This is a genomic window from uncultured Desulfovibrio sp. (genome assembly GCF_944324525.1).
In the GTDB taxonomy this organism is placed as follows: domain Bacteria; phylum Desulfobacterota; class Desulfovibrionia; order Desulfovibrionales; family Desulfovibrionaceae; genus Desulfovibrio.
In genome coordinates, this window is the sequence record NZ_CALUWS010000016.1 from 1 (window position 1) to 53,453 (window position 53,453).

Annotated in this window: 42 protein-coding genes and 1 tRNA gene; 24 read left to right on the plus strand and 19 right to left on the minus strand. The window is 63.7% G+C overall.

Annotated features, from left to right (window positions below; translation table 11 throughout):
• Positions 1-93: 93 nt before the first annotated feature.
• The 3 genes from Q0K12_RS05780 to Q0K12_RS05790 all read left to right on the plus strand — a co-directional run bounded on the left by Q0K12_RS05780 (position 94) and on the right by Q0K12_RS05790 (position 2,600).
• On the plus strand, positions 94-825 hold the full coding sequence (locus tag Q0K12_RS05780) for a methyltransferase domain-containing protein (RefSeq protein ID WP_297260921.1): 732 nt from the start codon (positions 94-96) through the stop codon (positions 823-825).
• Positions 826-840: 15 nt separating this feature from the next.
• Positions 841-1,890, plus strand: coding sequence for a hypothetical protein (locus Q0K12_RS05785; RefSeq protein ID WP_297260923.1), 1,050 nt, complete (start codon positions 841-843; stop codon positions 1,888-1,890).
• A 320-nt stretch (positions 1,891-2,210) separates the two neighbouring features.
• Entirely contained in the window at positions 2,211-2,600 is a 390-nt protein-coding gene (locus Q0K12_RS05790) for a hypothetical protein (RefSeq protein ID WP_297260925.1), read from the plus strand.
• A 135-nt stretch (positions 2,601-2,735) separates the two neighbouring features.
• Here the strand turns inward: Q0K12_RS05790 and hmcF are convergent, their stop codons facing one another.
• The 10 genes from hmcF to Q0K12_RS05840 form a co-directional block, all read right to left on the minus strand.
• Positions 2,736-4,127, minus strand: coding sequence for a sulfate respiration complex iron-sulfur protein HmcF (hmcF, locus tag Q0K12_RS05795; RefSeq protein ID WP_297260927.1), 1,392 nt, complete (start codon positions 4,125-4,127; stop codon positions 2,736-2,738).
• A gap of 42 nt (positions 4,128-4,169) precedes the next feature.
• Positions 4,170-4,856: a sulfate respiration complex protein HmcE gene (hmcE, locus tag Q0K12_RS05800; protein ID WP_297260930.1), complete on the minus strand. Its 687-nt coding sequence runs from the start codon at positions 4,854-4,856 to the stop codon at positions 4,170-4,172.
• Positions 4,857-4,910: 54 nt separating this feature from the next.
• Positions 4,911-5,270: a cytochrome c3 family protein gene (locus Q0K12_RS05805; protein WP_297260931.1), complete on the minus strand. Its 360-nt coding sequence runs from the start codon at positions 5,268-5,270 to the stop codon at positions 4,911-4,913.
• A 443-nt stretch (positions 5,271-5,713) separates the two neighbouring features.
• Positions 5,714-9,883 (minus strand): DNA-directed RNA polymerase subunit beta', encoded by a 4,170-nt coding sequence (gene rpoC / locus Q0K12_RS05810; RefSeq protein ID WP_297260933.1) that lies wholly within the window; start codon positions 9,881-9,883, stop codon positions 5,714-5,716.
• A 63-nt stretch (positions 9,884-9,946) separates the two neighbouring features.
• Positions 9,947-14,170, minus strand: a complete 4,224-nt coding sequence (rpoB, locus tag Q0K12_RS05815) for a DNA-directed RNA polymerase subunit beta (protein ID WP_297260934.1) — start codon at positions 14,168-14,170, stop codon at positions 9,947-9,949.
• Positions 14,171-14,456: 286 nt separating this feature from the next.
• On the minus strand, positions 14,457-15,506 hold the full coding sequence (locus Q0K12_RS05820) for an amino acid racemase (protein ID WP_297260936.1): 1,050 nt from the start codon (positions 15,504-15,506) through the stop codon (positions 14,457-14,459).
• A gap of 57 nt (positions 15,507-15,563) precedes the next feature.
• A complete protein-coding gene (locus Q0K12_RS05825) occupies positions 15,564-16,565 on the minus strand; it encodes a D-cysteine desulfhydrase (protein ID WP_297260938.1) in 1,002 nt (333 codons plus the stop codon).
• 66 nt (positions 16,566-16,631) lie between these two features.
• A complete protein-coding gene (locus Q0K12_RS05830; RefSeq protein WP_297260940.1) occupies positions 16,632-17,834 on the minus strand; it encodes an aminotransferase class I/II-fold pyridoxal phosphate-dependent enzyme in 1,203 nt (400 codons plus the stop codon).
• A 210-nt stretch (positions 17,835-18,044) separates the two neighbouring features.
• Positions 18,045-19,355 carry a histidinol dehydrogenase gene (gene hisD, locus Q0K12_RS05835; RefSeq protein ID WP_297260942.1) on the minus strand — a complete coding sequence of 437 codons (1,311 nt, stop codon included), beginning with the start codon at positions 19,353-19,355 and terminating at the stop codon, positions 18,045-18,047.
• A gap of 44 nt (positions 19,356-19,399) precedes the next feature.
• Positions 19,400-20,878 carry an APC family permease gene (locus Q0K12_RS05840; RefSeq protein WP_297260944.1) on the minus strand — a complete coding sequence of 493 codons (1,479 nt, stop codon included), beginning with the start codon at positions 20,876-20,878 and terminating at the stop codon, positions 19,400-19,402.
• Positions 20,879-21,179: 301 nt separating this feature from the next.
• Between Q0K12_RS05840 and Q0K12_RS05845 the strand changes: the two genes are divergently transcribed.
• Positions 21,180-21,788, plus strand: coding sequence for a GntR family transcriptional regulator (locus Q0K12_RS05845; RefSeq protein WP_297260995.1), 609 nt, complete (start codon positions 21,180-21,182; stop codon positions 21,786-21,788).
• A 555-nt stretch (positions 21,789-22,343) separates the two neighbouring features.
• Here the strand turns inward: Q0K12_RS05845 and Q0K12_RS05850 are convergent.
• The 6 genes from Q0K12_RS05850 to Q0K12_RS05875 all read right to left on the minus strand — a co-directional run bounded on the left by Q0K12_RS05850 (position 22,344) and on the right by Q0K12_RS05875 (position 30,389).
• Positions 22,344-22,820, minus strand: a complete 477-nt coding sequence (locus Q0K12_RS05850) for a chemotaxis protein CheW (protein ID WP_297229607.1) — start codon at positions 22,818-22,820, stop codon at positions 22,344-22,346.
• Between the two features lie 532 nt (positions 22,821-23,352).
• Positions 23,353-24,276 (minus strand): diaminopimelate dehydrogenase, encoded by a 924-nt coding sequence (locus Q0K12_RS05855; protein WP_297260946.1) that lies wholly within the window; start codon positions 24,274-24,276, stop codon positions 23,353-23,355.
• A 152-nt stretch (positions 24,277-24,428) separates the two neighbouring features.
• Positions 24,429-26,879 (minus strand): hypothetical protein, encoded by a 2,451-nt coding sequence (locus tag Q0K12_RS05860; protein ID WP_297260948.1) that lies wholly within the window; start codon positions 26,877-26,879, stop codon positions 24,429-24,431.
• A 9-nt stretch (positions 26,880-26,888) separates the two neighbouring features.
• A complete protein-coding gene (locus tag Q0K12_RS05865) occupies positions 26,889-28,970 on the minus strand; it encodes a hypothetical protein (protein WP_297260951.1) in 2,082 nt (693 codons plus the stop codon).
• Positions 28,971-28,972: 2 nt separating this feature from the next.
• Positions 28,973-29,776, minus strand: a complete 804-nt coding sequence (gene mazG, locus Q0K12_RS05870; RefSeq protein ID WP_297260953.1) for a nucleoside triphosphate pyrophosphohydrolase — start codon at positions 29,774-29,776, stop codon at positions 28,973-28,975.
• Positions 29,777-29,900: 124 nt separating this feature from the next.
• The gene (locus tag Q0K12_RS05875; protein ID WP_297260955.1) at positions 29,901-30,389 is read right to left on the minus strand and encodes a CvpA family protein; all 489 of its coding nucleotides are present in this window, start codon (positions 30,387-30,389) and stop codon (positions 29,901-29,903) included.
• 151 nt (positions 30,390-30,540) lie between these two features.
• Here Q0K12_RS05875 and Q0K12_RS05880 point away from each other — a divergent pair, with 151 nt between their 5' ends.
• The 11 genes from Q0K12_RS05880 to Q0K12_RS05930 all read left to right on the plus strand — a co-directional run bounded on the left by Q0K12_RS05880 (position 30,541) and on the right by Q0K12_RS05930 (position 39,233).
• Entirely contained in the window at positions 30,541-31,275 is a 735-nt protein-coding gene (locus Q0K12_RS05880) for a 50S ribosomal protein L11 methyltransferase (RefSeq protein ID WP_297260957.1), read from the plus strand.
• A gap of 28 nt (positions 31,276-31,303) precedes the next feature.
• On the plus strand, positions 31,304-31,723 hold the full coding sequence (nikR, locus tag Q0K12_RS05885) for a nickel-responsive transcriptional regulator NikR (RefSeq protein WP_297260959.1): 420 nt from the start codon (positions 31,304-31,306) through the stop codon (positions 31,721-31,723).
• Position 31,724: 1 nt separating this feature from the next.
• Entirely contained in the window at positions 31,725-32,501 is a 777-nt protein-coding gene (gene folE2, locus Q0K12_RS05890) for a GTP cyclohydrolase FolE2 (protein WP_297260961.1), read from the plus strand.
• A 100-nt stretch (positions 32,502-32,601) separates the two neighbouring features.
• Positions 32,602-33,015 (plus strand): flagellar basal body rod C-terminal domain-containing protein, encoded by a 414-nt coding sequence (locus tag Q0K12_RS05895; RefSeq protein WP_297260963.1) that lies wholly within the window; start codon positions 32,602-32,604, stop codon positions 33,013-33,015.
• A gap of 75 nt (positions 33,016-33,090) precedes the next feature.
• A complete protein-coding gene (locus Q0K12_RS05900; RefSeq protein WP_297260965.1) occupies positions 33,091-34,002 on the plus strand; it encodes an NlpC/P60 family protein in 912 nt (303 codons plus the stop codon).
• Positions 34,003-34,053: 51 nt separating this feature from the next.
• Positions 34,054-34,569, plus strand: a complete 516-nt coding sequence (locus tag Q0K12_RS05905) for a rhodanese family protein (protein WP_297260966.1) — start codon at positions 34,054-34,056, stop codon at positions 34,567-34,569.
• A gap of 171 nt (positions 34,570-34,740) precedes the next feature.
• Positions 34,741-35,793 carry a tRNA glutamyl-Q(34) synthetase GluQRS gene (gene gluQRS, locus Q0K12_RS05910; RefSeq protein ID WP_297260968.1) on the plus strand — a complete coding sequence of 351 codons (1,053 nt, stop codon included), beginning with the start codon at positions 34,741-34,743 and terminating at the stop codon, positions 35,791-35,793.
• A 124-nt stretch (positions 35,794-35,917) separates the two neighbouring features.
• Positions 35,918-36,286, plus strand: coding sequence for a hypothetical protein (locus Q0K12_RS05915; protein ID WP_297260970.1), 369 nt, complete (start codon positions 35,918-35,920; stop codon positions 36,284-36,286).
• A gap of 278 nt (positions 36,287-36,564) precedes the next feature.
• Positions 36,565-37,680 carry an AI-2E family transporter gene (locus tag Q0K12_RS05920; protein WP_297260972.1) on the plus strand — a complete coding sequence of 372 codons (1,116 nt, stop codon included), beginning with the start codon at positions 36,565-36,567 and terminating at the stop codon, positions 37,678-37,680.
• 47 nt (positions 37,681-37,727) lie between these two features.
• Positions 37,728-39,059: a sodium-dependent transporter gene (locus Q0K12_RS05925; RefSeq protein WP_297260975.1), complete on the plus strand. Its 1,332-nt coding sequence runs from the start codon at positions 37,728-37,730 to the stop codon at positions 39,057-39,059.
• A 98-nt stretch (positions 39,060-39,157) separates the two neighbouring features.
• Positions 39,158-39,233 (plus strand) — tRNA-Thr (locus Q0K12_RS05930).
• A gap of 109 nt (positions 39,234-39,342) precedes the next feature.
• On the opposite strand, the gene Q0K12_RS05935 is transcribed toward Q0K12_RS05930, so the two are convergent.
• The 3 genes from Q0K12_RS05935 to Q0K12_RS05945 all read right to left on the minus strand — a co-directional run bounded on the left by Q0K12_RS05935 (position 39,343) and on the right by Q0K12_RS05945 (position 41,591).
• Positions 39,343-39,561 carry an Ada metal-binding domain-containing protein gene (locus tag Q0K12_RS05935; RefSeq protein ID WP_297260977.1) on the minus strand — a complete coding sequence of 73 codons (219 nt, stop codon included), beginning with the start codon at positions 39,559-39,561 and terminating at the stop codon, positions 39,343-39,345.
• 259 nt (positions 39,562-39,820) lie between these two features.
• The gene (locus Q0K12_RS05940) at positions 39,821-40,423 is read right to left on the minus strand and encodes a sugar O-acetyltransferase (RefSeq protein WP_297260979.1); all 603 of its coding nucleotides are present in this window, start codon (positions 40,421-40,423) and stop codon (positions 39,821-39,823) included.
• 79 nt (positions 40,424-40,502) lie between these two features.
• Positions 40,503-41,591: an alpha/beta hydrolase gene (locus Q0K12_RS05945; protein WP_297260981.1), complete on the minus strand. Its 1,089-nt coding sequence runs from the start codon at positions 41,589-41,591 to the stop codon at positions 40,503-40,505.
• 425 nt (positions 41,592-42,016) lie between these two features.
• Here Q0K12_RS05945 and Q0K12_RS05950 point away from each other — a divergent pair, with 425 nt between their 5' ends.
• The 9 genes from Q0K12_RS05950 to Q0K12_RS05990 all read left to right on the plus strand — a co-directional run.
• A complete protein-coding gene (locus tag Q0K12_RS05950) occupies positions 42,017-43,492 on the plus strand; it encodes a sigma 54-interacting transcriptional regulator (protein ID WP_297260983.1) in 1,476 nt (491 codons plus the stop codon).
• A 168-nt stretch (positions 43,493-43,660) separates the two neighbouring features.
• A complete protein-coding gene (locus Q0K12_RS05955) occupies positions 43,661-44,698 on the plus strand; it encodes an ABC transporter substrate-binding protein (RefSeq protein ID WP_296303531.1) in 1,038 nt (345 codons plus the stop codon).
• Positions 44,699-45,164: 466 nt separating this feature from the next.
• Positions 45,165-46,673, plus strand: a complete 1,509-nt coding sequence (locus Q0K12_RS05960) for a DASS family sodium-coupled anion symporter (RefSeq protein ID WP_296303530.1) — start codon at positions 45,165-45,167, stop codon at positions 46,671-46,673.
• A gap of 57 nt (positions 46,674-46,730) precedes the next feature.
• Positions 46,731-48,125: an aldehyde dehydrogenase family protein gene (locus Q0K12_RS05965; RefSeq protein WP_297260986.1), complete on the plus strand. Its 1,395-nt coding sequence runs from the start codon at positions 46,731-46,733 to the stop codon at positions 48,123-48,125.
• Positions 48,126-48,197: 72 nt separating this feature from the next.
• Complete coding sequence (locus Q0K12_RS05970; protein WP_297260988.1) at positions 48,198-49,319, plus strand: succinate--CoA ligase subunit beta; 1,122 nt, start codon at positions 48,198-48,200, stop codon at positions 49,317-49,319.
• Positions 49,319-50,200, plus strand: a complete 882-nt coding sequence (locus tag Q0K12_RS05975) for a CoA-binding protein (protein ID WP_297260990.1) — start codon at positions 49,319-49,321, stop codon at positions 50,198-50,200. The genes Q0K12_RS05970 and Q0K12_RS05975 overlap by 1 nt, the downstream gene beginning before the upstream one ends.
• Before the next feature lie 84 nt (positions 50,201-50,284).
• A complete protein-coding gene (locus tag Q0K12_RS05980) occupies positions 50,285-50,425 on the plus strand; it encodes a hypothetical protein (protein ID WP_297260991.1) in 141 nt (46 codons plus the stop codon).
• Positions 50,426-50,440: 15 nt separating this feature from the next.
• A complete protein-coding gene (locus Q0K12_RS05985) occupies positions 50,441-51,331 on the plus strand; it encodes an ABC transporter substrate-binding protein (protein WP_297260997.1) in 891 nt (296 codons plus the stop codon).
• Between the two features lie 824 nt (positions 51,332-52,155).
• Positions 52,156-53,453: DUF697 domain-containing protein (locus Q0K12_RS05990; protein WP_297260993.1), on the plus strand; the 1,298-nt coding region annotated here is incomplete at its 3' end.

Sequence of the window (53,453 nt, forward strand, 5' to 3'; positions counted from 1 at the left end):
AACCCGCCTATGGCGCGGCTCGTTAGAGCCGCTACCGATAGGAATCCCCCGACTTTAGGCGGGGGAGGATGTCAACGTCTTCCGAGGAGATGCATGCACGAGCTGCCGCAGAATAATGCACAGGATCGCTGGATGTGGACCTGCTGTACGGCTGCTCTTCAGGCCAATATCGCCTCATGGCGGAGACGCAACACTCGCCTGTTGGAAATAAACTGCGGCAGGGGGCTTTGCCTGCAAATGCTTTGGGAATGCGGCTTTGATGTGACAGGTTCCTCCGCTTTGCCAGAGGAACGAAGCGCTGCCTTCGTCAACGCGCCGCACGGTACCGAGATTCTCGCGGCTTCCGACGATGACATTCCTGTGGAGACGGATGCATTTGACTGGGTCATTCTGCATCTTGGCCAGCATGATGTTCGGCGGATGCGCCTTGCCGTGCAGGAAGCCATGCGCATAGCGTCTCGCGGCCTCGTTATAAGCTTCTGGAACAGGAGCTCGCTGCTTCGGCCTCTGCATGCATTTGGTTGTACGCGGTTTACGTTGCCATGCAGGGGGCTTTTTGTCTGGCAGGTGCTGGGAGCCGTTCGCGATTTTCCAGGGAAGAAGCGGCTGAGCGGCTGTTTGCCACTGCCGTTTGTTTCCGGCTTGTTCAGCCTATTGGGCGGAGCAGGACGCATTTGCACGGCTCTGATGGGGGCATGGACAATGCTCCGTATCAATCTGGATCCTGCGGCCAGCGGTACGCCCCTTGGCGTGCGCTCCGGACACGCTGCGGCGCTGGCGCAAGGGGCTGCAGTAATGGAATGTCGCGCCGGCGGCAAGAACTGAAAAAGGATGAACGCTATGTCCCTGATGGAAAACCTGCAGAAAGCCAAGCTGAAGATCGCGCTTGTGGTGCTGGTCATTGCTCTGGCTTACGGCGGCTGGGAAGGCTGGAAGCACTACCAGTATCTCCAGAGCAGTCAATATGCCTTTGACATGCTGAAAGAAAACCTCAAAAGTATCGATGAGGAGCAGCTTTCGGTCCAGGTGAACTTTCCTGCCATGAGCCAGCGCATAGCGCAAAGCGTAGCGCAATATTATCCTTTCATCGAGCAGGGGGCCAACCAGCAGCAAGCCATTATGCAACGTCTGCAAGCCTATCTGCAAGAGCGTCTCCTTGCCAAGGAAAAGGGCAAGCAGCGAGAGCTGACGCCTGAGGAAGCTCTTGAGCAGCCACTTGAGATTTTGCCGCCGGATTTTGTGAAGCAGCTGCAGCACAGCCTAGCCCTCAATACCACTGGGACGGGCAATCCCGATTTGGCCTTCGTTTCGGCGACGCTTCATCATCCCCAGTTCGGCAAGGACTTCAATTTGATTTTTCTTTTGCAACGTACGCCGTCCGGCTGGGTCATAACAGATCTTGCCAATGCACAAGAGCTTGTCGCCCAGTTCCGGGACGCACAGCTTAAGCGCAATGAGGCCAAGCGCCTGCAACTTATCAAGAAAAATGAAGTCACGCAGCAGCGCATGAATGCCACACTGCCCATCCAGTCATGTGAAGCTGCTGCCGGCGTGATCTCCGACAATAAGACGCTGCTGGTTCGCGTCATAGTGGTTGGCCGCAACGCTACTGCTGAGCGTGTCAACGGCTACAGTCTGCATGTGACGATTCTTAATGAGGCGGGTAAACCAATCCTTGACCGTTATCTTGACAAGGCGGCCCCTCTCCAGCCGGGTGAGCCATTCAAGCAGGGATGGACCATTGAGATGGCTGCTGATTCCGAGACCGGTAAGGCTCTGCTGGCCGGCGGCAAGCTGAAGTGTCTGACGCGCTGGCAGACGCAAGCGTTGAACAGCGGTGACGTACTGTACATCCGCGAAGTCAAGCAGATCCCGGAAGATTTCAAATAAGCTGCTGACACGCCATATCGCTGCTTGTCGTTTGAAATGCCTCCATTGCCATTCTGGTGATGGGGGCTTTTGCTTTGGAGCCAAGGTTGCTTAGAATGCCATGTGCGCGAACAGAGCGGTATGCTCCCAACGGTAGCGCGTGCCTGTCCTGGCGACCTATGCGTATTTAAGAAATTCTCGTGGAGGAGGCAGCTATGACACATAGAGCGCATTGGGTGCCGTGTTCAGCTAATGAGGCATGGCAGGAGCTCAAGCGATTTCTTGCAACGCATCCAGCTACCTACCGGACCCGTCTTAGAGGATTTCCAGTTTGAAACGCTTTGCGTTTCAAACCATACGGCCTGGCGTTTCGCGGAAAAAAACGCGGTTTTTCCGCTCACTTTCGGCCGGGCGGCGCTGTATCGCCGCCTCGCGTTTCACCTTTATCAAAGGTGAAACGCTCTAAAAACGGTGGCAGTGGAGCGCGCTTCAGGGCTGAGATCACAAAGGAAGGACACGTTCGTGTGACTTTGCAAAAAGGGCAACAGCATGTCCTGCCGGAGCGTGACTTTGCCGATTTGTATGCCTTGTACTTTCGGCGTGAGAAGGGAGAGGCTGTCTCTGGACGAGCTCAGGCGGTCAGCCATTACAGCAGTTATTTCTGGGGACTCATCTACTGGTGTCAGGTGCGGAAGGAAGTGCCCGACTCGGAAGCGGAGCTGCAGCTATAGCGCGCTTGAGCAAGGTTTTGGGTGACGCACAGCAATAGCCGAGAGCTTCAGAGATGAGATGCAGAAAGGCGGCCGGAATGATCCGACCGCCTTTTTTCCAGTAATGCCCTAAGCAGCTTGGACTGCTACACAGCATTATTCCTGAGGATTATGTTCGATATTGTCGGGGATCTGGATCATGTCCACGAGCAGAGGCTTGAGGAAGGACCACTTGATGTTGTGGACTTCATACTCTTCCATCATGTCGCGGATGGCGTCCCAGCAGTTGTGGCAGGGGGCGATGACCAGTTCAGCGCCCGTATCCTGGATCTGCTTGAGCTTCATCTTCAGACCCACGTTACGCTGCTTGCGGTACAGGCCCACGCCGTTGAAGCCGCCGCCACCGCCGCAGCAGTAGTTGTGGTCGCCGCAGGAGGACATTTCCACAAAGTCATCGGCAATGTAGCTCATGATTTCGCGGGTGTACTTGCCCAGACCGTTGTTGCGCACATAGTTGCAGGAGTCCTGCAGGGTGCAGCGCACCTTGATCTTCTTGGCAGGGTCGATCTTGAGCTTGCCGGTGCGCAGCGCCATGGCCACCCATTCCACGTAGTGCATGAACTTGACCGGCGGGTCGCCATCAGGCTGGCCGGCCCAGTAGGGGCCTTCCACCACGGTGGCGCGGTGGGCATGGCCGCACTCGGTGCCGACCACGGTCTTGGGACGCAGCTTCTCCACGGATTTGTAGATGCGCTTGACGTTGTTGGCCGCGCCTTCCCAGTCGCCGGCGAACATGGTGAGGGAGGTATTCTCCCAGCCTTCGCTCGGCACGGTCCAGTTTTCGCCGGCCACATGGAAGAGGATGGCGGCCTTGGCGATGTCGTCGGGATAGTGCTTCACTTCGCGGGCATTGAGGATATACATGATATCCGCATCTTCCTTGTCCACAGGGATTTCCAGCCCGGGCCATTCGTCGGAGTTTTCGTCCACCATCCACTCGCAGGTGTCGAGCCAGTCTTCCTGGCTGACGTCCATCTGCGCGCCGTAGACGCGGTGCATGCCGGAACCGATCTTCAGTTCCCACGGCACGAAGCCATGCTTGAAGAGCAGGCCGCGCAGGATGCTGATGAGCACGCCGGTGTCGATGCCGTGCGGGCAATAGAGCGAGCAGCGGTTACAGCAGGTGCACTGGGACCAGGCGACTTCCATGCAATGCAGCATGAACTCGGTATCCACCTGCCCCTTGCGGCGCACCAGTTCGCCGAGCGTGCTCTGGAACTTGTAGGAGGGCACCTGCTTGGGATCCTGTTCGTTGGCCTGATAGAGGAAACAGCTTTCGGCGCACATGCCGCAGCGGGCGCAGAGGCTCAGCCACGTGCGGGTACGGGAAGACTTGCAAGCCGCTTCCACATCGCGGGCAAGGGCTTCCGTGTCCACCTTCATCTGTTTCATCTGGGCATAATATTTGGCGCCGCCCTTGTCCTGCAGAAGCGTATGGATTTCTTCCTTGGTGGTCAGCGGCTTTGGGGTGCAAAGCATTTCAGACATTAGAGGCTCCTTTCAAAGGAAAAGAATGCTGGGTTGGCCCTACTACCAGGGGAAAGCGCCGCCACGGGCAGCGCCGCCGCGCTTGATGGCATAGTCCATGCCGATCTGGGCACGGGACATGAAGAACAGCGCGATGTGCGAAAGCTTGGTGAAGGGCGCGAGGATGAGGAAAAGTTCGCCAAAGAGCACATGGGCCAGCATCCAGCCTTCATAGTTGCCGCACAGCTCGAAACGGGCGACGATGCCGGTAAGGAAGGGCATGATGGTCAGGAAGAGGATGAACCAGTCGCCGGCGGTGGTCAGGATGCGCAGCTTGGCCAGACGGATGCGGCGCACGACCAGCAGCACCAGAGCCACCAGGCTCAGGATGCTCAAAAGGTCGGCCAGACCGGCGGGCAGAGCGGGCAGGGAGATGCCGAACCAGGAATTTTCGAGGACGACGGTATGCCCGAGCAGGAAAAGGGGCACGAGCACAGCGCCGAAGTGCAGCAGGAAGAAGAGGACGGCCGCTACCGGCTGGGCACGCCAGCCGCGGCTGCCGCCGGGGATGAGCCATTTGATGATGGACGCGAAGATGCCGGGGATGGAGCGATCCGTGTGCGCGCGGTAGGCGATGCGGTCGGCCTTGCCGTCAAGACCGACGACATACGCGACCATACGGAAAATGAGACCCAGCACGAAAACCGCAAGCGACAGGGTGAACAGCGGGCCAGTCACGAAATTGATCATGTGGAGATGCCTCCTGAAGGACGAAAGTTGACTGTGCGTGAACGGATGCGGCTGCTACTTCGCTGCAGCGGCGCCCTGCTGCGCGGCGATGGAGGCGCTGTGGCAGGAACGGCATTCGGTAAGACGCGGGCCCTTGTTGTACTTGATGTGGCAGGCCGTACAGGTCTCGTGCATGTACTTGACACGCTTGCCTTCGGGCTGGGCCGCCACGTCAAGGAACTGTTCAGGGGTCTCGTCGCGGTGACAGGCGGCGCAGTCTTCCTTGGCGTATTCCACATGCTTGTCATGGGTAAAGAAGACCTTGGGCATCTTTTCGCCGCTGATGCCGGTGCTCTTGAAGGGGATGAACTCCTCGGCCGTGGCGCCGGAAGGCAGGGCAAGGCCCAGCGTCAGCAGGCACGCGGCACACGCCATAACCATCTGTTTCGTGTTTGGGGCTTTCATACAAGTCCTTGTCAAAGGGGCTGAAAATTGTAGCCGGACGGCCCATGCCGCCGCTGGAAGCACGCTGCATCACCGACGTGCGCCCAGTACCCGCCTGGATCCACTGCATCCTGCGAAACTCCCCTTGTACAACAGCAAACAGGCAAGGCCGGAGCCATTGCCGGAAACCGTGCGCGAGCATGCTGCGGGAAGGCCGATAGGCGCCCGCAGAAACAGAGCTCCTGCGGGGAGTTGCAAAGACATGATGCGTCTTGCCTATAGCACAGGGATGGCGGCTAGGCAAGCATCTTTTGCGCGGCAAGGGGATGTTGCCGCCAGACTCGCCGGACTTGGCCCGGCAGCGGTCGCCCGCAGCGCAAGCGACGTAAAAAAGCCCCCGGCAGAGCCGGGGGCTTGGTCTTTTCAGGAAAGGGCTAGGAACCGAGATCCACGAGCACGGGATTCTCTTCCAGGTCTTCCAGGAACTTGTCGGGCCGTTCCCGCTGATCGGGCACGACGATGTCGCCGTGCACATACTCGCGGTAACCGGTACCGGCAGGGATGAGGCGGCCGACGATGACGTTTTCCTTGAGGCCGCGCAGGTAGTCCATCTTGCCCTTGAGCGAGGCTTCGGTCAGCACCTTGGTGGTCTCCTGGAAGGAGGCCGCCGAGATGAAGGACGAGGTGGTCAGCGAGGCCTGCGTGATGCCCAGCACCAGCGGTTCCGCCGTGGCGGGCTGACGCCCTTCGGCCATGACCTTGGCGTTTTCGGCCTTGAATTCGGCCTTGTCCACCTGCTCGCCCACAAGGAAGCTCGTGCCGCCGGAATCCAGGATGGTCACCTTCTTGAGCATCTGGCGCACGATGACTTCGATGTGCTTGTCGTCGATGCCCACGCCCTGGAAGCGGTAGACTTCCTGGATCTCGTCCACCAGATAGCGGGCAAGATACTTTTCGCCGCGGGTGCGCAGGATGTCGTGCAGTTCGGGATAGCCTTCGGTGAGCGGATCGCCCGCCTCCACGAAGTCGCCGTCCGTGGCGGTGATGTGCTTGCCCTTGGGCACGAGGTATTCCTTGGCCTCGCCGATCTCGGGCGTCACCACGAGCTTGCGCTTGCCCTTGGATTCGCCGGCATAGGTGACCGTGCCGGAGATCTCCGACACCACGGCCATGTCCTTGGGCTTGCGCACTTCAAAGAGTTCGGCCACGCGGGGAAGACCACCCACGATGTCCTTGGTCTTGGAGGTCTCACGCGGCTTGCGGGCGATGATGTCGCCGGCCTGGATGGCCTCGCCGTCCTTGACCATGATGATGGAGCCCACGGGCAGGCTGTACACGGCCGCCGTGTTGCTGGACGTACGCATCTTGACGTTGCCTTCGTCGTCGCAGACGGACACGGAGGGACGGAAGTTGGTGGTGCGGTATTCCATGATGGTCAGGGAGGCCTGACGGGTCACGTCGTCCACCTTTTCCTGCACGGTCTTGCCGTCCACGATGTCGGTGAAGCGGATGGTACCGTCCACTTCGCTGACGAAGGGTTCGTTGAAGGGGTCCCATTCGGCCAGCACGATGCCCTTGGTCACTTCCTGACCGTCCTGCACGTTGAGGCGCGCGCCGTTGGGCAGGATGTACTTCTCACGCTCGCGGCCCTGCGGGTCCACGATGGAGAGCTGGCCGCTCTTGCCGATGACGAGCTGGACGCCGTCGCGGTTGGTGACGGCCTTCACCCGGTTGAAGATGACCCGGCCGGCGTTGAGCGCCTCGAACTTGTTCTTTTCGATGGTGCTGGAGGCCGTACCGCCGATGTGGAAGGTACGCATGGTGAGCTGGGTGCCCGGCTCGCCGATGGACTGGGCCGCGATGATGCCCACGGTCTCCCCGATGTTGACCAGATGGCCGCGGGCCAGGTCGCGCCCGTAGCAGAGCGCGCAGATGCCGCGTTCGGACTGGCAGGTCAGCGGCGAGCGCACCATGATGGAGGACACGCCGTGCTGTTCGAGGATCTGGGCCTCATTCTCATTGATGAGGGTGTTTTCCGGCAGCAGGACCACGTCGGGATTTTCGGGATCGTAAACAGGGTAGAGCAGTACGCGCCCGATGGCCCGCTCGGACAGGGGCGTCTTGATGTCGCCGCCGTCCTTGAGGTGGGTGAGCTCCACGCCGTCCACCGTGCCGCAGTCGTGTTCGGAGACGATGACGTCCTGCACCACGTCCACGAGACGGCGGGTCAGATAACCGGAGTTGGCCGTCTTGAGGGCGGTGTCGGCCAGACCCTTGCGCGCGCCGTGGGTGGAGGTGAAGTACTGCAGCACCGACAGGCCCTCACGGAAGGAAGAGGTGATGGGCGTCTCGATGATTTCCCCGGAAGGCTTGGCCATAAGGCCGCGCATGCCGGCGAGCTGGCGCATCTGGTCCTGGTTGCCTCGAGCGCCGGAGTTGGACATCATGAAGATGGGGTTGAAGCTCTGGTTCTTTTCCTGACGCCCGGTCTTGGGATCGGTCAGGATGTCGTAGGAGATCTCCTTGGTCATTTCCGCGGAAACGTCCTGCGTGGCCTTGGTCCAGACGTCGACGACCTTGTTGTACTTTTCGGTACGGGTGATGATACCGTCGCGGTACTGGCGTTCGATGTCGTCCACCTCGGCCTGGGAGGCCGCCAGGATCTCCTTCTTGCGCGCCGGGATGGTGAGGTCCTTCACGCCGATGGTCACGCCGGCGCGGGTGGCGAACTCATATCCCATGTCCTTGAGGCGGTCGCAGAGGATGACCGTGGCCTTGATGCCGCACTGGCGGTAGGCCGCGCCCACGAGACGGGCGATGTTCTTCTTGGTGAGGATGAGATTCACATGCTCGAAGCCCAGTTCGGGCGGCAGGATGTTGCTCACCAGCACGCGGCCGGGCGTGGTGTCGTAGATCTTGCCGTCGGGCATGCGCACCCGGATGCGGGCGTGCAGGGAGACGGAGCCGGCATCATAGGCGGCTTCCACTTCCCACGGGCCGCAGAAGGTCATGCCTTCGCCTTCCTCGAAGCTGCGTTCGGCGGTCATGTAGTAGAGGCCGAGCACGATGTCCTGCGAAGGCACGATGACCGGGCCGCCGTTGGCCGGAGAAAGGATGTTGTTGGTGCTCATCATGAGCACGCGGCATTCGATCTGCGCCTCCACGGACAGCGGGATGTGCACGGCCATCTGGTCGCCGTCGAAGTCCGCGTTGTAGGCGGAGCAGACGAGCGGATGCAGACGGATGGCCTTGCCTTCCACCAGCAGGGGTTCAAAGGCCTGGATGCCCAGGCGGTGCAGGGTGGGGGCGCGGTTGAGCAGGATGGGATACTCCCGCACCACTTCGGAGAGGATGTCCCAGACCACCAGCTCCTCGCGTTCCACCATCTTCTTGGCGCTCTTGATGGTGGTGGCGTGGCCGCGCTTCTCCAGTTCCGAATAGATGAAGGGCTTGAAGAGCTCCAGCGCCATCTTCTTGGGCAGGCCGCACTGATGCAGCTTGAGGTAGGGGCCCACGGTGATGACCGAACGGCCGGAGTAGTCCACGCGCTTGCCCAGCAGGTTCTGGCGGAAGCGGCCCTGCTTGCCCTTGATCATGTCGGACAGGGACTTGAGGGAACGGCCGTTGGTGCCCGCGATGGCGCGGCCGCGGCGGCCGTTGTCGAACAGGGCGTCCACGGCTTCCTGCAGCATGCGCTTTTCGTTGCGGATGATGATCTCCGGCGCGCCCAGCTCCATGAGCCGCTTGAGGCGGTTGTTGCGGTTGATGACGCGACGGTAGAGGTCGTTCAGGTCGGAGGTGGCGAAGCGGCCGCCGTCCAGCGGAACCAGAGGACGCAGCTCCGGCGGGATGACCGGGATGACTTCCATGATCATCCATTCGGGCTTGTTGTTGGACTCGAGGAAGGCCTCGACGATCTTCAGCCGCTTGGTGATCTTCTTTTTCTTGGTCTGGCTCTTGGTGGTCTCGCCTTCCTCACGCAGCTCGATGCGCAGCTTCTCGAGGTCCAGCTCTTCCAGCAAGGAGCGCACGGCCTCGGCGCCCATGCCCACGGTGAGCACGTCGTCGGTGCCGTAGTGATCCAGGATCTGGAGGTACTGGTCCTCGGAGATGACCTGCTGCTTCTGCAGATTGGTCTGGCCGGGATCGAGCACGATGTAGGAGTCGAAGTAGAGCACCTTTTCCAGATCGGCCATGGTCATGTCCAGCAGGGTGCCGATCTTGGAGGGCAGGGTCTTCAGGAACCAGATGTGGGCCACGGGCGCGGCAAGCTCGATGTGGCCCATGCGCTCGCGGCGCACCTTGGAAGCGATGACTTCCACGCCGCACTTTTCGCAGACGATGCCGCGATGCTTCATGCGCTTGTACTTGCCGCAGTTGCACTCGTAGTCCTTCACGGGGCCGAAGATCTTGGCGCAGAACAGGCCGTCCCGCTCCGGCTTGAAGGTGCGGTAATTGATGGTTTCCGGTTTCTTCACCTCGCCGTAGGACCATGCGCGGATGGATTCGGGCGAAGCGATGGAAATCTGGATGGCTTTCAGGTTGCGGATGTTGGTCACATTGGCCGACGTGCCGCGTACGGTGAAGAGATCGTCCAGGCTCATATAGCTACCTTGCTTGTCAAAAGCTCGTTACAGTCCTTGCCTCTGCCGACGGATGAGCGGCGGCTACTCGTCCACTTCCTGCTCGCGCATGAAGCCGACGCGCTTGGGCTTTTTCTTGCCTTCTTCCTCGTGCAGGGTCACGTCGAGGCCCAGGCTCATGAGTTCCTTCACCAGCACGTTGAAGGACTCGGGCAGGCCGGCTTCGAGGAAGTTGTCGCCCTTGACGATTTTTTCGTACATCTTCACACGGCCCGTCACGTCGTCGGACTTGACCGTGAGGAATTCCTGCAGCAGATAGGCCGCGCCGTAAGCTTCCAGGGCCCAGACTTCCATTTCCCCGAGACGCTGGCCGCCGAACTGGGCCTTACCGCCCAGAGGCTGCTGGGTGACGAGGCTGTAGGGGCCGGTGGAACGGGCGTGGATCTTATCGTCGACCAGGTGGTGCAGCTTCAGGATATACATGACGCCGGTGGTCACGCGGTTCTTGAAGGGCACGCCCGTACGGCCGTCATAGAGCACGGTCTTGCCGTCATGCGGCATGCCGGACTTGACCATCCAGCCCCAGATCTCGTCTTCCGTGGCGCCGTCGAAGACCGGCGTGCGGGTCACGATGCCGTTGCGCAGCTTCTTCACCGAGGCGATGAACTCCTCGTCGTCCATGCCGTCCACGAGCTCGTTGATGGCCTCGGAGTTGAAGACGTCCTTCACGTCGGCGCGCACCGTGGCCACGGCCGCGCCGGAGTCCACCAGTTCGGCGAGCTGGCGGCCGAGCTCCTTGGCGCCCCAGCCGAGGTGGGTCTCCATGATCTGACCGATGTTCATACGCGAGGGCACGCCCAGCGGGTTGAGCACGATGTCCACGGGACGCCCGTCGGCAAAGAAGGGCATGTCCTCTTCCGGCAGGATGCAGGAGACGACACCCTTGTTCCCGTGACGGCCGGCCATCTTGTCGCCCACCGAGAGCTTACGCTTGATGGCGATGTAGACCTTGACCATCTTGATGACGCCGGGGGGCAGGTCGTCGCCTTCGGTGACCTTTTCGCGCTTGGAGTCGTAGATGCCCTTGAGGTACTCCACCTCCAGGTCATAGGCGCGCAGCAGTTCGGCCACGTTGTCGTTGACTTCCTTGCTCTTGAAGAGGCCGGCCAGCTTCCTGACCGGGATCTGCTCGAGCTGTTCCTCGCTCAGGGCCGCGCCGGCTTCCACCAGCACCTCGCCCTTCTTCTTGCCGGGCACGGTGGTGGCCACCTGCTTGCCCACGACATGGGGCGCGATGAGCGTGCGCGTCCGGTCGGAGAGGGCGCGCAGGTGATCGGCTTCCTTCTGGTCGAGCACGGCGGTCTCGTGAGCCTCGATGGCCAGGGTGCGTTCATCCTTCTCGCCGGAGCGGCGGTTGAAGACCTTGACGTCGATGACCGTACCTTCCACTCCCGGGGGCACCTTGAGGGAGGTATTCTTCACGTCGCGGGCCTTTTCGCCGAAGATGGCCCGCAAGAGCTTTTCTTCAGGGGTGAGCTGGGTCTCGCCCTTGGGGGTGATCTTGCCCACAAGGATGTCGTCAGGCTTCACGGCCGCGCCGATGCGGATGATGCCGCTCTCGTCGAGGTTGCGGAGCATGTCCTCGCTGACGTTGGGGATGTCGCGGGTGATCTCTTCCGGTCCCAGCTTGGTGTCGCGGGCCACCACTTCAAAGTCTTCGATGTGGACGGAGGTGAAGATGTCCTCCTTGACCACACGCTCGGAAATGAGGATGGAGTCTTCGTAGTTGTAGCCGCACCAGGGCATGAAGGCGACCACGAGGTTCTTGCCCAGGGCCAGCGTGCCTTCGTCGATGCCCGGACCGTCGGCCAGGATCTGGCCCTTCTTCACGATCTGACCGGGATAGCAGGTCGGCTTCTGGCCGAAGCAGGAGTTCTGGTTGGACTTGTGGTACTTGAGCAGATCGTAGGCCTTGACGCCGCCGGACTGCTTGAACAGCCCGCCCTCGTAGGCCACCACGATGCGGTCGGCGTCGGCGTATTTGACCACGCCGTCGGCCGGAGCCACGATGCAGGCGCCGGAGTCGCGCGCCACGTCCACTTCCATGCCGGTGCCCACCAGCGGCTTTTCGCTGCGCAGCAGCGGCACGGCCTGACGCTGCATGTTGGAGCCCATGAGCGCGCGGTTGGCGTCGTCATGCTCCAGGAAGGGGATGAGCGCGGCGGAGATGGACACCATCTGGCTGGGCGAGATGTCCATGAGGGTCACTTCCTCGCGGGAGCGCATTTCCACTTCGCCCTTGACGCGCACGGTGACGAATTCGTCGGCCAGACGGCCGTCGGCGTCGATGCGCACATTGGCCTGCGCCACCACGGCGTCGGATTCGCGCGAGGCGTCGAGATGCACGATCTCGTCGGTGACGTAGCCGTCGCGGATGACGCGGTAAGGCGTTTCGATGAAGCCGAAGTCGTTGACCTGCGCGAAGGTGGTCAGCGAGACGATGAGGCCGATGTTCGGGCCTTCGGGCGTCTCGATGGGACAGATGCGGCCGTAGTGGGAAGTGTGTACGTCGCGCACTTCAAAGCCCGCGCGCTCGCGGGTCAGACCGCCGGGACCCAGGGCGGAGAGACGCCGCTTGTGCGTCACTTCGGACAGGGAGTTGGTCTGGTCCATGAACTGCGAGAGCTGGGACGTGCCGAAGAATTCCTTGAGCACGGCCGCGACCGGCTTGGGATTGATGAGGTCGTGCGGCATGAGCGTGGAGATCTCCTGCAGGCTCATGCGCTCCTTGATGGCGCGTTCCATGCGCACAAGGCCGATGCGGTACTGGTTCTCCACCAGTTCGCCCACCAGGCGCACGCGGCGGTTGCCCAGATGGTCGATGTCGTCGGCGGGGCCGTGGCTGTCCTTCAACTGCACGAGCACCTTGATGGCGGTCAGGATGTCGTGGTCGTTAAGCGTGCGGTTCTCCAGCAGGCCGTGGAATTTTTCCTCAAGGGTCTTGCCGTCCTCATTGACGAACTTCTTGTCGTAGGCGGACAGCTCGGCCCCGGCCACCGCCTGCGCGGTGAGGGCAAGGCGCTGGTTGAGCTTGTAGCGGCCCACCGGCGACAGGTCGTAGTAGTCGGGATTGCGGAAAAGATTGTCGAAGAAGCTGGCCGCGATCTCCGCGGTGGGCGGGGAAGAGGGACGCAGACGGCGGTAGATCTCCTCCTGGGCCTTTTCCTGATCCGCGATGCGGTCCTGCATGAGGGTGTCGCGGATGGAGGAGGAGGTGTCCGTGCCCTTGGTGTGCAGCACGGCGATGCGCCGGATGCCCGCATCCCGCATACGCTCCAGCAGGCCGGGGGTGATCTCGTCCGCGGCTTCGGCCAGCACTTCGCCGCTGCCGTCGGCCACCACGTCCTCGGCAAGGAACATGCCGTCCAGGGTGTCCGGGCGCACTTCGATGGTGGGGATGCCCGCCTCGCAGATCTGCCGCCAGCCGCGCTTGGTGATGAGCTTGCCCGCCTTGACGAGGACCGTGCCGTCCGGGGCGGCGATGTCGGCGTAGGCATTGTCCTTGCGGTAGAGGTCCTTCTCCACTTCCCAGAACAGGCGGTCGGGGTCGGCGAGCTGGTAGTGCTCGCGGGTGTAGAAGTAGTCGAGGATGTCCGTCTTGCTCATGCCCATGGCCTTGAAAAGGATGGTGGCGGGCATCTTGCGGCGGCGGTCGATACGGACGTAGAGGATGTCCTTGTGGTCGAAGTCGAAGTCGAGCCAGGACCCGCGCATGGGGATGACGCGGCAGGAGTAGAGCACCTTGCGGCTGGTATGCGTCTTGCCGCCGTCGTGCTCGAAGATGATGCCGGGCGAGCGCTGGAGCTGATTGACGATGACGCGCTCGGTGCCGTTGATGATGAAGGTGCCCTTTTCGGTCATCAGGGGCAGGGTGCCGAAATAGATGTCCTGCTCCTTGATGTCCCGGATGGTCCGGTTGCCGGAGGCTTCATCCATGTCATAGACCACAAGGCGGACCTTGATGCGCACGGGCGCTTCGTAGGTCAGCCCCTTGGAGATGCATTCGGCCTGATCGTACTTGGGCTCCTGAACTTCGTAGCTCACGAACTCCAGACTGGCGGTCTTGTTGAAATCTTCGATGGGAAAGACGGTGTGGAAAACGCCTTCCAGCCCTTCGTCGGGCTTGCGGTCGGCCTCGGCCACGCCTTCCTGCAGAAACTTCTCGTACGAGTCTATCTGAAGATTGAGCAGGTGCGGGATGGGGAGCGAAACTTTGATCTTGCCGAACTGTTTGATAAGCTGGCCCATGCTGTACCTCAAGTGGGTAGCGGTTGCGCTTCGGTTCCTGACGCCGGGTGGGGTGGCCCCGTGCCGCCGGGCGGACGCACGCTCTGCGGGCGACGCCAGTCTGCCGCTGTCCGAAGCGTAGTTCCCTTGGGTTTCTGGTCAAAGACGCAACAAAGGACAAACGGGCGCACCCCTCTTTGCGGGGCGTTCCGTTTGCCTGCCTGAAAAAATCTATGCCGTGCGTGTGCGTTTTGCCGTAATGACCAGAGTATCCCCCAATGCATTATAGGAATCAATGCTCATATCCCTACTTTTGCTTTTTGGCAAGTCTTTTTTCCGGCAGCGTGAGGGGGACGGGCGGCGGGCGAAAGGCAAGCCCCTCCTTTCCGGTGTGCGGCGGAAAGAAGGGGCCGGGGGGCGCTGTCGACTGGAGGCTGCCATGACCGGCAGGATGCCTTTCAGGAGTTTGGGTATGCCTGGAAAATGGGTTGTTGCCTGAGAGCGTGCCCCGTCCGGGCCGTTCTCGTTTTGGCCGCCGCCGGGGGTGAGGAGGCTCCCGGCGGCGGCGTGCGGGGATGTCCTCTCGTATGTCGGGGCATGCGACATGGGGAGCGAACGCCTCGACGAGACAGCGCGCCAGAACGCGCGTGGGATCCACGAGAGGAGTCCCCTGAAAATCCTTGCCTTCCAGCGCCAGCGGCAACTCGGTGCAGCCGAGCAGGATGACGTCCGCCTGCCGGGAACGCAGGCTTTCGGCCTGGGCCTCGATGGCCCCGCGCGCCTGTGCGGTGACGGGCTGGGAAAAGGCCTTGATGCCGAAATCCGGGTCGCTGATGGCATGCTGCAGGGCGTCGCGTCCGGCGTCATCGGGATAGATGACCTCCAGCCCCGCCGGCTGGAAATGCTGGGTGAACACCTGCGAGGCGTAGGCTCCCTGCGTGCAGAGGACGCCGATCCGGCGGGCCTCGGGGAAGGTCTTGCGCAGGTAGTCCGCGGTGGCCGTGATCATATGGATGAAGCGCCCCGTGAAGCCGGACTTTTTCAGGCGTTCAAGGGCCACGTCCAGCATGGGCGCGCTGTGCGCCGTATTGCAGGGCATGCCGATGACGGTGGCCCCGGCCTGCGCCAGCCGTACCATGATGTCCCCCATGGCGTGGCCGGGATTGTCCGGGCTGCTGCCCAGCAGGAATTCCACCCGGGGCGGGATCTCGTTGGGGAAGGAGTAGAGCATGACGGGCAGGTGATCCTGATCCCGGTGGGCGGGGCAGCAGTCGAAGATCTTGTGCACCAGATCGAGCCCGGCATAGGGGCCGAGACCGCCGAGGACGCCGATGGAGGGAGGCAGCTGGGTAGACATGCGGTTCATTCCTGAGGCTGCCGGGACGGCGGCCGCCGTCCCGGCAGGTTGTGGGGCTTACTTGCGGAAGGTGTCAAGGTAGGCGTACAGGGCCGGGGAGCCGCCGGTGTGCAGGAAGAGCACATTGCTGCCGTCGGCGAAATGGCCCTTGCGCACCAGGTCGATGAGGCCGGCCATGGCCTTGCCGGAGTACACCGGGTCGAGCAGGATGCCTTCGGTCTGGGCCAGCAGCTTCACGGCTTCCACCATGCTGTCGGTGGGCAGGGAGTAGCCGGGGCCCACGTAATCGTCGAAGGCCACCACCTTTTCGGCGGGCAGGGTCACGCCGGCGCCGATGTAGTCCAGCGTTTCCTGCGCCAGCTTGTGCACGGCCGCTTCCTGCACGGGCTTGGGACGGTTGACGCCGATGCCGGTCACCGGGATGCCAGCATTATTGCCGTACATGCCCGCGATGATGCCGGCGTGGGTCCCGGCGCTGCCGCTGGGCACCACCATGTGGTCGATGCGGATGCCCTTGTCGAAGAGCTGGCGCAGGGTCTCCTCGGCGCAGTTCACATAGCCGAGCGCGCCGATCTTGTTGGACGCGCCGCCGGGCACGATGTAGGGCTTTTTGCCCTGCGCCTTGAGGCTTTCGGCCACCTTGCCCATCTCTTCCAGCATGTTGCTGCCGCCGGGGACGACGGTGATGCTCTTCACGCCCAGCAGCTGGAAGAGGAAGTTGTTGCCGGAGGCTTCGGGCTTGTAGCTGTTCTTCACGCGCTCTTCCAGCACCAGGTGGCAGTCCAGCCCTTCCTTGACGGCCCAGGAAAGGGTCAGGCGGCAGTGGTTGGACTGGACGGCGCCGCAGGTGATGATGGTGTCGGCGCCCTGCGCCAGAGCGTCGGCCATGACGAAGTCCAGCTTGCGGGTCTTGTTGCCGCCGGCGGTGCCGGGCAGGAGGTCGTCACGCTTGATGTAGATGTTGACCTTGCCGCCCAGCGCCTTGGTGAAGTTGGGCAGGAATTCGAGGGGGGTGGGTTCGGTGACGTAGCCGCGACGGGGGAACTTGGCGAGATTCATGCTGAAAACCTCAATGAGTGGGTTAGAGGATGAAAGACAGGGAGCGAAAACGGACTTTACGGCGCGCTAGCGCAGGCCCATTTCCGTAACGACCTCGGCAATGATGTCGGCGATGACGTCGCAGTCCTCGACGGAGAAGGTGAGGGGCAGGCGCATGTCGCACATGGTGGCCAGCACGCGCCGCGTGGTGGGCAGGTCGAGCGTGGCCAGGTAGGGGAAATACTGCCAACTGTCGTAGGCGCTGGTGAAGCCGTTGGGTTCCTTGTTGCCGAACCACTTGACGGAGACGCCGCGCTCGGCGCACTTGGCGATGAAGGTCTCGATGTCGGCATAACCGGCCTTGGGCAGGTTCCACTGGATGGAGCTGCCCACATAGCCTTCGCGGGGGTCGCGCTGCGGGCAGACCACGCCGGGGATGGCCTTGAGCCGGGCGGCCATGTGGTCATGCAGCACGTTCCAGCGGCGGCACTGCTCGTCGAGGATCTTCAGCTGCGGCAGCAGGAGCGCGGCGCGCAGATTGTCCATGCGCGAACTGAAGTTCGGCGTGACCTTCTTGACCTTCTCGAAGACCGAGGCGTCCGGGCGGGCCGTATGCGCCGTGTAGAGCATGTAGGAGCCGGAGTACATGATGGCGCGGGCCATGACCAGATCGTCATTGGTGATGAGCAGGCCGCCCTCGCCGGAATTCATGTGCTTGTAGGTCTGGGTGCTGTAGCAGGCCGCATGGCCGAAGGTGCCGCTCTTTTTGCCGTCCCAGCTGCCGCCCATGGTGTGGGCGCAGTCTTCCAGCAGAATGAGGTTATGCTTGCGCACCACCTCCATGACCTTGTCCATGTTGGCCATATGGCCGCGCATGTGCGAGAGCAGGAAGAAGCGCGCGCCGGTCCTGGCGGCCTTGGCGTCCAGGTCGTCGATGTCGATGGTGTAGTCATCGGTGATCTCGACGAGCTCGATCTTGCCGCCCGCATTCTCGATGGCCCCGGGCACGGGGGCCAGGGTGTAGGCGTTGCAGAGGACGGTATCTCCGGCCTGCACGCCCAGGCTCTTGAGGGCGATATAGAGCGCGCTGCCGCAGGAAGCGCAGGCCAGGCAGTAACGGGAGCCCATGTAGGCGGCGAAGGCCTCTTCCAGCTCCGCGGCATAGCCCTTCTCGCCGGGCATGGTGTTGTAGCGGTGCAGGCGGCCGGTCTGCATGACGCCGAGCGCCAGCTCGATGCCTTCCTGAGGAATGGGTTCCTGCAGGGTGAAATCCTTGGTGAAAGTCTTCATGTCGGACTCCTTGCCGGGTTGTGGCGGCAGGCGGGACGTCCTGCCTGCCGCCGTCGTTCGCATATGAGAGCGTTTTCCGTTTGAAACGCTTGGCGTTTCAAACCATACGGCCTGGCGTTTCGCGGAAAAAACGCGGTTTTTCCGCTCACTTTCGGCCGGGCGGCGCTGTGCCGCCGCCTCGCGTTTTGCCTTTTTCAGCGGCAAAACGCTCTAGTACTTGGGATGCTCGTACACGGGGAAGTCCCATTCGCGGCCGGGATAGAACTTCCGCAGACGCCAGTCGCAGGCGCGTGCGTGGCCTTCCATGCCCTCCACGCGGGACAGGCGGGAAGCGGCGCCGCCGATGACGTCGTTCTTGTCGGGGTCGATGTGCTGATACGTGCAGATCTTGAGGAACTTGTGCACATTGAGGCCGCCGCTGTAGTAACCGGCCTTCTTGGTGGGCAGGATGTGGTTGGTGCCGGAACACTTGTCGCCGTGCGGCACGGTGCTGCCCTCACCCAGGAAGAGCGAACCGAAACAGCGCAGGCGGGTACGCCACCAGTCAAGGTCCTTGGCGATCACCTGGATGTGTTCGGGAGCGTACTGGTCGCTGACGGCGGCCATCTCTTCGCGGTCGTCGCACAGGACGATCTCGCCGTAGTCGCGCCAGGCGCTCAGCGGCACATCGGGATTGGGCATGTCGGCGCAGAGCTTGGGCATGAGCTCAAGCACCTTTTGGGCCAGCGCCTCGCTGGTGGTGAAGAGCCAGACCGGCGAGTTGTAGCCGTGCTCCGCCTGAGACACGAGGTCGATGGCCACCGTCATGGGATCGGCCGTTTCGTCGGCGATGATGCCGGATTCCGTGGGGCCGGCGAACACGTCGATGCCGCAGAGGCCGGAACCGCTCAACAGGGCCTTGGCTTCGGCCACATAGGCGTTGCCGGGGCCGACCAGGATGTTGGCCGGCTTGCCGGTGAACAGACCGTAAGCCATGGTGGCGATGGCCTGCACGCCGCCCATCTCAAGGATGATGTCCGCGCCGGCGATGTGCATGGCGTAGCAGGTGGCGGGGTCGATGTGGGTGCCGCGCGGCGGGGTGGCGGCCACGATGAAGGGCACGCCCGCCGCCTTGGCCGTGGCCACGCTCATCAGGGCCGAGCAGGCATGGGCAAAGCGGCCGCCGGGCACATAGCATCCGGCCACATCCATGGGGATGATGCGCTGCCCCAGCACCACGCCGGGCGTCACTTCGGTTTCAAATTCCTGGATGCTCTCGCGCTGGGCCTTCGCGAAACCGGCAACCTGCTTGTGGGCGAATTCCAGGTCGCGCTTGACGCTTTCGGGCACCATGGCGATGAGTTCCTGCCGCTTGGCATCGCTCAGGATGAAGTCCTGATCCCAGTTGTCGAACTTCTTGGCCAGCTGGCGGACGGCATCCTCGCGGCCGGCACGGATCTCTTCCAGCATCTGTTCGACGGCGACACGGGCCTGCTTGCTGTTGTCTTCAGCGGACTTGGTGGCTTGCTTGAGGTAACGCATGATCCTGCTCCTTGATGATTTATGAATTATTTCATGAAATTTTTCTAGCGAAAAATTTTCCCTTCGGTGAACAGCAGCGGGCGGGCCGTATCGCCCAGCAGCATGAACTGGAGACGCTCCGTGGAGATGGCGCTGAGCTCAGGGGCGCGGCGGCGGTAGAGCAGCGTGCCCAGCACGCACCAGACCAGCAGCAGGCCCCAGGATTCCGCGCTGATGGCGGCGGGGGAGCCGGGCACGGCCAGGAGGAAGAAGCTCGCGACGGATATGACGCAGCCGAGGAAGGCGATCTGCCGGGCAAAGGGCAGGGTGACCCGATCCGCATGCCGCAGGCTGTAGCGGTAGGCGCTGTAGCAGGTGAAGAAGTAGCTCAGGGCGGCGCTCAGGGCACAGGTATCCGTCAGCCAGACCAGCACGGGACGGCCGAACCAGGGCGCCAGCAGGGAGAAGAGCAGCACGAAGAGAATGGCGTTGACCGGGGTCTTGTGTTCAGGATGGATGCGCTCGAACCAGGCCGGGATGAACTTGCTGCGGCCCATGCTGAAGAGGATGCGGGTCGAGGCGATGAAATAGCCGTTCATGCCGCTGAAGATGCCCGCCAGCACCGGCACCGCCAGGATGACGCCGCCCCACTTGCCGAAGGCCATGCCGGCCACCGCGCCCGTCAGCCAGGGATGATCGGCGGCAAGCAGTTCAGGATACGGGCGGATGACCGCCACGGCGACCAGCACGAGCGAGTAGAGCACGCAGCCGCAGACGATGGAGACGACCATGAGCATGGTGGACTTGTCATGGCTGAAATTGAACTCTTCAGCCGTTTGCGGGATGGTGTCGAAGCCCTGATAGAGGAAGGGGGCCAGGGCCACAACGGAGATGATGCTGACAAGCAGGCCGGTCTGTTCGTTATACAAGGGCTCGAGGTTGGCGATCCCCGCGCCATCGTCGATACCGGAACCGACGGCCAGAGCCACCACGCCGGCGGCCAGGGAGAGCGAAAGCCACAACTGCACGGTATTGGCGCAGTTGCTGCCCCGGTAATTCATGAAGGCAAAGAAGAGGATTATCAAGGAGATGAGGATGATCTCCCCGGCATAGACGTTCCAGCCCGCCAATGTATAGAGGTGTCCCGTCTCGAAGGCCCCGGGCAGGAGGAAGCGCGTCAGCAGGAGGATGGCCGTGGCGTTGAGCGAGATGACGCAGCTGTAGCTCAGCGCGAGCCCCCAGCCGCACACCACGGCCGCCAGCCGTCCCAAGCCGACGAAGGCGTAGGCAAAAGCGCCGCCGGCCACGGGATAGCCCTTGATCATGATGCCGTAGCACAGAGCGACGATACAGAGTGCTGCCGCTCCTGCGGCTAGGCCGATGAGGCTTGCCAGCGGCCCCGAGACGGGGAGGAAGCGGGTTCCGGGCAAAATGAAGCATCCCCAGCCGATGATGGCGCCCACCGCCAGCGCCCAGGCCTGGATAGGCAGGACGGTCTTCCCGAGCTCATGCCGGTGGTGTGTCTGCTGATGTTCATGGTGCATGGTCTTCTCCTTGTGGAAAAAGGTTGAGCTGCCATGTGCCTGCGGCCCGTGGAGGTTTTCCTGTGCCGTTGGATCCACTCTAGGGGTTCCGTTCGAGGAAGTCAATATTTTATGAAATATTTTATGAAAAATTGTCTGTCATCAAAAAAGGTCTGTCAGCCGCCGTCCGCGGCTCTTGCGAGGCAGCCGCCGGAGCCTGCATGCCCGTATTGACCCCTGTGATATGTCAGGGTATAATTTTCGCATGAACGCCACAGAAAAACAGCGGAATAGCGCGACAAAATCACATGTCGCCTATGAGATGATTCGTGACATGATCATGCGGGGGGATGCCCTGCCGGGCACGCGCCTTATCCTCACGGAGCTTGAGCAGCGGCTCGGCGTCGGCCGCGGGCCCATTCGCGACGCCCTCCTGCTGCTGGACAAGTCGGGACTGGTGCAGAATATCCCGCACAAGGGCGCCATCGTCATGCTCCCTCCGGGGTTCCGTGAGATGAAGCTCATTTACGAGCAGCGCTGCAGCCTGGAGCTGGCGTTGGCCGAGGAGGCCATGCTGCAGGCCACGCCCGCCGAGCTGGATGCCCTGGAAAAGACGGCGCAGGAGATGGAGTCCGCCGGAGAGGAGACCTACTTCTTCCATATGGACAGGGAATTCCACCGCAAGCTCTATGAGCTCTCACGCATGCCGCATCTGGTCGCCGTGGTGGAGCATCTCATGGACTTCGTCCAGGCCTTCCTGACCTTGCGGGCCTATTCCGTGGAGCATAAGGAACTCTTCAACCAGCAGCACGCCACCATCATTGCCGCCCTGCGCAACAAGGATGCCGTACAGCTGCGCGCCACGCTGGAAAAGAACATCATGATCGGCCTTGAGCTCGTGCATGAGGAGATGCAGCGCTTCCGGCGTTAGGGTCTGTCAATACTATTCGCTGCCTTTTGGGGGGAAGGGAAACCCCTCCGCCTGCGCTGGAGGTGTTCCCCTTCCCCCCAAGCCCCCCATCCCTTCCCCAGCGCGCTTTTACCGGGGAAGAGTCGGGGACACGTGGTAGCCCCGTCCCCAAAAGCAAGCGGAGCCTGTATCGCTTTTTCGTCTTAGTTTTTGAAGTTTTGTGACATTTGAGTTGATGTGCCCTGTCCGTTTTGCCATTGAAAAAGGCAAGACGTGAGGCGGCAGCGCCTGCCGTCCGGCCGGGATCTAGCGGAAAAAACACGCTTTTTCCGCGAAACGACAAGGCAGTATGGGGTGGGGCGCAAAACGCTTCAAACGGAAAATGCTTTTGGAACAGCCATCTTCCTGGGCAAGGCGGCCGTTTCTCACAGGAAGCATTGTGTCGCTTGTCTGATCGTTTTGCCGTGCGCAGCAAGAAAAATGGATTTGCCTGGATGGCGCTATGCTGCCTGATGTAAGAAAAAAGCCCTTCCGCGTATGCGGAAGGGCTTTTTTTCCATTGTGTGGAGGTTGCGACTACAGGCAGCTCAGGGCTTCCATGTCTTCGCTGGAAAGCAGGCGGTCCAGATCCAGCATGATGAGCAGACGGTCCTGCAGTTTGCCGACGCCGCTCACATAGTCGGATTCCACACCGGCGACCACCGGCGGCGGCGGTTCCACCGTGCTGGCCGGTATGCGGAGCACCTCCGAAACGGCATCCACCACAAAACCCACAATGATGTTATTGATTTCGATGACGATGATGCGCGTATTCTTGTCATGCCCACGAGGCGCGAGCCCAAACCGGCGACGCAGGTCGATGATGGGGATCACCTTGCCGCGCAAATTGATGACGCCTTCCACAAAGTCGGGCGCACGCGGCACCTTGGTGATTTCCATGGTGCGGATGATCTCCTGCACCTTCAGGATGTTAACGCCGAACTCTTCCTCGCCTATGCTGAACGTCACGAGCTGGAGGAGCTGGTCATCCTGCTTTTTCTGATTCAAATCCATAGCTGCTCCTTGTGGGAAAAGCGTACCTTACCTTTGCTTTTTCTTATCGTCAGCTGTGGGCAAAGGCATAGGGCTCTTGCAAAAAATAATCCTTTCCCGGGCAGGGGCCTCCCGCAGGAGGCAAAAAGCGGCGGCACGCCAGGGCATGCCGGCATGGAGACAGACGACATCCCCAGTGGTGCATGAGCCTTTGTTTTTTATGGAATGCTTGTCAGCTCCTTCACCCCGCATGGAAAAAGCGCGCGCTGGGTAAGGGGGAGAACCCCGCTCCCGCGCCGGCAGCGACCCGACGGGCGGCCTTTAGGCAGTGTCTGTCAGTCTTTCAACAAAAATTATGAATAATCTCAGTGAAGAGGATTCAGGCCGTATGCATTTCGCTTGCTTTGAGGAAGTGGTCGTCTCCCGTCCCTGGTTCTTTCCCCGGTAAAAGCGCGCTGGGGGAAGGGTGGGGGGCTTGGGGGGAGGGGAACCCCGCTCCCGCGCCGGCGGAGGGGGTTCCCCTCCCCCCAACAAAGCGAATAGTGCCGTCAGCCTACACCATGCGCGTGATGATATCCATGCGCTCGCCGGGCAGCAGCTTGATGGGCGGCACGTCGATAAGCGTGTGGCAGCCGACTTCCATGCGCGTGGCGGCACGCGCGCAGGAAACGAGGACCTGCGCCGTGAGGGCGGGGTTGTTGATGCGCATGTCGAACTTGAGGATCTGGTTGTCCGTCATGCCGGATGCGCCGGTGCGCTCCATGAGGACGCCGTGGGACTGGTCGGCCACAAAGGAGAGTTCCTGCCGGTCGCGGCACTGCCGCACATCCAGCGGGTCATGGGCGAAATAGTCGTCGGCCTTGATGCGGGCCGTGACGTCGGCCAGGTTCTGCCCTTCTTCCAGCACCACATAGACGAGGCGCGAATGCCGGCCGCCGCCCACGGGGATGGTGATGGACACGGCATCGGCCACGCCCTCGATGGCGCGGGCGGCCACGGAGTGACCCATGCTGCGGCCACGGCCGAAATTGGTGAACGTCACGCCCGTGGGGGCCATCGCTTCAAAAAGGGCCCGCATGACCGAGTCCGTCCCGGGGTCCCAGCCCGCGGCGGTGATGCTTACGGCCTTGCCGCTGTGGGCCGCCTTGTCCAGACGGGCCACGCTCTGCGGGATGTCGGTGTGGACGTCGAAGCTGTCCACACAGTTGTACCCCTTGAGGAGAAAGGCTTCGGCCGTGTCGGGGATGCTGCGGGAGGGACCGCAGAGGGCGATGACGTCCGGGCGGCCCTGGGCCGCTTCCAGATCGGCAAGGCTGGCGTATTCCGGCAGTCCGCGCAGGTCCTGCGCGCGGGTTCCCAGCGAGTCGGCACGGCGGATGACGCCGAGGCAGCGGCAGTCAGGAGCCGCAAGGGCGGCCTCCACCACCTTGCAGCCGATGTTGCCCAGACTGTGCACGGCAAGCGTAAATTCTTTCATGGTCGTTCCTTTGGAAAAAAGTCGAAAAATCCCGCCGGGCGGCGGAAAGTTTTTTGTAGGGGCAAGAGCCGTACCGCGTCAAGAGCCGGAAAGGGCCGGCCCCTTGAAAGAGGAAGCGGGGAGCCGTCCGTCGGACGGGCTCCCCGCAGGGATCACAATGTCGTGGCTTCGGGCTCCCCGGCCGCAGGCGCGGGGGCGTTTGGCTCCGGAGCCGCCGGAGCCGTCTGTTCTTCCGTTGCCGGCCTGTCGGGAGCAGGGGCCGCTTCCTGTCGCGGCGGTACGGGCGCGGCCTCGACCGGAGGCGTCACGGAGGTTGCCGGCGTCCGCGTCTCAGGCGCGGCGAAGGCCGCCCCCGCTGTGCCGTCTCCCCTGAGGGCTGAAGCGGGCTGTCCGGCGTTCCTGCCGTCCGGCGTCGGGACGGGCGCGACAGCGGGCCGCTCCGGCGCGGCGGGGGCTTCGGCAGCCGGTTCTACCGTCGGTTCATCCGTCGACTCGTCCGTCGGTTCGTCCGTCGGCTCGGTGGTCGCTCCCGTTGCCGGTTCGGCAGCCGGGGCAGCTTCGGCGGGCTTGTCCGCATTGTCCGCGCCGTCGGACGCGGCCGGCGTATCGGTGACCGGTCCCGTTTCCTGTCCAGCGGCCGGGGCCGGTTCATCCGCGCTGCCGGTTGCGGCAGGGGCATCCTCGTTCAGGGACTTGAGGTCGATGGGCGCGGGATACCACGGCGGCAGCGGCTTTTCGTTCCGCTGGGTCAGGAAGGCCTGCAGTTCCGCCGCGCCGGGCAGGGGGACGGAGGGCTGTTCGCCAAGCTGCGGCGAGAGCAGGAGATGCACGGGCTGGGCAAGGAGACAGGCCAGCAGGCTGCAGACCAGCAGCGCGCCGCCGGGCCAGGCCCGGCGCACCAGCCGGGTGACGGTGACGGCGCAGAGGATGCCGAGGATGCCCAGCACGGGCAGGCCGTTCAGCTGCAGCACCATCCGCTGCTGCTCCGGCGTCAGCTTCAGCGAAGTGAAGTTGACGAGCCAGTCCAGCGTCACGTTGAAGCCGCAGGCCGTGAGCGCCATGCCCGCGTGCAGGAAGAGCAGCGCGACCACGAGATAGAACACCCGGCTCCCCAGATCCGAAAGACGCAGCAGTGCGCGGCCCAGCAGGATGGCCAGCAGACAGAGCAACGGCCCGGCCCCGCTGACGCCGGGAGCCAGCAGGCTCAGCACGGCCGCGAGCACGAGCGCGATCCAGAGGAAGGACGCGCCGCAGGTCTCATGCCGGCTCGCGGCCAGGGCATGCGGCGCCTGACGCAGCACGCGCGTCCAGGAGACGAAGGGGATAAGGGCAAGCCAGGGGGCCATGCCCAGCACGCCCGCCGCCAGAGGCAGCCACCACTTGCCCGTCAGGGGCAGGGGCCAGTGCCAGAACTGCCTGACCACGGACTGCAGATAGGTGTCGGCCCCGACGAGGATGATGAGCGCCAGCAGCCAGACGGCAATGACCAGCAGCATGAAGAGGAAGCCGAGCACGGCATCCAGCCGCTGGGCCCGGCCAAGGCGCAGCCGCCAGAACAGCCAGACGAGACTGGTGAGGGGCGGCAGGGCCACGTAGGCCAGTCCTCCCGTCAGGCCGGCCAGCCCCGCCAGCACGAAACCGAGCGGCAGGAGCAGGGAAGTGGAAGTGCTCTGCCAGCCGCGGCAGAGACAGGCCAGAGAGAGCAGCGTCAGGGCCGTGGCCAGCGGCGGCGGCCCCATGAAATGGGCGAAGAAGGGGAAGAGCAGGCTGCTCAGCAGCATGAGCCCGGCGGCAAGGGCGGATTCCCGGTCATTGCCCGTGGCCCGGCTCAGCGTCCAGGTGGCCAGCAGAGCCAGCGCGCCGCAGATGGCCGAAGTGACGGGGAACAGCGTCAGGTCGGGCAGCCCGGCCAGGAGCAGCAGCTGATGCAGACCGCCCATGAGCCAGAAAAGCAGGGGCAGCTGGGCCCCCTGCGGCCCGCTGGGGCAGAGCCATTGCCCGTCCTGCAGACTGGTGAGCGCGGCCAGCACGCTGGGCCATTCCGCCGGACAGAAACGCCCGCCGGTCAGGAAGATGGGCCAGATTTGGACGGCCAGCAGCACAAGAAGCGCAAGGGGGCCTGCCACGGCCAGACGCTGGAAGAGCTGCTGCGCCCGTCCTGCCGGGCGGCTGCGCCCTGTGGCCGGAGCCACTTCCAGAACGGGGATGTCTTCGTCATCGGGGACCGGATCGATGTGGGCCGTGGTGCCCCGCACGGCGGTTGCGCCTGCGGCGGACGTCCCGGACCCCGCGGCCTGTCCGGCATCGTCCGCGCCGTTCTCCCGGGCGGGAGCGGCGACGTCGGGATCGCCGGGAGCATCGGGGGCGGCAGCGCCGCCGTCGACAGAGAAGGGCGTCAGCATGTCCGCCGAGGACATGGCGCCGTCAGGGGACGCGGCATGGGGTGCGGGCTCCGGGGAAGATGGGGCGGCCGTGGCGCCGTCCGCGGGCGACGCAGCGGACGTATCGGCGGCAAGGGGCTTCTCGGGGGTGGGCCGGGTCGGGACGCCCGTATCGCAACGGATGTCGTTGTCCGACTGCTGGCCGGGGTAATATTGACTCATGGGCAACTCCTATGGGGCAGAAGGGGCGGCGTGGGTATCCATTACCAGATGACGCGACTGATGCGCCGCAAGGTCCAGAGAAAGACGACGGCCGGCGCTGAAGCTCTGGCCGCTGAAGATGTCGAGCAGGTCGCCGCCGGCGGGGAGCTGGACGGAGAATTCGCGTTCCCGGCCGGAAAGGTTGATGACGGTCAGCCAGTAGCCGCCCTCCGGCAGGGAGGAACAGAGCGCGAGACAGCCGCCCGACTGCTGGACGGAAACGAGCTTCCCCTGCGCCAGACCGGCCGCCTGACGGGCCAGCAGCAGCCGGGCCGTCAGCATGAGGAAGCTGTCCTGCGCGGCCATCTGTTCCCGCAGGGGGCCGAAGGCCAGCGGCGCGGGCGGCACGGCGCCGCCGTGGACGGAACTGTCGGGCAGGGGGACCATCCCCCGGCTGGGCAGGATGTCCCGCGAGACGCTGCGCGGCACGTCGAGCGCGCCGGTCAGCTCTTGCAGGCTGATGAAGAGCGGGCCGGGCAGCCCGGCCCGGCAGGCCAGCAGAGCCAGAGCGGCGCGGCGCAGCCCTTCGGCATGCTCCGGACGCAGGGCCGCCTCGGCGTCCAGACCGAGCGCGCGGGCCGCCAGCGAGGCAGGCGTCGTCCAGAGGCGGAAATCCTCGCCATCCAGCCCGCTCAGGCGCTGCGCTTCGCGGGCGAGGCGCTCCCCGTCGGGCAGATCGCGCAGCAGCCGCCAGTCCACGCCCTGCCAGCCGTGCAGGCCCCGGGCAAGGCGGGTCTGATCCAGTCCGCTTTCCTGCGCCTGACGCAACAGGCGGGCCAGCGGCGCGGCATCGCCGCTGAGCAGGGCATACTCCGCGGCGGGCGCGGTGAGGCCGTCCCGCGAGAAATCCACGCCCATGCGCAGTACCGGAGCCAGCAGGGAGGGGGGCAGGGCATCGGCCTGCACGGCCCAGCCGCCATAGCGGTGCACTTCACGCGCGGCGGCGGCCAGCGCGCCGTAGCCCGGCGTCAGCCGGTCCGACAGGGAGGCGGCCCCGCCTTCGCTGGCCGGAGGCGGCACATCAAGGCCGAACAGGGCTTCCAGCCGCAGCCCGGCCAGCGCCTGCCCCTGCAGGCCCGTATGACGGATGATGGCGGCGGAAAAAATGCGCCGGGCCTGGCCTGACGGGTCCTGCCAGAGCAGGACGGGCCGCTGGGGATCGTCCGCAAAGCGGTAGACCCAGCGCCGGATCTGGCCGTCCGTGCCGCGCACCTCGCCCGTGGCGGCCCAGCCGCCGGGCTGCGCCCAGTCCAGTTTTTGCCGCAGGAGCGTAGGCGGCAGCAGGCCCCTGGCCTGCAGGGCGTTCACCGCTTCCGGCCGCAGGGCCAGACAGTCCCACTCGCCGGGAACGGAGGGCAGACTGCTCCAGAGATCGCGCGGGACGCTGATCATGGCGTACAGGCCGTCAAAGCGGGGCGCATGGCGGGCCTGCAGGATGAAATCCGGGCCGAGGCCCGTGGCCGCGGGCGGCAGGTCGCCGCCGAGCTGGATGTGCGCGGCCTCAAGACGCTCCTGGAGACGGGCGAAGTCCTCGTCCGTGCCGGCGGCCTTGTCGAAATGCAGGGCGGTCACGTTGTCGGGCGTGCCGACGCGCGGGGCCTCCTGCCAGATGTCGCCCTTTTCGCCCGTGGGGGCGACATACAGCCCGCCGATCCCCAGCTGCGGCAGCAGGGCGGACAGCCCGCCGCCCAGAGCGGCCAGGACGCTGCCGGAAGCGCCGGCGGTATGCGGGTCGATCTCCAGCCAGTTGGGCGCGGCGGTCAGCAGCAGGGAGCGGTTCTTGCTCTGGGCGCTGTTGCTCCAGATGCGTTCCGTCCCCGATACCTGGCCCGCCAGCAGCGGCGCGGCCCCCAGCATGGACTGGCGCTCCAGCCACTGCACATAGCCCGGATCGGCGCGCGGCAGGCGGGCCTCCGGGCGTACGGCGGCCCCTGCGCCCCTGCCCGGCGTTCGGCCAGCCGTGCAGGCCGTCAGCAGCAGGGCCGCCATGAGCAGGGGGAGCAGCATGAGGCCGCACATGGCGCGGCGTCCGGACAGGGGGAGGGCGTCCATGTTCAGGCCTTCCCGGCTGTTTCTTCCGCCTTGGCCTGAGTCCACAGTTCGTCCTTCTCGTCCAGCGAGAGGGCGGCAAAGTCCCGGCCCTGCGAGCGCGCGAGCTCTTCCATGCGCGCGAAGCGCCGGAGGAAACGGGTATTGGCGTCGTCCAGCGCCTCGCTGGCCTTGATGCCCTTGCGCCGTCCCAGTTCGGCGATGCTGAAGAGCAGATCGCCCAGTTCATGCCGCTGGGCGTCCGTATCGTCCCCGGCCGCCACGTCCAGCCATTCCAGCCATTCGGCCTCCACCTGCTGCTCCACTTCCTCGTCCTCCTGCCAGGTGAAGCCCACACGGGCGGCCTTGGAGTGGATGCGGTAGGCCTTGGTCAGGGGCGGCAGGCTGGCGGGCAGGCTGTCGAAGAGCCCCTTGGGACGGCCCTCGGCGTCGGCGTGTTCGGTCCGCTTGATCTGTTCCCAGGTCTTGAGCTGTTCGTCCCGCGTGTCGAAATGCGCGTCACCGAAGACATGCGGGTGGCGGCGGATCATCTTGGCGCAATTGTGCGCCAGGGCGTCATCCAGCGAAAATTTCCCCTGCTTTTCGTAGAGCCGGGCCACGAAGAGAAGCAAAAAGGCCACATCGCCCAGCTCTTCGCAGACGTCGGCGTCCGTGCCGGAACGGATGGCGCTGACAAGTTCGTGGCTCTCCTCGATGATGTACTCGGCAAGGGTGCGGGGCGTCTGCTCCTTGTCCCACGGGCAGCCGCCTTCGTCGGCCGTCAGGCGGTCAAGGACCTCCTGCAATCGTTCCAGTGCGCTTTTTTCCATATCTCATTCCTTTATTGATGCGGCATGCCCCGCCCGCAGGCCGTGCGGCCCGCCGGAGCGTTCCCGGGAGGGCGCGCGGCAGGGACGGAAAACGTCCGTGAGCGGCGTCCCCGCATGCTTTCGGTCAGATGTTGAGCCAGCTCAGCACGTCCGGCGGCAGCCAGGCCCGGATCTGTTCGATGAGGCTGGTGAAATAGGGCAGGGCGCGCGAGTTCTGGAGAAAGGCCATGTCTCCCATGAGCTTCCGCAGCACGAGCAGCACGATGGAACAGAGCAGCAGCCCCTTGGCCAGGCCCAGGATGCCGCCCGCCAGTCTGTCCACCCAGGTGACGAAACTGAAGGACAGGACTTTCTGGAGGATGCGGGCCAGCACGGCCACCAGGATGAGCGTGCCGACGAAGATCAGCACATAGGCGGCGAGCTGCCGCCAGGCCGGTTCGCTGATGAAGGTCAGGTGTTCGGACAGGAGGGGGTGGAAGTTGTGCGCGGCCCAGAAGCCGCCCACGAGGGAGACCAGCCCGGCCACCTCGCCCACAAAACCGTTCCAGAAGCCGCGCAGGGTAAAAAAGACCAGCACCAGCACGACGATGACGTCAAAGATATCCTGTCCCATAGATCCCTCGAAAAAGCCTCGGAAAAGAAGTGCCGACAGCCTAGCAGAAGGCGGCCTTCCTCACAAGAGCGCGCCCCGCCTGTTTTTTCCGGCTGGGAGAGCGGGGGCGGCATGGCTGTACAGCGGGGGGGCAATAGGCTATGCTGAGGAGATGGAACGGACTTTTGCCTCATCTTCCGCATGCGGCGGCGTGCCGCAGGCTGCGGAAACGCCCGAAGACCGCGCCCGTATCGAAGTGACGGCGTGCGGGCGGCGCTGGGAACTGCTGCGCGCCGCCAATCTGGAAGAGCTCTGGGAGGCCATGACGGAAGACCCCCGGAATTTCGAGGATGAACGGCTCCCTTACTGGACGGAGCTCTGGCCGTCCAGCCTGGTGCTGGCCCGCTGGCTCGAACAGCGCCGCGAGGAGCTGGCCGGGCGGCGCTGCCTCGATCTGGGCTGCGGGCTGGGGCTGACCGCCCTGGTGGGGGCCTGGCTGGGGGCGCGGGTGCTGGGGCTGGACTACGAGATGGACGCCGTGCGCTTTGCCGCGCGCAATGCCGCGCACAACGGGATCCGCCCCGGGCCGCTCTGGGCCGTCATGGACTGGCGGCGGCCCGCGCTGCGGCCCGGCAGCATCGAGCGGATCTGGGGCGGGGACATCATGTACGAAAAGCGGTTCGTGGCGCCGGTCATGCGCTTTCTCGCGCATGCGCTCGCCCCCGGCGGCGTGGCCTGGGTGGCCGAGCCGGGCCGCAGCGTCTACGACGCCTTCCTGCAGGCGCTGCACGGCGGCGGCTGGCAGGGGCGGCGGGTCTTCAGCGCGGAAGTGGAGCCCCTCTATGCCCAGCCCGTGCCCGTTACCGTACACGTCTGGGAGATCAGCCGCCGGACGGCGGCATGTTGAGTCTGACGGCGGGAGAGGAGCTGGGCGCATGGGCAAGCTGACACGCTTTGGCGTTTCGCTGGATGAAGAGCTGCTGGAACCCTTTGACGAGCTGTGCCGCCGCAAGGGGTACGGCAACCGTTCGGAGGCCATCCGCGATCTCATCCGCAAGGCGCTGGTGGAGGAGGACTGGCGCAGCGCCGATGCCGAGGCGGCCGGAACGCTGACGCTGGTCTACGATCACCACAAGAACGATCTGGCCCGCAAGCTGACGCGCATGCAGCATGACGATCACGACATCATCATCACGACGCTGCATGTGCATCTGGATCATCATAATTGTCTGGAAGTGCTGGTGCTGAAGGGGGACGCGGGCCGGGTGCGCGCCCTTGCCGACCGCCTTGTCTCCTGCAAGGGAGTGAAGCACGGCACGTTCAGCGGAACAACGACAGGACAGGACCTTGCCTGATATGGAAGATGTGCAACGTCATGCGCCGCAGGTGGCGCTGCCGATAGATACGGTTGGGGTGCGGGGCATCACCATGCCCCTGCTGGTACGCGACAAGGCCGAGGGCAGCCGGCAGACCGTGGCCCGCGTCGATATGGGCGTGGATCTGCCCGCCGCCTTCAAGGGGACGCATATGAGTCGCTTCGTGGCGGCTCTGGAAGAATGGAACGACGCCATCAGCTATCAGTCCGTGCGGCGTCTGCTCGCCGCCATCAAGGAGCGCCTCGAGGCGCGGCGGGCCTATGTGCATTTCTGCTTCCCCTATTTCATGCGCAAGGCCGCGCCGGCCTCCGGCAGCGAGAGCCTCGTGGCCTACGAATGCCGCCTGACCGGCGAACTGACCGACGAGGGGCAGTCGTTCTCGCTGGACGTCAACGTGCCGGTCATGACGGTTTGTCCCTGCTCCAAGGCCATCAGCCGGGAAGGGGCGCACAGTCAGCGCACCATGATCAGGCTCTCCGTCCGCATGACGCATTTCAGCTGGATCGAGGACTTCATCGAAATGGCCGAGGCGTCGGGCTCGTCGGCCGTGTATACCCTGCTCAAGCGCGAGGACGAGAAATATGTGACCGAACACGCCTTCGCCCAGCCGACCTTTGTGGAGGACGTGGTGCGCAACGTGGCGCAGCGCCTGCTGGAACACGGGCAGATATCGTGGTTCCGCGTGGAGGTGGAGAGCATGGAGTCCATCCACAGTCACAACGCCTTTGCCTGCATCGAACGGCATCTGGACGCGTGAGGCCGGGGATGAGCGGCAGACTCCCGCCGTCTCACGGGCAAAAAAGTCTTTTGCCTTTTGAAGCGGTTTGTGCTAAAAACAGGAAAAGGGGAGTGATACTATGAGCATTTCAAGCAGCATGAGCATCGCCTCGTCGGCTCTTTCCGCTTTTGGCGCAGGCATGCAGACGACGACGCACAACGTCGCCAACGTGAATACGGCTGGTTTCAATCCGCAGCGTGCGGAATATTCGGATATCTCCGGCAATAACGGGACGCGTCTGGATGCCGTCTTTCAGGGCGATGGCCTTGCCGGACAGGAAGGCACGCGCATTTCCTATGACGAACTGCGTCAGCGTGCCCGCGATATGGGCGCCGGTGAAGGCGCGCCGCTGGAAAGTCTGTTCCCCAGCGGAACGAGCCTTGAGCGGGAGATGACCGAGCTTGTGGCCATGCCCCACACCTATGAGGCCAACGCGCAGGTCGTCCGGACCTCGGACGACATGCTGGGCGTCATCCTGGATATGAAGGCCTGACATTTCCTGTGGATATACGGGTCCGGCCCGTTTTTTCAACCCGCGCAAGCGGGTTTACCCTTGTCTGGAGAACGAATGCGGCAAGCACTCAATCTGCTGACCCTTTTTCTGATTTCCGCCGTGCTGCTCGGCTGCACGGCGCGCAAGCAGCAGGATAAAGATCTGCTGATCCGCTACCGGGCCAACGTGGAAGATGTCCTGGACCGGCAGGAGGACGCGCGCAACCGCGCATCCGGCCAGTCCGTGGTCAAGACGGCCCGCTCGGCCATCGGGACGCCCTATGTGCGTGGCGGACGCAATCCGGGCGGTTTTGACTGTTCGGGACTCGTACAGTGGGCCTATCAGAGCGTCGGGGTCAAGCTGCCCCGTACGGCGCGGGAACAGTCGTCCATCGGGCAGCGCATCGGGCGCGTGGAAGACATGCGCGCGGGCGATATCGTGGCTTTCCGGCATCCGCGGCGGGGCTACCATACGGGCATCTATGTCGGGGACGGCAAATTCGTGCACAGTCCGCGCCGGCGGAGCTCCGTCAAGATCAGCTCCCTGGATGACCCTTATTTCAACAATACGTTCCTCGGGGCGCGACGCGTCAGCATGAGCGCCGCCGACGGACAGGATCTGGCGGCCCAGGCGGAAAGCCGTATGGCCCAGTATACCGAAGAGCGCGCGGTCCGCGATATGGAGCGATCCCGCAAGGCGCGTCAGGAGGCCGCCGCCGAAAGCCGCAAGAAGGGCAAGCAGTCGGCGCAGGTCTCCTCGCAGCGGAAGAAGGATCAGGTGCGCAAACCTTCCGAACAGCGCCGGAAAAGCCGTGACAAGGCCACCTCTTCCCGCAAGGGCGGCAAGAGCAAGGAAAAGGCCGCCGCAGCATCGCGTCAGGGCAGCAAGAGCAAGACCAAGGCCCGCGCGTCGTCCCAGCAGCAAAAGAAGAAGGACAAGGGGACAGCACGTTCGTCCCGCAAGAGTTCTTCTTCCAAGAAGAAATAAATACCTGGTGTGAGCAGAAGTTTGTCTTTCCCCCAACCAAAGTGAGGTCACATGCTGCCGTCTCTTAGCCCTGTCGAAGTCTACAAGCGCCTGCAGGCCGGGGAGATCCGCCTGATCGATGTGCGCGAAGCCGATGAACTGGCTGTCGTTTCCGTCCCCGGGGCCGAAGCCGCGCCCCTTTCCGCGCTGCCGTTCCTGAAACTGGAGCCCGCCAGCGCCGAGAAGCCCATCGTGTTCATGTGCAATTCCGGTTCCCGCACGCGGGACAATGCCGATGTGCTGGAACGCGTGGCCGCCGGGCCCGCCTGGCTGGTGCTTGGCGGCGTGAGCGCCTGGGAAAAGGCCGGCCTGCCGGTGGAGCGGCATGAAAAATGTCCTCTGCCCATGAATCGTCAGATCCAGATCGGAGCCGGTGCGCTGGTGCTGTTCGGCCTGCTGGCCTCCTGCGTCTTCCCTGTCTTCGTCTGGTTGAGCGCCTTTGTGGGGGCCGGGCTCATCTACGCCGGGCTGACCGGCGTCTGCGGCATGGCCAAGCTGCTGGCCAAGATGCCCTGGAACAAGAAGTAAGGATACGGTTTTCTGACACGGGATCCGTGAGCCGCCGGGAGGCCTGGAGCGTTCCGGCAGCCTTGCGGAAACGGAAAACAGCCGTGCCGGCATCAGCGGGGACGCATCGCTCGTCTGAGGATGCTCCCCGTTTTGCGTATGGCGCGGCGAAGCCCGTACGGGGCGGACACGATGACACAGACCGCGCACCTCGAGCCCGGCATCCGGGGCCGTCTGGCCCCCAGCCCCACGGGCTATCTGCATCTGGGCAATGCCTGGGCCTTCCTCATGGCTTGGTGGGCCGCCCGGCAGGCGGGCGGGCGCATCGTGCTGCGGCTGGAAGATATCGACCCCCAGCGTTCGCGTGACGAGTACGCGCTGGCGGTCATGGAGGACCTGCGCTGGCTGGGCATGGACTGGGACGAAGGGCCGGAGCTTCCCGCTGTCGGGAGCGGCGCTCCCCTGTCGGAGCGGGGAGAGTGCGGCCCCTATGTGCAGAGCCGTTGTTCCGCCATCTATGCCCGGGCCCTGCAGCGGCTCCAGCGGCAGGGCTGCCTCTATCCCTGTTTCTGTACCCGCAAGGAGCTGCGAGCCCTGGCCGGCGCGCCGCATGTGGACGACATGGGGGCTCCCTATCCCGGGACCTGCCGCGAGCTCAGCGAGGCGCAGCGGGCGGCGCTGCGGCAGGCCGGGCGGCGGGCAAGCCTGCGCTTTCATGGGCCGGCGGGAGCCATCAGCTTCTGTGATGCGGTGCAGGGGCAACAGTGCTTCACTCTGGAGGACTGCGGCGGAGATTTTGCGGTACAGCGCTCGGACGGTGTGATCGCCTACCAGCTTGCCGTGGCGGTGGACGACGGGCGTATGGGCGTCAATCAGGTGGTGCGGGGGCGCGATATCCTGCCCTCCACGCCTCGTCAGATTGCCCTTTTACGGCTTTTGGGCTATGAGATACCGACGTATGCGCATGTTCCCCTGCTTTGCGACACGGAGGGGGAGCGCCTTGCCAAGCGGCACAACAGCCTTGCCCTGCGCAGCCTGCGCGCGGAAGGCGTGCCGCCGGGACGCATCGTCGGCCTGCTGGCCTGGCTCGCCGGGGCCAACCCGGGCCGCCGGGAGGCTTGCGCCGCGGAGCTGACGCCGTCATTCCGGCTGGACAGGCTGCCGCGGCAAGACTGCCGCCTTGACGGCCTGCTTTTGGACTGGCTGCGGCATGGCGCGCCCTCGGGCGGGATCGCATACGCATAAATGGCGGGCCTGCGGCCTGCCGGTACTGTCACGCAGCGATGGGGTGGACGGGGCGGCCGGATGCGAGGGCATCCGGGCCGTCGGGCTGCGTTCCGGCATCATGCACAAATGCAGTGGAGGAAACATGGTTCTTGATCAGGCTTTTCTGGATACGGTTTTTCCCGCGGAACGGACGGACGCCTTTTTTGATGCGCTTTTCGGCGGTGCCGAGGAAGGCGCGTACGATATCCGCCTGGTGTGCCGCAACGTCAGCGCCGACAGGGCGGAGCTGGCCTTTGAGCTGCATCAGCGTCCGGGCAAGTGCCTGGTGTGCAACCTTACCTACGGGCTGCCGCAGGTCTTCCAGCGTCACCCCGTGCTGAACGTGGCCGGCGTGGCGCGCGCGGTTGCCGAAAAGCTGGGCTGGGCTGCCGGTAGTCCCTGGAAGCTCGGTTCCACACAGGAAAAAAGCCGCGAGCTGCATTGCATCCCCTTTGTCATTGAACGGGCCTGATCCCCGCGACGGCCCGGGCTGCAGGAGCGGCACGCCGTCAGCCGGCATGCCGCGCCCGCTGTACTCGCTTCCTCCGGGGAGTGGGGCGGACGGCGAGGACGCCTTTTCGCGTATCTTCAGGGCATGACGGCTTGTCGTGCCCTTTTTGCGGCAGGGGGGCAGCCTCCCCGCCGGCGTCGCGCGCGGCGGGACAACCGCTCTGGAGCTTGGGCGAGACCAAGCGGGACGAGCCTTCCCGCGCAGCGGGAAAAGCGGACGACCGTCCGCAAGGAGCACAGATGACTACTCCCCCTTCCCGTCTGGAGAACAATGCCTTCCTTGGTCTGCTGCTGCTGGCCACCCTGGCGTTCCTCTGGATGCTTCGGCCGTTTTTCGACAATATTTTCTGGAGCCTCGTCATCGGCCTGCTCTTCATGCCCTTGCGGCAGCGGCTGCAGCAGCACGGGCTGGGGGGCAATGCCGCCTCGCTCTGCACGGTGCTGGTCAGCCTGGCCTTCATCATCCTGCCTGCGGGCTATCTGCTGTATACCTGCCTGTCCGAACTGGCGCAGCTCTATACGCGGCTGTCCGGCAATGCGGATGAGATAGGCGTCATGGTGGAGAAGCTGCGGCAGGCGCTGCCGGCGGCCGTCGAATGGCTGGAAAAATTCGGCTACGGGCCGGAGAAGATCAAGGCGGCCCTCTCATCCGCCGCCGTGACCGTCAGCGGCTATCTGGCGCGGCAGACCATGGCCATCGGCGGCGGCACCGTCAACTGGTTCATCGATCTGGCCATCGTGCTCTATCTGGCCTTCTTCCTTCTGCGGGATGGCGAGCGCATCCGTCAGCTGCTTATCCGGGCCCTGCCGTTCGGGGATCACCGTGAAGAGCTGCTCTTTGCCCGCTTTGCGCTCATGCTGCGGGCCACGGTGCGCGGCACGCTGCTGGTGGCCGTGGCGCAAGGGGCCTTGGGCGGCATCATATTTGCCGTGCTGGGGCTGCGTGCGCCCGTGCTCTGGGGCGTCATCATGACCCTGCTTTCCCTCATCCCCGTCGTGGGGGCGGCGGTGGTCTGGCTGCCCGCGGCGATCTACCTGCTGCTGACGGGCGAGGTCGTTTCCGGGGTGGTGCTCATGGTCTACGGGGTCTGCGTCATCGGACTTGCGGACAATGCCCTGCGGCCCATTCTGGTCGGTCGCGACACCAAACTGCCGGATTTCATGGTACTGCTTTCCACGCTGGGCGGCTTTGCCCTCTTCGGACTGGACGGTTTCATCACCGGCCCGGTGCTGGCGGTGCTCTTCGTGACCCTGTGGCAGATCTTCATGGAAGAATTCTCTTCCGGAGAGGCGGCAGCGCCCGCTGCGTCGGACGTAGAGGACGGCGGCGCGGCGGGGGGACGCCCGGCGGACTGAGGCCGTCCGTATCCGACCTTTCCTTTCATCTGATAGAAGGAGACCGTATGGCCGCCGCGCGCGATCATTTCTCGTCCCGTCTCGGGGTTCTGGCAGCAACCCTCGGTTCCGCCGTGGGCCTCGGCAACATCTGGAAATTCCCGGCCCTTGTGGGTCAGAACGGCGGGGCGTCCTTCCTGCTCGTCTATATTCTTGCCACGCTCTGCATCGGTCTGCCGCTCATGATCGCCGAGCTGGCCATCGGCCGGGCCGGACGCCGCAACGTGGTGGACGTCTTCCGTACCGTTGCCCCTCGTTCCGGCTGGTGGCTCATCGGTATGGGGGCCATCCTGAGCTGCATCGTGATCCTCGGGTTCTACTCCGATGTGGCGGGCTGGGTCTTTGCCTATATCTTCAAGTCCGCCCTGGGCGGCACAGCCTCCGCCGATCCGCAAACGGCCTGGCATACCTTCAACCAGCTCACGGGGGATCCGCTGGCCTCGCTGGGCTGGCAGTGGGCCGTCCTTATCCTGACGGGCGCCATCATCATGCGCGGGGCGTCGAAAGGCATCGAAAAGGTGACGCGCGTGCTCATGCCGCTGCTTTTTCTCCTGCTGGTCGGCATCTGCCTGCGCAGCCTGACCCTGCCGGGAGCGGGGGAGGGCCTGCGCTTCCTCTTCATGCCGCAGTGGGACCGCATCTCCGGCGAGGTCATCCTGACGGCCATGGGGCTGGCCTTTTTCAAGATGTCCGTGGGTATGGGCTGCATGCTCATCTACGGCAGCTATTTCAAGGAGGAAGTGAATATCCCGGCCACGGCCCTGCGGGTCATGGTCTGTGACCTGCTGGTCTCCCTGCTGGCCGGCATGGCCATCTTCCCGGCCGTGTTCAGCTTCGACTTCGAGGTCACACAGGGGCCTGCGCTGCTGTTCATGACCATCCCCGCGGTCTTTGCCTCCCTGCCCGGGGGGCATCTGCTGGCCACCGTCTTCTTTGTCCTGTCGGGCATCGCCGCCACAGGGGCCATCCTTTCCCTGCTGGAAGTGCCGGTGTCCTGCCTGGCGGAGCGCCTGAGCTGTTCGCGCGCAAAGGCCGTGCCCGCCGTATTGGCCGGGCTGATGCTGCTGGGCGCGCCGGCCGCGCTCTCGCTCGGCATCTGGAAGGATGTGCAGGTGTGCGGCATGACCTTCTTCGACCTGTACGACGCCTTGTCCTCCATGCTGCTCATGCCGGTGTGCGGCATAGCCACCTGCCTGTTCGTGGGCTATTCGGCCGCCGGCGGGCAGGTGCTTGCGCGGCTCGGGAACGGCCGTGCCCCCCGTGCCGTGCTCTTTCTCTGCCGCACCGCCACGCCGCTGCTCATCCTGCTGGTGCTGCTGCACGGGCTCGGGCTGATCTGAGGCCGTTCCGCGTCAACGTAGGGAAAAGAACGGACAGTACAGAAAAACGTACTTTTTTTCTTGACACGCTGCCTGATTTGACGCATTATTCCCTTCGCGCCAGCTTAGCTCAGTTGGTAGAGCAGCTGATTCGTAATCAGCAGGCCAAGAGTTCAAGTCTCTTAGCTGGCTCCAGAGAAAACAAGGACTTACGGGTAATGCCGTGAGTCCTTTTTTCGTCTCCGGCGGAGATTGTCCCCCATCTTGCCGCATGGGCAGCCTGTCGGGGACGGCATGTCTCGGCCTAGCCGCCGCAGATCTTGCAGGCCCTGAATCCGGCGGCGCGTGCCTCCTGGGCGGAGGCAAAGATCACGGTACAGTTCCGGCAGGTGTAGTAACGGCACGAGCTGTTGTGGTAGATGCGGCTTTTGGCGTTGCCGTGCAGTTCGCCCGCAGCCATGACGGCGCAGGTCATGCCCAGCACCAGCAGCAAGGCGGGCAGGAGGCTGTAGCATTTTTTCATCTGTGCTTCTCCTGGACTCTGACGTGGGCTGTCCGGCAGAGAAAGGCAGCCGGAAGGATCGTGTTCCTCCTTTTTTCTCTACGCCATGTGCGGGAAAAGACAAGAGTCGGCGATGCACGCGGCGGCGTGCAGTGAGCCCCCCAGCCGCAGGCAGGGGAGGAGAGGGCTGCTCAGGCACAGCGCTCACTGGCGGGAGTGGCCGCACCTGCTCCGCGATGCGGCCACTGCGGCGTGCGGGCAGCGATGGCGCTGCGTCGGATCATGCGAGACAGGCCCGCTTTTCCTGCGGCGTCATGTCCGCGACGCTTCGGATGAACCGGGCGGGCGTGCCCGCCACGATGCAGCCCGCTTCCACATCCCGCGTGACCACGGCTCCGGCGGCCACGATGGCGTTCTCGCCGATGGTGACGCCGGGCAGGACGACGGCCCCCGAGCCGATCCAGACGTTCCGGCCGATGACGATGGGAGCTGGGCGACAGCTCGAACGTTCTTCCGGCAGGAAACCATGATTGATGGTGGCCAGCACGACCCGGTGACCGATCAGCGCACCGTCGCCGAGCGTGATGCCGCCCTGATCCTGGAAGCAGCAGCAGGCATTGATGAAGACATTTTTTCCGATGGTGATGTTTTTGCCGAAGTCGCTGTAGAAGGGCGGGAAGAGGGTAAAACTGCCGTCGATGGGCTTGCCTGTGAGTTGCGACATGAGTTCGCGGATTCGCTCAGGCGAATGATAGGCCGTATTCAGCTCAGCCGTGATGCGCATGGCGTCATTGCTGCATTGCAGCAGCAGATCATGCTCCGCCGTACCGGGCGTTACGCTTTTTCCCTGATTGAAATGCTGGATGAGCTGTTCCGTATCCATGACGTGCTCCCTCGTGTGATCTATTATTTCATGGCGGCCGGAGATGCGGTCTCCGTTCTCCGGCCTGTGCCGAATGCCCTTACTGCAGGTGGGCCCTGAAAAAGCGCTCCATCTTGTCCCAGGGGATGACGTCCAGCCTGTCGTACAGATCCACATGACTGGCCTGGGGGATGAGCAGCAGTTCCTTGTTGTCGCCCTGGAGTTTTTTGAAGGCATCTTCGCTGAAGTAGCGGGAATGGGCCTTTTCGCCGTGGATGAGCAGGACGGCGGAGCGGATTTCCCCGGCATAGGCCAGCAGGGGCATGGTCATAAAGGACAGGGCCGAGGTGGCGTTCCAGCCGCTGCCGCCGTTGAGGGAGCGGGGATGATAGCCGCGCGGCGTCTTGTAGTAATCGTAGTAGTCCTTGACGAAGGCGGGTTCGTCGCCGGTCAGCCTGTCGGGGAGGCCGCCGGCGGCGGCGATGCGGCCGGAGCGGGCATCCGCGGTGCGCTGTTCGTTCAGCCGGGTGCGCAGGGCATGGCGCTCGTCCGCGGTCATGGCGTCAAAGTAGCCATTGGCGATGACGCGGCTCATGTCGTACATGGTGGAAGCGACCGTCGCCTTGATGCGGGTATCCATGGCGGCCGCATTGATCCCCATGCCGCCGAAGCCGCATATGCCGATGATGCCGATGCGCCCGGCGTCCACATCCTCGCGGGTGGTGAGGTAATCCACCGCCGCGCAAAAATCTTCGGTATTGATGTCGGGCGAGGCGACATGACGCGGCCGGCCGCCGCTTTCGCCGGTAAAGGACGGATCGAAGGCCAGCGTGATGAAGCCGCGTTCGGCCATGGTCTGGGCGTAAAGGCCGGAAGCCTGTTCCTTGACCGCGCCGAAGGGGCCGCTGACGGCGATGGCCGGCATTTTGCCCGTGCCCTGTGCGGGACGGTACAGATCCGCCGCCAGGGTGATGCCGTAGCGATTCTGGAAGGTTACTTTCTGATGCCGTACCTTGTCGCTTTGCGGGAAGGTCTTGTCCCATTCCTGTGTCAGATGCATGGTCGTACCATCCTTTGCGGGGGTGGCGGTCGATGCGGGGGCGGCCGCCGGTTCCCGGACAGAAAAAAGGACCAGACTCCCCAGCACGAGGCCGGTGGTCAGCAAACCGCGCAGAGCCGGCATGGACATGGCGCACCTCCTGTTTGTTCGTGTTGCGGGACCGCTACCGGGCCCGTGTGTTGCGTCTGCCGGTACGGTAGACAGGGATGCGATGAATAGCAAATACTTATACTGAATACTTTTCTATGCTTTTTTATTATGGAAAAGCGCAGGCGGGAGCCCGGCCCGTGGTCTGTGCGGGCTCCCGACGGGGCGGACACGGAGGGAGCCGTAACCTGCAAAGCCTCTTTATTCCGGGCGTCATCTCCTGTAGAAGAAAGGCGTGCGGCAGGGCGCGGCGCGGACGTTCCCGTTGCGGGCGTGCCGGCCACGACAGGGCCAACGGCCGTAAGCCTGCTGTTCTGGCGCTGCGTGCGGTTGTGGACGGCCGTCCCTGCCCGGCGTCTTTTGCTCTGAGGCCCGGTTTTGTGCGAACTTCCTCTCCGGTGTAGCTCATGAATGAAATTCTCCCTCTCCAGGCGGGCGGCGGTTCCTTTGACGTCTGCTCCATGCTCAATATCGCCATCATGAATCTGCCGACCGGCCTGTTCATTTGCGACAGGAACGGAGTGATCGTCTTTATCAACAAGGCCTATGCCGGATACCTGAATATCGAGCCGGAGCAGGCCATCGGACGGCATATCACGGAACTCATCCCCGATTCGCGCATCCCCGACGTACTGCAGAACGGAGAGCCGGATATCGGGGCCATCCGGCTCATCAGCGAGACTTCGAGCCGCATCCTGACCAACCGTTATCCGCTGTACAACGCGCAGGGCCAGCTCATGGGCGCCATGTCCATGGTGGTGCTGGACAAACCGGAGCAGCTCCACATCCTCCAGCGGCAGATCGATTCCCTCGGACGCAAGGTCAGCCGCTATGCCCGCCGCATCAAGACCGCGCTTGAGGCCCGCTATACGCTGGACTCCCTCGTGGGTTCCTCGCCGGCCATGCTGTCCTTCAAGCAGCTTTTGCTGCGCTTTGCCCGGACGGACGGCACCGTACTCATCAACGGCCAGACAGGCACCGGCAAGGAGCTGGCGGCCAGCGCCATCCATAACGCCAGCAGCCGCAGCGGCGGCCCCTTCGTCAGTCTCAACTGCGCGGCCATCCCGCAGGAACTCTTTGAGAGCGAACTTTTCGGCTACGCGCCGGGGTCGTTTTCCGGCGCGCGCAAAGAGGGCAAGGAAGGCCAGATCGAACTGGCGGACGAGGGGACGCTCTTTCTGGATGAAGTGGGGGATCTGCCGCCCGGGGCGCAGGTCAAGCTGCTGCGCGTCATCGAGGAGCGGGCCGTCCGCCGGGTGGGGGACAGTACGCCCCATCCGGTCAACTTCCGGCTGGTGACGGCCACCAACCGCGATCTGGGCAAGATGGTGGCCAACGGCACCTTTCGGGAAGACCTCTATTACCGCATCAATTCCATGCTGCTGACCCTGCCGCCGCTGCGGGACCGGCGGGAGGACATCCCCGCCCTGGTGGAACACATGCTGGAGCGGCAGGGGAATATCCGCTGCAGCGCGGAAGTGATGGCCGTTTTTCTCCGCTACACCTGGCCGGGCAATGTGCGCGAGCTCAAGAACGTCCTTTCGCATGCGCTCAGTCTGGCGGAAGGGGAGGTCATCACGCTGGACGATCTGCCGCCGTCGTTGCTGATGAGCGCTTCCCTGCCCGAAGACGACCGGCCTACCGGCGGCGAGCAGCGCCTTGGCGCCATCCGGGACAACAGCGAGCGCAACGCCATCCTGGTCGCTTTGCGGGAAAACCGCTGGAATGTCTCGCGTACGGCGCAGGCGCTCGGCATCTCGCGGGCCAATATGTATGAGAAGATGCGCAAATTCGGCATCAGGCGGCATGCGGAGGGCGCCGGACGTCCGTCGCGCGGGACAGCCGGCGGAGATATGTCTGGATATACGGACAAGCTGTCTTGAGTGTCCGCCCCGGCAGACAAGAGAGCAGGGGAAAGCGCCGTCCGCCGCTGCGGGGCACGCTTCCCGTCAGCATTGCCGCGGGCGGAAGATGCCGCCGCGGCGGCCTGGAGGCGGGTGATGCTGGCATGTAACTTGCTCAGCGCGTGGAAAACCCTTCAGGAGGTCGTTATGCGAACTGTGCTTTCTACGCTTCTGGCCTTTTTGCTGCTGGCAAGCCTGCCGCAGTCCGCCTACTGCGAAGCGCCATATACGCTCAACACCGCATGGCTGGTGGAGCATGAGGCCTTTGCCGCGTGGTACGCCCGCCAGAACGGCTGGGATGTGGAGGCGGGTTTCCGGCTCGATATGAAATTCTATGCGTCGGGCCGGGAACTGATGGCCGACATGCAGCGCGCGCCCTGGCAGATCGCCGCTTGCGGCGCCTTGCCCGCCCTGACGGCCTCCCTGGAAAATGCGGCGGAGATCATCGCCATCGGCAATGACGAGTCCCTGGCGACCGGCATCTATGTCCGCAAGGACAGCCCCATGCTGGGCCATACCGGCTATAATGCGCTCTATCCCGAAATGGCCGGCACGACCGGGACGGTACGCGGCAGGACCATCCTCTGCACGCTGGGCTCGTCCGCCCATTATACGGTGCACAAGTGGCTTGCGGCGCTCGGGCTGACGGAAAAGGACGTCATCCTCAAGGATATGTCGCAGGAAGAGGCGTTGCGCGCCTTTCTTGCCGGGGAGGGGGATGCCGTGGCGCTCTGGGCTCCCTACACGCTGGAGGCGGAACGCAACGATCTCCAGCCGGTGACGCTTTCCAGTCAGTGCGCCGCCAGTCAGCCGACGCTCATCCTGGCGGACAAGGCGTTTGCCCACCAGCATCCCGAGCGCGTCCGGGCCTTCCTGAGCATGTACTTCCGGGGGATCGCCGCCCTGCAGGAGACCCCGCGCGAAAAGCTCCTCGCGGCCTATGCCGACTTCCAGAAGCAATGGACGGGCAAGCACCTGCCGCCGCAGGATGCCGCCTGGGAACTGGCGCGCCACCCGATATTCGGGCTTGACGGACAGCTTGCCCTCTTTGCCGGAAAGGATCAGCGGCTACAGGGCTGGCTGCGCTCCCTGACCGATTTTGCCGGCGGCGCAACCCGTCTTGGAGATGTGACGGATCAGTATTTGCGTGCGCTTGCCGGCGAAGCGCAGCCTGCGCAGAAGTAGGTCCGTCCGGCAGGTCGGCCTGACGGCCTGCCGGACGGAGCCGCCCGTTTTTCTCCACCAGTCCCTCTGGCCGGGCGCGGCCCATTTCGCCTCCGCGTTGCCGTTTGTCCGGCTCCTCCACACGGTCTGCCGCTCTCCCGCCGGCAGGCAGTACGACGACCCCGACGACAGTTCGTCGGGGTCGTTTCGTATCGGCCGTCTGAAGCGGCGCATAGTTTTTCCCTGTCAAATATTATTTTCACAAATTGTATGATTTTTAAGACATTCTGTCGTTCTGTCTTTTTTCAAAGACAACATTTCGGACAATTTCGCTGTGAAACTTAGCGAAATATTGTATAACTAGTTATATTTATAGATATTTTTTCATATGCGACACGTTTTCATACGCTGGCACGCATCTTGTACTAAATAGCACAAATAAACGCGCGTTAGCATATCTCGTCATTATCAGCATGGAGACAGTGTTATGAGTCGTCTGAACAACTGCCTGACAGCCATATGTGGCGACAGAGTGCCGCTGGAAACAGCGCGCAAGACCTTTTTCTTTCTCCTGGGCATCGGCATCATGCTGCTGGTCATAGCCCTGCCCACGCCTCCGCCCTTCTATAAGGGGGAAGAGGTCATCCCCCTGACGCAAAATGCCAAAATCGTCATGGGCGTTTTGTGTTTCGCCGTCATCATGTGGATGACGGAAGCCATCCCCTTTCCCGCCACGTCCCTGAGCCTCATCGTGCTGCTGCACATCATGAACGTCGATTCCTTCGGCAACCTCGTCAAGGCGGGCCTGGGCAATCAGTCCATTCTCTTTCTCATGGGGGCCATGGGGCTTTCCGCCGCCATGACGGAATCCGGCCTCGCCCGGCGTTTCATGCTCTGGATGCTGACCAGGGTCGGCCGCCGCACGGATCGCATCGTGCTGGCTTTCATGCTGGTGGGTACGCTGGTATCCATGTGGGTGACGGATATGGCCGTGGCCGCCATGCTGCTGCCGCTGGGCATGAGCATCCTGCAGGGCAGCGGCTGCAAGCCGCTGGAAAGCAATTTCGGTCGAGCCCTCATGATCGGCATCGTCTGGGGCAGCCTCATCGGCGGCACGGCCACGCCCGCCGGCTGCGGCGCCAACGTGCTGGCCATGCAATATGTGCGCGACATCGCCAAGCTGGACGTCTCCTTTGCCGAGTGGATGGCCGTGGGCGTGCCCGGCGCGCTGCTCATGGTCCCGCTTGGCTGGTTCTGCCTTATGAAGATATTTCCGCCGGAACTGAAGGAAATCCCCATGTCCCTCGACAGCATCCGTGATGAACTGCGGGCTCTCGGCGGTCTCAAGGCCAAGGAAATCCGTACGCTCGTGGTGTTCGTGGTGATGGTGGCCCTGTGGCTCGGCGGATCGCATGTCGCTCCCATCCTGGGCTTCAAGGCTCCGGAAGCCTTCGTGGCCCTGCTGGGCTTCGTGCTCCTCTTCATGCCCGGCCTGCGCGTGTTCGAAGACTGGAAGGACGCTTCCCGCAGCATCGACTGGGGCGGCCTCATCCTGATCGCGGGCGGCATTTCGGCCGGCATGCTGCTGGCCAGCACCGGCGCGGCCCGCTGGATCGCCTGGGGGGCCCTGTCCGAAGTGGGCAGCCTGCATCCCGTGTTGCGGGTCCTCGCGGTCATCACCCTCGTGGAGCTGCTCAAGATCTTCTTCTCCAGCAACAGCGTCACCGGCGCGGTGATCATGCCGCTCATCATCGCCCTGGCCATGGATATCGGCATGAACCCCTGGGTGCTGGCCGGTCCTGCAGGCATCGCCTCCAGCATGGCCTTCATCATGGTGACCTCCAGCCCCACCAACGTCATCCCTTATTCATCCGGCTATTTCACCATTGCCGAGTTCGCGAAGTCCGGTGTGGTGATGACCATCATCGCCATCTGCTGCGTCACCCTCTCGGTGTCCGTCTTCGGAAGTTTCGCCGGAATGGACATCTGGCACTAAGGAACGCCCGGCGCGTCCGCAATCTTGCACATACCTAATTTTCCGGGAGGAAAATCCATGAAGACCATCAGTGAACAAATGGAACTGGCCCGCAAGGCGCAGGAAGCCATCAACGACTATACTCAGGAGCAGGTCGACGAGATGTGCCTTTCCGTGGGCTGGGAAGTCTATGAAGACGAAAATATCGCCAGGCTGGCCCGCATGGCCGTGGAAGAAACGGGCTTCGGCAATGTGGAGAGCAAGATCATCAAGCACAAGCGCAAGGTGGGCGGCGTGCTGCATGACATCCGCGGCGCCAAGAGCGTGGGCTGCATAGAGCGCGACGAGAAGAACGGCATCTCCAAGTATGCCAAGCCGGTGGGCGTCATCTGCGCCATCCTCCCGGCCACCAACCCCACGTCCACCTGCGGCGGCAAGGCCGTGGGCATGCTCAAGTGCCGCAATGCGGTCATCTTCAAGCCCAGCTCGCGCGCGCTGAAGTGCACCACCGAGGCCATCAACATGATGCGCAAGGGCCTGAGACGCGTGGGCGCGCCCGAGGACCTCATCCAGGTGGTGGAGGACAACAGCCGCGAGGCCGTGGCCGAACTCATGAAGGCCAGCGACCTTGTGGTGGCCACCGGCAGCGGCGCGGTGGTGCGCGCGGCCTACTCCAGCGGCACGCCGGCCTACGGCGTGGGGCAGGGCAACGCCGTGCCCATCGTGGCCGAGGATGCCGATGTGGCCGAGGCGGCAAAGCTCATCTGCGGCAGCAAGCTCTTTGACTACGCCACTTCCTGCTCGTCCGAAAACGCCGTGGTGCCGGTGGAGGCCATCTACGATCAGTTCATGGCCGAAATGAAGAAGAACGGCTGCTGGCTCGTGGAAGGCGAGGACCGGGAAAAGCTCAAGAACTACATGTGGAAGATCAATGCCAAGGGCAAGCTGGCCCTCAATCAGGACGTCATCGCCAAGTCCGCCCGCGTCATCGCCGAGGCCGCCGGCATCAGCATCCCGGACGGTACGGAGATCCTGCTCGTGGAAGGCACGCAGCCCATCCGTGAGGACAAGTTCCATGACGAGAAGATCTCGCCGGTGCTGACCGTCTACAAGGCCAGGGACTTCATGGACGCCTACCGCATCCTGACCGAGCTGACCAGCCTTGTGGGCCGCGGCCATTCCTGCGGCATCCATACCTACAAGCGGGAATACATCGAGTATCTCGGCGAACATATGAAGTCCTCCCGCGTGACGGTGCGTCAGGCCATGAGCGCGGGCAACGGCGGTCATCCCTTCAACCGCATGCCCTCCACGGCCACCCTGGGCTGCGGCACCTGGGGCGGCAACATCACGACGGAAAATGTGCACTGGAAGCATTTTATGAACGTGACCTGGGTCAATGAGCCCGTGGAACCGTGGAGCTTCAGCGACGAGGAAATGTGGGGAGAATTCTGGAAGAAGCACGGCAAGTAGGTTGACCGGCGGCCCGCAGGGGCCGCCCCCCCCTGCCAAGACGGCGCGCAAAAGCGCGCAAAAGGATTGACCATGAAGCTGTTTGAATATCAGGCGAAAAATATTTTCCGGGAAAAGGGCATCACCACCCCCAGAGGCATACTTATCCGCAATATGGAGGATCTGGATGCCGCCGTTGCCGACATCGGCCTGCCCTGCGTGCTCAAGTCGCAGGTGCTGCGCGGCGGACGCGGCAAGGCCGGGCTCATCCGGCTGGTGAAGGACGCCGAAAGCGCCCGCAACGAGGCGCAGGAGCTCTTTGCCTCCGAGCATAACGTCCATATGATCCTGGTGGAAGAGGCGGTCAGCATCGCCAGCGAGATTTATCTGGCCGTCACCGTGGACGCCGTGACCTCCACCGCCATGCTCATCGGCTGCGCCGAGGGCGGGGTGGAGATCGAAAAGCTGGCCGCCACCGCCCCGGAAAAGATTGTGACCGTCAAGGTGGATATGTCGCACGGGCTCGGCGGCTTCCACGTCAACAATCTTGTGTACGGCATGGGGCTGCCCACGGAGCTGATCAAGCCCGTCAGCGCCGTCGTCCGCAATCTCTACAAGACCTTTACGGCCTACGATGCCCAGCTGGCGGAGATCAACCCCCTGTTCATCACCACGGACGGCACGCCCATTGCCGGCGACGGCAAGCTGATCATCGACGACAACTCCGAATGGCGGCATCCCGACTATCCGCTGAGCCGCGAGCAGTTCGACTCGCAGGTGGAATTCGAGGCCGCGCAGGAGGGCATCCCCTATCTGGTCTTCGACGGGGACGTGGCCCTGATGTGCGCCGGAGCGGGGCTCACGACCACGGTCTTCGACCTCATCAACGATGCGGGCGGCACGGTGGCCACCTATGTGGAATTCGGCGGGGCCAACTACACCAAGGCCGTGCGGACCATGGAACTCTGTCTGGAAACGCCCAGCAAGGTCATCCTGGTGGTGACGTTCGGCACCATCGCCCGCGCGGACGTCATGGCGCAGGGGCTGGTGGAGGCCATCAAGACGCACAAGCCGCAGCAGCCCATCGTGACCTGCATCCGCGGCACCAACGAGGAAGAGGCCTTCAAGATCCTGCGCGAAGCCGGACTTGAACCGTTGACCAATACTGAAGAAGCTGTGCAACGTGCGGTGGACATCGCCGCGGGGAGGGCCTGATGAGCATTTTCGTCAACAAGCAGTCGCGCGTCATCGTGCAGGGCGTCACGGGCAAGGAAGGGGCCTTCTGGGCGAAACACATGAAGGACATGGGCACGCAGGTGGTGGCGGGCGTCACCCCCGGCAAGGAAGGCCAGAACGTGGACGGCATACCGGTGTATCACTCGGTACGGCGCGCCACGGCGGAACATCCGGCGGACGTCTCCATGCTCTTCGTGCCGCCCAAGTTCACCAAGGATGCGGTATTCGAGGCGCTGGACGCCGGCATCCGCAAGATCTGCACCATTGCCGACGGCATCCCCCTGCATGACGCCATCGAGATTCGGCGTGCCGCCATGTCCTGCGGCGCCATGGTCATCGGCGGCAACACGTCCGGCATCATCTCCGCCGGAGAAGCCATGCTGGGCACGATCCCCTATTGGATCGAGCGCGTGTACCGTAAGGGACATGTGGGCGTCATGACCCGCAGCGGCTCCCTGACCAACGAGGTGACGGCCGAGATCGTCAAGGGCGGCTTCGGCATCACCACGCTCATCGGCGTGGGCGGCGACCCGGTGCCCGGCACCCGCTTTGCCGAGCTTCTGCCCCTGTATGAAGCCGACGACGATACGCATGCCGTGGTCATCATCGGCGAACTGGGCGGCACCATGGAAGAGGAAGTGGCCGAAGCCAGGGAGGCCGGCATCTTCACCAAGCCCCTTGTGGCTTTCATGGGCGGACGTACCGCTCCGGAAGGCAAGCGCATGGGTCATGCGGGCGCCATCGTCACCGGCGGCCGCGGTACGGTCAAGGGCAAGACGGCGGCGCTCATCCAGGCCGGAGCCAAGGTCGCCAAGCGGCCCAGCGAGGTCGGCCCGCTGCTGCGGTCCTTCCTTGGATAAGGAGTAAGGCCGGCCGGGGGCGTTCGTGCCTCCGGCCGGCTGGCGAGCCGCGGGTGGCTGTCACATCAACTCACGAGGTCGTCTATGAGAATTCGCATCGCGCTGCTGCTGACCCTGCTGTTGGGATTGCTTGCCGCCCCGGTTCACGCGGAAATAGCGCTCAAGACCGCATGGCTTGGCGAACACGAAGCCTTTGTCGCCTGGTATGCCAAGAAGATGGGCTGAGACAAGGAGGCGGGACTGAGCCTGACCATGCTGCAGTTCGGCTCCGGCGACAAGATCATGTCCACCCAGCAGGAGCATGATTGGGCCATTGCCGCCTGCGGCGCCGTCCCTGTGGTCGTGTCTCCCCAAATCGACAATGTGTACATCATCGGCCTTGCCAATACGGAAACCGAAGCCAACGCCATCTACGCCCGGGAAGGTGGCCCCATCATGCAGGCAAAGGGCGCCAATCCCCAGTTTCCCGACGTGTTCGGCAGCGCGGAAAGCCTGCGCGGCAAGACCATACTGTGTCCGGTCAACACCTCGGCGCACTACCTGCTCGACAGGTGGCTGACCATCCTTGGCCTGACGGAAAAGGACGTCAAGGTGAGCAACGTGCTGCCCGGCCCGGCCATCGACATGATGAGCAAGGATTTTGGCGATGCCGCCGCCCTGTGGTGGCCCGCCAATGCCCGCGCCGCCAAGGCGGGGCTGGTGGAAGCCGCCTCGTCCAAGGCCTGCGGCGTGGAACATCCCATCGTCCTGGTCGTCAAGCGGGATTTTGCCCATCAGCATCCCGATCAGGTCATCATGTTCCTGCGCCTCTACCTGCGTACCGTGGCCGAGATGCAGCGTCTGGGGCCCGACACGCTTGTGGAGCAGTACCGCATCTTTGCCCTGCAGTGGTACAAGCAGGATATGAGCCGTGAGGATATTCTCGAGGATTTGCGTCTGCATCCCATCTACAACATCGATCAGCAGATGGCGCTTTTTGACGACAAGGAAAAGGGCCTGCCCGCCTGGATCAGTCAGATCGCCGATTTTTATGCCCGCAGCGGATCCCTTTCGCCTGAAAGAAGGGCCGAGCTCGGCCGCCTGTCCTTCCTCAATCCCCATTTCCTCAAGGCCGTCTGGCTGACGCGGTAGATGCCATACCTACGGCGGCATGAGGGAAGGAACGCCTCCTGTACGAACCATGTTTCCTTCCCTCATGCCCCTCCTTTCTCTCCCGTTGCGGATGTGGAGTCGACGGTCCGCCGCTTTTAAGGAGCGCAAAGGCCGCGGCGCGGGGAGCATGGAGCGAGCAGCCGTGGCAACGCTACGCCTCCGCCTGCTCCCGGAACAGTGATGAACCGGGATCAGGCAAAAGAAGCGTGCCGTCATCCTCATATGTGGTGGGCACATGCCGCCTGCCGCATGGCAGCCGCCAGCGGTACAGCCCTTTTTGACAGCACGCTCTCCTCCTGGGCGCTTCCGGGGCCATCACTCCCCCGGGAGCGCCTTTTTGGGGGCTTGCGCATGCGGCAAGTCCCCATTTTCAGGCTTTTGCAAAAGTTTTCGCAGGGAAAGCCCGTCAGGAGAGCAATTTCAGTTTGAAACGCTCTGCATTCCAAACCACACGGCCTGCCATTTTGCGGAAAAAACGCGGTTCTTTCGCCTGGTTTTGCCCGGCGGCGCTGTGCCGCCACCTCACATCGTCCCTTTTTCAAAGATAAAACGCTCTATTGCTTGTTCGTGGGGAAGGATACCCCTTCGCCTTGCTGTCGATGCCGGCATGGGCTTTCATCTGCGGCACACCGGCAGCACGTGCCCAGACGGCAACATGCCGCACCGATGCCTGACGCCTTGCTGACCGGCTCTGCGTCAGGATGGCTTGCCAAGCAGCCCTTTCGTGCTGATAGTATCTGAAGGAGCCGGTGCGGCATGTGGCCCTGCCGGATGATCTTTTCTCTTGTCATCGGAGGTTGCCGATGTTGCAGCACCTTTTGAAGATAGTGGCCGCTCTTGTCATGCTGGCGGTTTTGGTTTTGCTCGTCCAGCTCAACGGGCTGGCCCGCGAGCTGACGGAACTCTTTGCGCCCGGCTGGGGCAGGATCGCCTGGCTGGCCTGCGCCGGTCTGGAACTTGTCGCGCTGATCTGGCTGGGACTGGCCTGCTTTGCCCGTCCGTCCCGCCTGCTGCTGCGTGAGGATCCCAGCGAGGCGGAACGGCAGGCCTTTGCCGCCGAGCTGACGCACCGGTTGAGCGCGAACCGTCTGGTACGGCAGGCCGGACTTGATCCCGCCGCGGAGGATTTTCTGCCTCAGGCGCTGGCCCTGCTGGACAAGAAGGCGGATGCCATCATCCGCAGCGACGCCAAAAAAGTGTTTCTGGGCACGGCGCTTTCCCAGAACGGACGGCTGGATGCGCTCATCGTCTTTGTGGCGCTCTGCCGCATGGTCTGGAAGGTATCGGCCATTTATAACCAGCGGCCTTCGCTGCGGGAGGTGTGGAGCGTCTATCACGCGGTCTCTTCCGCCACTTTTCTGGCCTTTTCCATCGAGGCGCTGGATATACCCCGCACGGTGACGGAAAGCATGAGCGCGCTTGTTCCGGCGGCGGCCCCTTCTCTGGCCACGGCTTCCGTCCCGCTGGTGGGGGCCTCGGTACAGTTCTTCACTACGGCGGCCATCGACGGCGCGGCGAACAGTCTGCTTGCCATCCGGGCGGGCATGAGCACCAAGTATGCCTTTCGTCATGCGGCGCTGGATGAGGAGGACGCGCGGCAGGCAGGCATTCGGGACAGCGCGGCCATGCTGCTGGCCGTATCCGGCGAATGCCTGAATGAAGTGGTGAATGCTCTGCGCGGTCAGATCTGGCAGATGGGGAAGTCGGCTGGCGGATCGTTGCGCCATGCGGCAAGCAGCGTGAGCGAAGGCGTATGCGCGGCAGGCTCTGCGGCGGCCTCAGCGGTGACGCGGAGCAGCGGTGCGGTGGTGGATGCGGTGGACAACGGCATCTCGGCGACGCTGAAGGCGGCGGGCACGGCCACCAGCGCCACGGTGGGCGCGGTAAGTTCGGCGGCGTCGGCCGTGGGCAGCGGCGTGCGGAACGCGGCAAGCAGCGTGAGCGAAGGCGTATGCGCTGCGGGCTCGGCGGCGGCCTCAGCGGTGACGCGGGGCAGCGGTGCAGTGGTGGATGCGGTGGACAATGGCATCTCGGCGACGCTGAAGGCGGCGGGCACGGCCACCAGCGCCACGGTGGGCGCGGTGAGTTCGGCGGCGGGAAC

Bases quoted from the DNA above. Each gene is read 5' to 3' on its own strand.
- mazG (WP_297260953.1), bottom strand. From the start codon at position 29,776: ATGGAAAAAAGCGCACTGGAACGATTGCAGGAGGTCCTTGACCGCCTG.
- rpoC (WP_297260933.1), bottom strand. From the start codon at position 9,883: ATGAGCCTGGACGATCTCTTCACCGTACGCGGCACGTCGGCCAATGTG.
- Q0K12_RS05970 (WP_297260988.1), top strand. From the start codon at position 48,198: ATGAAGCTGTTTGAATATCAGGCGAAAAATATTTTCCGGGAAAAGGGC.
- Q0K12_RS05965 (WP_297260986.1), top strand. From the start codon at position 46,731: ATGAAGACCATCAGTGAACAAATGGAACTGGCCCGCAAGGCGCAGGAA.
- Q0K12_RS05905 (WP_297260966.1), top strand. From the start codon at position 34,054: ATGCTGCCGTCTCTTAGCCCTGTCGAAGTCTACAAGCGCCTGCAGGCC.
- Q0K12_RS05900 (WP_297260965.1), top strand. From the start codon at position 33,091: ATGCGGCAAGCACTCAATCTGCTGACCCTTTTTCTGATTTCCGCCGTG.
- Q0K12_RS05850 (WP_297229607.1), bottom strand. From the start codon at position 22,820: ATGGATTTGAATCAGAAAAAGCAGGATGACCAGCTCCTCCAGCTCGTG.
- Q0K12_RS05980 (WP_297260991.1), top strand. From the start codon at position 50,285: ATGAGAATTCGCATCGCGCTGCTGCTGACCCTGCTGTTGGGATTGCTT.
- Q0K12_RS05860 (WP_297260948.1), bottom strand. From the start codon at position 26,879: ATGAGTCAATATTACCCCGGCCAGCAGTCGGACAACGACATCCGTTGC.
- Q0K12_RS05865 (WP_297260951.1), bottom strand. From the start codon at position 28,970: ATGGACGCCCTCCCCCTGTCCGGACGCCGCGCCATGTGCGGCCTCATG.
- hisD (WP_297260942.1), bottom strand. From the start codon at position 19,355: ATGCGTTACCTCAAGCAAGCCACCAAGTCCGCTGAAGACAACAGCAAG.
- Q0K12_RS05935 (WP_297260977.1), bottom strand. From the start codon at position 39,561: ATGAAAAAATGCTACAGCCTCCTGCCCGCCTTGCTGCTGGTGCTGGGC.
- Q0K12_RS05940 (WP_297260979.1), bottom strand. From the start codon at position 40,423: ATGGATACGGAACAGCTCATCCAGCATTTCAATCAGGGAAAAAGCGTA.
- Q0K12_RS05915 (WP_297260970.1), top strand. From the start codon at position 35,918: ATGGTTCTTGATCAGGCTTTTCTGGATACGGTTTTTCCCGCGGAACGG.
- Q0K12_RS05925 (WP_297260975.1), top strand. From the start codon at position 37,728: ATGGCCGCCGCGCGCGATCATTTCTCGTCCCGTCTCGGGGTTCTGGCA.
- Q0K12_RS05825 (WP_297260938.1), bottom strand. From the start codon at position 16,565: ATGAATCTCGCCAAGTTCCCCCGTCGCGGCTACGTCACCGAACCCACC.
- Q0K12_RS05840 (WP_297260944.1), bottom strand. From the start codon at position 20,878: ATGCACCATGAACATCAGCAGACACACCACCGGCATGAGCTCGGGAAG.
- rpoB (WP_297260934.1), bottom strand. From the start codon at position 14,170: ATGGGCCAGCTTATCAAACAGTTCGGCAAGATCAAAGTTTCGCTCCCC.
- gluQRS (WP_297260968.1), top strand. From the start codon at position 34,741: ATGACACAGACCGCGCACCTCGAGCCCGGCATCCGGGGCCGTCTGGCC.
- hmcE (WP_297260930.1), bottom strand. From the start codon at position 4,856: ATGATCAATTTCGTGACTGGCCCGCTGTTCACCCTGTCGCTTGCGGTT.
- Q0K12_RS05805 (WP_297260931.1), bottom strand. From the start codon at position 5,270: ATGGCGTGTGCCGCGTGCCTGCTGACGCTGGGCCTTGCCCTGCCTTCC.
- Q0K12_RS05845 (WP_297260995.1), top strand. From the start codon at position 21,180: ATGATTCGTGACATGATCATGCGGGGGGATGCCCTGCCGGGCACGCGC.
- Q0K12_RS05960 (WP_296303530.1), top strand. From the start codon at position 45,165: ATGAGTCGTCTGAACAACTGCCTGACAGCCATATGTGGCGACAGAGTG.
- Q0K12_RS05830 (WP_297260940.1), bottom strand. From the start codon at position 17,834: ATGAAGACTTTCACCAAGGATTTCACCCTGCAGGAACCCATTCCTCAG.
- Q0K12_RS05895 (WP_297260963.1), top strand. From the start codon at position 32,602: ATGAGCATTTCAAGCAGCATGAGCATCGCCTCGTCGGCTCTTTCCGCT.
- Q0K12_RS05780 (WP_297260921.1), top strand. From the start codon at position 94: ATGCACGAGCTGCCGCAGAATAATGCACAGGATCGCTGGATGTGGACC.
- folE2 (WP_297260961.1), top strand. From the start codon at position 31,725: ATGGAAGATGTGCAACGTCATGCGCCGCAGGTGGCGCTGCCGATAGAT.
- Q0K12_RS05855 (WP_297260946.1), bottom strand. From the start codon at position 24,276: ATGAAAGAATTTACGCTTGCCGTGCACAGTCTGGGCAACATCGGCTGC.
- Q0K12_RS05945 (WP_297260981.1), bottom strand. From the start codon at position 41,591: ATGTCCATGCCGGCTCTGCGCGGTTTGCTGACCACCGGCCTCGTGCTG.
- Q0K12_RS05875 (WP_297260955.1), bottom strand. From the start codon at position 30,389: ATGGGACAGGATATCTTTGACGTCATCGTCGTGCTGGTGCTGGTCTTT.
- Q0K12_RS05950 (WP_297260983.1), top strand. From the start codon at position 42,017: ATGAATGAAATTCTCCCTCTCCAGGCGGGCGGCGGTTCCTTTGACGTC.
- Q0K12_RS05820 (WP_297260936.1), bottom strand. From the start codon at position 15,506: ATGTCTACCCAGCTGCCTCCCTCCATCGGCGTCCTCGGCGGTCTCGGC.
- Q0K12_RS05880 (WP_297260957.1), top strand. From the start codon at position 30,541: ATGGAACGGACTTTTGCCTCATCTTCCGCATGCGGCGGCGTGCCGCAG.
- nikR (WP_297260959.1), top strand. From the start codon at position 31,304: ATGGGCAAGCTGACACGCTTTGGCGTTTCGCTGGATGAAGAGCTGCTG.
- Q0K12_RS05785 (WP_297260923.1), top strand. From the start codon at position 841: ATGTCCCTGATGGAAAACCTGCAGAAAGCCAAGCTGAAGATCGCGCTT.
- hmcF (WP_297260927.1), bottom strand. From the start codon at position 4,127: ATGTCTGAAATGCTTTGCACCCCAAAGCCGCTGACCACCAAGGAAGAA.
- Q0K12_RS05975 (WP_297260990.1), top strand. From the start codon at position 49,319: ATGAGCATTTTCGTCAACAAGCAGTCGCGCGTCATCGTGCAGGGCGTC.
- Q0K12_RS05955 (WP_296303531.1), top strand. From the start codon at position 43,661: ATGCGAACTGTGCTTTCTACGCTTCTGGCCTTTTTGCTGCTGGCAAGC.
- Q0K12_RS05920 (WP_297260972.1), top strand. From the start codon at position 36,565: ATGACTACTCCCCCTTCCCGTCTGGAGAACAATGCCTTCCTTGGTCTG.